This is a genomic window from Alteromonas sp. W364 (assembly GCF_031846205.1).
Classification (GTDB): Bacteria; Pseudomonadota; Gammaproteobacteria; order Enterobacterales; family Alteromonadaceae; genus Glaciecola; species Glaciecola blandensis.
In genome coordinates, this window is the sequence record NZ_JAVRID010000002.1 from 173,015 (window position 1) to 230,685 (window position 57,671).

The following is a 57,671-nucleotide window of genomic DNA, read 5'->3' on the forward strand; positions in this document are numbered from 1 at the left end:
ATCTATTATGTACTTAGGAATTTACTATCAACAATTAAGTACGCGTCTAAGGATCTACAGTTAATATGTGGCGAACATTTGTCATCATGATTGAAATTATTATATTAATCATTGTATTAAGGACGTCCTTTGTTCAATATTTCCTGTCTGACATCCAACAAACGGTGCTTGGTTGGATAGAAAACGTCGCTGAAATTCCTGAACAGCAGTCATTAGCTACGATACGCGAACGGTTTTTTCACAATAATATGTCTTTACAACCACACCAAACGGATTATGTGGTGTTGATTACCGACTCCAAAGAGTCGCTAACCAAATTCAATGAACGTTATTGTATAAATAATGACAAGAATCCATTCATCTACGGCGCGAATTTGAACCGCCTATGTGGTCACATCAAAGACAGCAAACTTTTCTAAATCTCAGGTCATTATTGAACCTGAACTTGATCTACGATGTCGTAGTAGTATATTTATTGAACAAGTTATGCGAAGGAGTGATAAATGAAATCAGTTAAATTTGGTCTAACATTATCGATTTTTATCTTTTCTGTGTCAGTACTATCTCAAGATATTAAAGAGCAAGAAGCTGATAAGGAAGCTGAGACAAAAGGTCCAGTTACTATAGAGTGGGTTAACCCTGAAGACTTCAGAGATGTTCGCCATCCGAGTGTATCAAGAGCGAAATACCGAGAGCGAGTGTTTGCGAAGTTAGAATCTCATTTCGACAAACTCGCTGAAGACCTTCCTGAGGGGTATCACTTGGCTCTTAAAGTAACCAACCTTGATATGGCTGGAGAAGTGCAAACAGCCACCCAAGCAGGCCTGATTGGTATGCATCATAGAGCTTCTGCAGGTTTTCAGGAATATAGAATAATGCGTGACATCGATATTCCTAGAATGACCTTTAGTTTTGAATTGAAAGATGCGGACGGAAAAGTAGTGCAATCAGAAGAAGTTAAGCTGAAAGATGTAGGCTTTCTAAACCGCACATCAACACGCTTCAAAAATAGACCATTGAAATATGAAAAAGCGATGGTATCTCGTTGGTTTAAAGAAACCTTTCTAGCTGAATCAGAAGCTTAATAATGGTAAATCCGGTGAAGGCTCAGTTTTTCGTCGGAACAACAGACACGTAATTTATGAAGAGCGCACCTTGCGCTCTTTTTTATTGAATTTTATTTTTCTGTTTATTAATTAAACAGGTTCTTTGAGAGCAGCTGGAAAACTGAATAACCATTTTTGTTCAGTATTTTATTTTTTTGCCGCAGAAGTTGAGTAGATTCAAGTACTTTAAAAATCCTACGCATTTTGTAAAACACCCTCGCAATAAATTCATTCAATTTGTCACACAAATGTAGTAATTTACCCATACCTTAGTATAGGAAAAAATACCTAACAGACGGACATATACAATGAAGATCAAAATGTTATCAGCGCTAATGCTTGGTGCACATTGTTTTACGGCTTCGGCGAACGTATTCATCTCAGAATACGTTGAAGGCTCAGGGAACAACAAAGCAATAGAAATATATAATAATAGCGACACTGGGGTTGATATCTCTCAACACCAAATAAAAGTGTACTTCAATGGTGGTAGCAGCGCAGGAACAACGATCAGTTTGTCCGGTGAAATAGCTCCCTTCAGTACCTATGTTGTAGCAACTACGAGTGCTGATGACGGCTTGAAAATGAACGCGCAGTTATTGACTGGCGCAAGCTTATTCAACGGTGACGATTTTATTGAATTGGTCGTTTCTAATGGCGCAGATAGCGAAACAGTGTTGGATACCATTGGTCAGTTTGAAGTTGACCCTGGATCAGCGTATTCCGTCACTGTGGATGGCGTAACATACTCAACTGCGAACAAAACTTTAGTTCGCCGCAGTAATATTACGATTGGGGACTCAGACGGCAGTAACGCGTTTGACCCAAGTGCTGAGTGGGAGGTTTTTTCGCAAGATGACTTCTCTAACATCGGTTCTCACACTACAACGGACACACCTGATGGTGGCTCGGACGGCGGATCTGATGGTGGTTCAGATGGCGGTTCTGATGGTGGTTCAGATGGAGGGTCTGACGGTGGTTCAGATGCATCTAATGGTGATTTAAGTGGCCAAGTCTGTACCAACTGTCCAGATCTAGCACAGTTTAAAGATCCGAGTGCTTTTGACGCGCAAGCTTATTATGCTGAAGTTGACCAACTTCTGAATGCCGAAGCAAGCGCAGCCCAGATTAAAGCAGCCCTGAGTTCGATTATATCTACAGATATACAACGACTGACTTACAGTGAAGTGTGGACTGCTCTAACCGCGACCGATGAAGACCCAAATAATAGTGACAACGTGATTCTTTTGTATTCAGGTCGTTCTATTCCGAAAGCTTCAAATGGCAGCGGCGCTGCATCAGGTGATGGTGACAACTGGAACCGTGAGCACTCTTGGCCAAAAAGCCATGGCTTTAGTAGCTCAAGTGATGAACCGTACACAGATATTCATCACCTTCGTCCAACTGATATTTCGATTAATGCTGCTCGCGGAAACTTAGACTACGATGAAAGCGACGCACCATTAAGCGATTCTCAGATTACATCTGAAACGGATCCATCGATACGTGCGTCAATTTTGGCCGCGACTGCAGACAACTTTGTAGATGGTGATTCTTTCGAACCCAATGCCAATGTGAAAGGTGACGTTGCGCGCATGATGTTTTACATGGATACGCGTTACGAGGCCGGTGGAACTTATATTGACCTCGTGCTTGTTGATCAGATTACTAGTACAGGCTCGCCAACTTTGGGTAAATTATGCACCTTGATCCAATGGCACAATGATGACCCAGTCAGTGAATTCGAAATAAATCGAAACGAACGCATTTATCAATATCAAGGCAACAGAAACCCATTTGTCGATAATCCTCAGTGGGTTGACTTGCTTTACTCATCTGAAACCTGTGGTGATGTGACTGGTGGCGGCTCTGACGGTGGTTCAGATGGCGGCTCTGACGGTGGTTCAGATGGCGGCTCTGACGGCGGTTCAGATGGTGGCTCTGACAGCGGTTCAGATGGTGGCTCTGACAGCGGTTCAGAAAGCGCACCAATGCTGATTACCGCTATTTTTGATGGTCCTCTCAGCGGCGGCACTCCTAAGGGTATCGAAATATTAGTGACTCAAGATATTCCAGACCTTTCAGTGTGTGCGGTGAGAACGGCTTCCAATGGCAACCAGCCAACGGGTGGCGATTACACTATCGATATTGGTGGTGACAACTCAGCTCAAAGCGGAGACTTCTTATACTTCTCGTCAGAATCTACTGGCTTTACTTCCTTTTTCGGTTTCGCGCCAAATGACACAACAGGTGAGTTGAGTATTAACGGTGATGATGCCGTTTTATTGGTTTGTGATGGCGTTGTCGTCGATGTATATGGTGTAGTTGGTGTTGATGGCTCGGGCGAAAACTGGGAATACCTAGATGGCTGGGCTTATCGTATCAGTGAAACAGGCCCTAGCACGACCTTTAACCCAAGTGAGTGGACTTTTAGTGGCCGAAATGCGCTTGACGGAGAGAGTAGTAACACAAACGCTATGATCCCTATTGGCACATACACGGCGGCAACTGGTGGTGTGTTCTTCTCTGAATATATTGAAGGTTCAAGCTTGAACAAAGCGGTTGAGATTGTGAACCTGAGTGGCGCAGCAATTGATTTAAGCGCATATTCTATTCGCTTATATTCAAATGGCAGCAGTTCAATCACTGCAGAATCTCCATTGAGTGGCACATTAGCGGCGAATGATGTTTATGTTATTGCGAACCCTGGTTTTGTCGATAATGCCGATATGCCTGTTGTCGATGCAATTAACTCTGTTGTGAATTTTAATGGTGATGATGCTTTTGCACTTGCTGATGCGAGCGGTAACATTGACGTTATTGGGCAGATTGGTGTTCGCCAAGTCTGGAGTGAAGGTGAAGCTTCTACTCAAAACGCGACGATTAGACGAAAAGCAAGTGTCACTGTTGGTGACGCTGATGGCACTAACGTCTTCAATCCTGCAATTGAATGGGATGGTTTCCCAATAAACGATACCAGCGACCTAGGTTTATATGGTGATGCAGGTGACGGCGGTGATGGTGGCGATCCAGTCGATGAAGCGATGTTAGGCCTATGCTTTGATCCTGCGACTCGTATCCATGAAGTGCAGGGCGATGCTGACACATCTCCTCTACTTGGACAGACTGTGGTTGTTGAGGGGCTTGTAACACTCGCTTCAAGTCAACTTGGCGGTTTCTTTATGCAAGAGGAAGATGCTGACCATGATAGTAACCCGTTAACGTCTGAAGGTGTCTTTGTCTCGACTGATTTCGAAGGTTTAGAGCTTCAAGAAGGTGATGTCGTTCGTGTGTTAGGTGCGGTTGCCGAACAATTTGGGAAAACCCAACTTAATGCAGAGTCAATTTCTTCATTCTGTAGCAGTGACTTCGCGACACCAGTAGTGTTGGAGTTACCATTAACAATCGACTTAGAGTCAGTCGAGAGCATGGTAATTGAAAGCTCTGAAGAATGGTTTGTGAATAATTTGCAAAACTATGGTCGTTTCGGTGAGCTAGTATTGGCGGATAAAGTTCGCTACAGCCCAACGCATTTATTCGCGACGGAATCAGCTGAAGCTGCAGCTCTAGACGCTGAAAATGATTTAAACCAAATTATCTTAGATGATTTGCTAAACGGTACTCCAGAAATATTTGACCTTCCAGCGGGTGGCTTCGATGCGAATAACCCAATTCGTATTGGTGATTCATTTCTATCTATCGTCGGTGTGCTTGATTTCGGATTTAGCAACTATCGAATTCGTCCTCTACAAACTCCTGTGCTTGAGCAAAACAGTTTTAGAACTGAAGCGCCTGAACTAGAGAGCGGCAACTTGAAAATTGCTAGCTTCAATGTACTTAACTTGTTTAATGGTAACGGCTTAGGTGACGGCTATCCAACAGCTCGTGGTGCAGAAACAGAAGAGCAGTATCAACTTCAACTACAGAAAATTACTAACGCGATCATCGCGATGGATGCTGACGTGGTTGGTTTGATGGAAATTGAAAACGACGGCTTTGATGAATTGAGCTCTATCGCTCAGCTAGTAGATAACATTAATGCTAATTTGGGTGATGATGTTTATGAGTTTATCAATGCTGGGGAAGCTCAAGGTACTGATGCAATCACAGTTGGTATTATCTATAAACTTCAAACGGTTAGTCCTGATGGTGCACTGAAAGTACTTAATTCCGATAATTCTATCGTTGATGAGTCAGGCGCTCCTTTGTTTGATACTAGTTTGAATCGTCCTTCATTCGCACAAGCTTTCGTTTTGAATGAGAGCGACAAGCCATTTGTTGTGAACGTAAACCACTTAAAGTCAAAAGGAAGCGGCGGTCGCTGTATCCAAGATAATGATAACGGTACTTTAGCCGGAAATTGTAATGTGACCCGTGATAGAGCGGCGCAAGCATTGCAAATCTGGTTGGCTGAACAATTCCAGGACACACCTGTTATGATTATCGGTGACTTAAATGCTTACGCAAAAGAAGAACCGATTCAAACATTAGTGAATGCCGGCTATAAAGATGTAGCGAGGGAACTAGAAGGCGAGTTGGCTTACAGCTATCGTTTCTCTGGTCTGTTAGGCTCTTTAGATTATGCTTTGGCCAATGAACAAGCCTTTGATGCGATTGTTGATGTGACTGAATGGCATATCAATGCTGACGAGTATGCGGGCTTTGATTATACTTCTGAACTTCCGTTCTCAAGTACAAGTAAGCCGGACGTATTCCTAAGTGAAAGCCCATACCGTTCTTCTGACCACGATCCAGTGATTGTTAGCTTACTATTGGAGGCTGATGCTCCAGCTTTCGGTGATGTTAATGCTGATGGAGAGATTAACTTCAGAGATTACTTCGCTATCTTGAGAAGCTTTGGTGCAAGAGAGGGAAGCGCTCGATTCAATCCTTTAGCGGATCTTGATAACAGTGGCCGAATCACATTCAGAGATCTATATATTTGGTATTTTGCTTATCTTTTTAGTAGATAATACAAAACCTTACCAGTATCTAAAAAGCCAGCATTAGCTGGCTTTTTTATTGTTTCAAATTTGATGCTAACGATAATTGGACACACCTGTTTCTGTTCTTTGCTAATGGAGTTGGTTTGTTTAGTTAAGCATGTTTGAAGAATGAAGCTGCACAACCTCGCAAATAGGTGTGTCCATTTAGACCGAAATAGGTGTGTCCGATTTAGGCGATAAGCCAATGATTTTTTGGTATTGTATTGCTCGAAAAATAAATGACATAGAGACAAGTATGACGCCGGCGGTGATATTCCTTCAGCAAAAAGGAGCGCAATTCCAAGTGCTTGAATATTTGCATGATCAAATGACTGAAAGCTATGGCTTGGAAGCTGTTAAGAAGTTAGGTTTGGAGGCGAGTGCTGTTTTTAAAACCTTGGTCGTTGCCTTAGATAGCGGGGAACATGTCGTCGCTCTGGTGCCTTCTCGAAACAAACTAAATATGAAGCAACTTGCCAAATCGGCGATAGCTAAAAAAGCCACAATGGCCGAAGTGAATAAAGTGCAGAATATGACGGGATACATCTTAGGAGGTGTGTCCCCTTTTGGGCAAAAGAAGCGTTTGAAAACCTTCGTTGACAGCAGTGCCATCTCACACGACTTGATTTATGTGAGTGGGGGGAAGCGAGGCTTAGAGCTTCAGATTGTTCCTACATTGTTAAGTGAATACTTGGGTGCTACATTTGTGAGCATCGCAGAATAATAAATAAAATAAGGGGCGCTTTAATGGAAATAAAGATTATTAGGGTAGATTACAGTAATACGAAACAGGCTAGTGATTTACTGATGCTGCTGAATGAATATGCTGAAGATCCGATGGGAGGAGACGCTCCGCTATCTGCATTTTCAAAGGAAAATCTTATCGAGCAGTTAAAAAAACGCCCATTTGTTTTCTCACTTATCTGTTATGTCGATGGCGAACCCGCCGCATTCACTAATTGTGTTGAAGGTTTCTCAACTTTCAAATGTAAGCCGCTTATCAATATCCACGACTTTGCAGTAAGTCGCAGATATCGGGGCTATCAATTAAGTCAAAAGTTATTGGCTGAAATAGAAACTATTGCCCTCGAAATGGGATGTTGCAAGGTTACTCTGGAAGTACTAGAAGGCAATGAGGTTGCGAAACAAGCCTACATAAAGTTTGGTTTCATCGCTTACGAGTTAGATCCTCAGGCTGGAAAAGCCATGTTCTGGGAAAAACCATTACCTTAACGATACTTCAAAACAAGGGATCTCAATGACAATAGAGTTCAATAAACAAGAAAAAGAAATTCTGGTGAGCAAGCTACAAGCTTACATGACTAAAGAGTTAGAATTTGATCTGGGGCAATTCGATGCGGAGTTCCTAATTGACTTCATATCGGAAGAATTAGGCAATTATTATTACAATCGTGGGGTGTATGACGCAAAAGCTAGAGTTGACGATAAAGTCAATGAAATCTCAGAAGCGTTATACGATATCGAAAAACCGACATCTCTCCGATAAATCTCATAACGATTAAAACCATAAAGCGTTAAAAGAAGGCTGGTTAGTGGCTTTAGCGGTGTTTAAAGCATCACTAAATAAATAGCCTTCTAAATAGAAACATACCGATAGCTAACATATCGCTTATATATCTCGCCCGGTCGAAGGATGTCATGTTCTAAGGCTTCTTGATTAATCGCGTCAGGATAACCCTGTGCTTCTAAGCAGACGGCGCTTTGTGGTGTTGGTAAAAAATTACCGGTATATAGCTGCACACCTATGTGGTCAGATTCAAGTTCTAAGCGAAGGCCATTTTTATGAGAAGTCAGACTTGCCATATTGATTGCGCTAGCTCGATAGCAATGATCATAAATACCGAGTGCTAGTTTTTCTGAAAGTAAGGCGCCATCATTAAAATCAAACCGAGTTCCTTCAACGGGGGTAAAATCTCCTTGAGGAATACTTTCATCATCGACTTCTAGGTATGCATCAGCACGCACAGTGAGCTCTAAATTATGCACAGTGTCTTCGCCCATAGTAAAGTAGGCATGGTTGCATAAATTGATTGGGGTCGCTTTTGTTGCTGTGGCGATAAACTCAAACCTCAGCTCGTTAAGCTGGTTGAGCGAATAAATAATATCTACGGCGAGATCGCCAGGAAAGCCTTGATCACCGTCACCCGATAACAAAGAAAACTTAATCAAGTTATGCTGAGCATTAACACCATCAGTATTCCATTGTCGCTTGGCAAAGCCATACTGACCGCCGTGCAAAGTATTTTTTCCTTCATTAACCGACAATTTATATTCACAGCCGTCTAGTATAAACGCAGCCTTAGATATTCGATTGCAAACTCTACCCACACTGGCACCCATATATGCGTCATCCTGTAAGATAGCGTCATCACTTTGATGATTAAGGGTTGTTTCAACTAGTTCACCTGACTTGTTTGGCACCTTTATAGATAAGATACGAGCACCAAAATCACATAGCTCTACTGTCATTCCATTGTCATTGCGTAAGGTATATCGTTTTATTTTGCCTGAATCCACTGACTGAGCCTTTAAATTTTGGGGAATGTACCGGTTTTTTTAACCGTACCATATGCGAAACTAGTGTCTATCGATGCGATACTGCCAATGGGATGAAGCACCTTGCGAACAAATACTTCGTACTCATGCAAATCAGCCACAACAATTTTCAACAAGTAATCAGAAACCCCAGTCATCACATAGCATTCCAAGACATGCTCGGCGAACTCAATGTGTTGCTCGAAGTTCGATACGACATCGGCTGTATGCTTTTCGAGTTGCACTCGCGCGAATACTGTAATTGGCAGGCCATACGCTTGCTCATCAACTTCAACGCCATAACCTTTAATGATGCCTTCGTTTTCTAAATTACGTAAACGACGAAGGCAGGGCGAGGGACTCAAATTTACCTTTGCAGCGAGCTCTTGGTTGCTCATTCTGCCATCTGCTTGCAGTTCGCGAATAATTTCTCGGTCTTTACTGTCCATCTTAGGCTTTCCTGATTGCGTATTTAAATCATTCATTTTGGCATTTTATGCTAATTCACTCAGAAATTAGAGATAAACTAGCATGAAAAAACCTTTGATTGAAGCATATAATTTGCAAAATATTGATTGTGCATTTCAAGTCCGATGGATATGAACGAAATGCACTTATTTGCTGAACAAGAGGTCATCATGAGCACCAATAGAAAGCACTTTTCTACTTTAGCAATACATCATGGCTACAATGCCCAAGATAACGAAGGTGCATTGACACCGCCAGTTCATTTTACATCGACTTTTGCCTTTGAAACGGCTGAAGCCGGAGGAGAGATGTTTGCGGGAGAGAGACAAGGGCATTTTTACTCACGCATTTCCAACCCAACCTTAGACTTGCTTGAAAAAAGAATTGCAGCATTGGAGGGAACGGAAGCCGGACTTGCCTTAGCTTCTGGTATTGGCGCGATTTCCTCGACCATGTGGACCTTGTTGTCGCCAGGAGATGAAATCATTGTCGATAAAACCTTATACGGCTGTACCTTCACTTTCTTAAATCATGGCCTTGCTAAGTTTGGAATAATTGTGACTCATATAGATCTTTCTGATCCGGAGTTATTACGCCAAACTATCTCAAAGAAAACCAAAGTGGTGTACTTCGAAACTCCAGCGAACCCAAATATGCGCTTGGTTGATATCGCTGAAGTGAGCAAAATTGCACACAGCCACGACGCTATGGTGGTTGTTGATAACACCTATGCGACACCCTATCTTAGCCAGCCAATTCAACTGGGAGCAGACATTGTTGTACACTCAGCCACGAAGTACTTAGGCGGGCATGGAGACTTAGTTGCCGGTTTAGTTGCGGGTAAACAAGAAATGGTTGATCAAATCCGCCTTTACGGTATGAAAGACATGACTGGCGCGTGCATGGCACCGTTCAATGCAATGTTGGTCATGCGTGGTTTAAAAACGCTCTCTTTGAGAATGGACCGACATTGTCAGAGTGCGGCGCGCGTTGCTGAAGTGCTAGAATCGCATCCTATGGTAGAAAGTGTTTGTTACCCAGGCTTGAAGAGCTTTCCTCAACATGACTTAGCCAAAAAACAAATGTCTGATTTTGGTGGCATGATCACCTTTGAGGTAAAAGGTGGGATGCAAGCAGGTATTAAAGTCATGAATGCATTGCAGATGATACAGCGAGCCGTTTCTCTGGGAGATGCTGAGACTTTGGTGCAACACCCAGCAAGTATGACTCACTCAACTTATACGCCAGAAGAACGTTTGGCGCATGGTATTAGTGACGGCTTAATCCGTTTATCGGTTGGCCTTGAAGAGCTCGACGACATTATTGAAGACCTTCATCAAGCCCTAAAAGTATTGGATACAGAGAAAGCCAGCGCAAAGACGCTTGCAGAAGCAATGCCGGCGTAAGCGCGGATAAACAAATTTTGTCTCTTCTGTTCAATATTTGAAGAAAATCATGGCCACGTTATGTGGCCTTTTTATTTTCTTGTGATGACAACACAACCATTGCAACACCGCCTAATATTGCACAAGAAGATAGGATTAAACGAAGGCTAAGTTGCTCCTCCAGCCATATAATACCGCCTATGGTAGCTATCACAGGAACGGTGAGTTGTAGTGTGGCGGCAGAGGCCGATTTTAAATTAGGCAATACGGCATACCAAATCGCATAACCAATACCAGAGGTAATTGCGCCTGACGCGATAGCTAGCGCAATACCGTATGTGGACAGCTCTAGCATATTCATCGATAGCAGCATGAGCACTATGCAAAACGGAAGACTTCGGACAAAGTTCTCTGTTGTTGCCAAAGTAGGTAGCTGTACTCTCTTTCCTTTAATTGAATAAACACCCCATGCTATGCCTGCAATCATCATGATTAGGGAGCCAATGATAGGAGGAGCACTGATCCCAGGTAAAAATAGATACACTAAGCCAACTATCGCTAGAATAAAGCCTAACCATTGTAGTGCTGAAAAACGTGTCCCGGTGGATAAGGCCACGCCCAGCATGGTAATTTGCACTGCCGCAAACAGGATGAGAGCGCCTGTACCAGCAGGAAGTGTAATATAAGCGAAGGAAAACCCCGCCGCATAAACAAAGAGAGACAAACCACTTATCCAATCACTGTTCTTAAAACTGATGGAATGAGTGTTACTTGGATTGGAGGACGAAGACCCCTCCACGTTGACTTTATTGTGTTCTCGAGCTGAACTGAGCCGCAAAAAAACAACGATTAAAATCAATGTTACGGCGCCACTCAGCAGTCGAACAGCAGTAAAGCTACTAGGATCTATTGCACCTCTTTCAAGCGCTAATCTGCACAAGACAGAATTGCCCGCAAAAGCGAGCAATGCCAAGCTAGTTTTAATGATCAGTGCAAGGTTCAAACGCTAGTGGCTTACTTAAACGTAATCAAATTCTTGATCGCTCAAGGCCAATAGGTCGTCGGCCGCAGACAAGACAACTGCTTTGTGAACGTCTTTTCTTGGCAAAATACGCTTCATGTAGAACGCACAGGTATTGGCTTTCCCTTTCTGAACAAGTTCGTTGCTAGATTGGGCAGCAGCATCGGCCATGTCCAACCAGAGTACGCCTAGAATACAATACGCGCTGTAATGCAAGTAGTCCGTGGCTGCACCAGCAACATCCTCTGGTTTTGCATTTAAAAGGGCGGTAGAAGTTTGTTCCCACTCTTCAAGCAAGGCTGTTGCATCTGCTTGTTTAGTCGCATCTTTCATGACGGCAACTCGGCTTGATAATAGGTCAAAAGTCGCTTTTAGCATGTCGCCGCCATCACGAGTCAACTTTCGGCCAATTAAATCGGCAGCTTGTATTCCGTTTGTGCCTTCATAAAGCTGAGCAATACGTGTATCACGCACTAACTGCTCCATTCCCCACTCGCGAACATAGCCATGACCGCCATAGACTTGAATGCCAATATTGGTGACTTCAGTACCCATATCGGTCATAAAGCCTTTGCAGATAGGAGTCAGAAACGCGATGACTTTTTTCGCATTGTCATGACGCTCATCTGAGGTGTACTTTTCAACATCCATTTGCTGTGCATAAAGCATCGATAATGCGCGGCAACCTTCAGTGAGTGACTTTTGCACCAACAGCATTTTCTTTACATCAGGTTGATGAATAATTGCATCAGCTTTGCTCTCTGGCTGCTGAATACCTTGTGGTGCACGAGACTGTAAACGCTCTCTAGCATAGGCTAACGCCCCCTGATAAGAGGCTTCTGCAGCGCCTAAACCCTGCAAACCTACTTGGAAGCGCGCATCATTCATCATTGTGAACATGCAAGCTAAGCCTTTGTTCTCTTCACCTACTAACCAGCCAGTGGCATCGTCATAGTTCATCACGCAAGTTGGGCTGGCTTTGATGCCCATTTTTTTCTCAATACTACCAACGTTTAATGTATTTCTTTCGCCAGGTTCACCATTTTCATCTAATAAAAATTTGGGTACCAAAAACAAACTAATACCGCGCACTCCCGCGGGCGCATCAGGTAGACGTGCTAAAACGAGATGGATAATATTGTCAGTCCAATCTTGGTCGCCACCGGTAATGAAAATTTTGTTTCCGGTCACTTTATATGAACCATCGCCTTGTGGGATCGCCTTAGTATTCAATAAGGCCAAGTCAGTTCCAGCGTGCGGTTCGGTTAAATTCATTGTACCGGTCCACTCACCACTTATAAGTTTTGGCAAGTAGGCTGCTTTTAATTCGTCGTTGGCATGTTTATCTACTGCAAGTACTGCGCTCTCTGTGAGCATTGTCGTTAGTCGCCAGCTTAAGTTGGCTGCGTTCAACATTTCGTGAACAGGGACGGCTGCAGAATAAGGCAGATCCTGGCCATCAAAATCAGGATTACCTAACATGGCGTTCCAACCATTTGCGACATACTCATGATACGCCTCAGCGAAACCCTTAGGCGTCGTTACTTGGCCGTCGACGAGTTTGCAACCCTCTTCATCGCCTTCGCGATTTAATGGCGCGACCGCTTCTTCAGCGAACTTTGCACCCTGTGCAATGATCTCATTAACGAGTTCTGCATCCATACCTTCTGCACCAATTTCTTGATAATGCTTATCGATGGCTAACCAATCGTTTAGTAAAAATTGGACGTCAGTAATTGGGGCTGTATATTGCGGCATGGTAACTCCGGTATTTTCTAGTTAAGTCTTCGTCTTTACATCTACGCTGAAAAACCCAAATTGGACGCTTATTCCGGTGAGTTTGTCGGCGGTGATTCTAAAACTTGTGTGGTTGGACCAGATGTTGATTCTACAAAACCTATCGACACATAGCCATCTCTATACATAATTAAATTATCTGGGTGGCGCCAAACGTCATTGCGAGTATCAAAGGGATCGATAAATACAATTTGCTCCGCTTTCGGTGATGCCCAATCTGGCGGGTCAATAGGGCCATCATAGGCATTAAAACCGCTGTGTAAACGACACGAAAACAAATGAATACCGTTTTGAGTAATGCCAAGTAATTTATCGACTTCCACATTAAAGCCAGTTTGCTGCCACATTGCGCGATGAGCCGTGCATTGTGCAGCTTCTTGTGAAAGAGAACCCGAATAAGGCAGGTCATATTGCCCATTAGCGCTATGCGCTAACACCATGAGTGTGTTTTGTACTCGAATAAGACAAGCGGCTGGACCTTGATAATTTGCTTGAAAGTCTTGTGCTATACGGCACGTAGGTGACGGAGGAGGGGCTTCACTACAAGCTCCTAACAGTAGGGTGGCAATAAGGCCGATAAGTTTAAATCCAGTTTTCACAATACGCAGTATTAGTAGGCAATAAGCAGAAACACTAATGTGCGAATGGATCATAATCAAGCTTTAAACGTATTCTTTTGCTGTATTGACTCAATCGAGATCATGTCTCGACAAAACTTAATAGGTAAAAGTTAGCTAAAATTGCCGATCATACTACTATTAGTACATAGCAATTGGGCTTACAATAGCGCCCAATTTTGACGTTCAATGAACGATGAAAGGCGTAATAAGTTTTTGCAATAGTGTTTGCTTAGTTTTATTCGTCAATGAAAATAATTTTGTAAGTGCAATAAAAAAATCACTAGGAAATGTAATGACCAAATTTGTAAAGATATCTCCGTTATTGCTTGGCGCAATTGCGTTGATTGGTTTTGTAGTTTATTTGAATTTTCCTGCGTCGGAAGACCAAGGTCAGCAAAGGAGAGGTGGGGCAACAGCGGTTGTCGTAGCGGCGGCAGAAACACAGGCGTTTCCTATTATTGTAGAGGCTCTCGGCACCGCGGTTGCCAATGAGTCTGTTAATTTGACTGCCCAACAAGCTGAGATTGTTAAATCTGTGATGTTTGAAGACGGCGATATTGTTCGAAAAGGCCAATTACTCGTTCAGCTTAGTGATCGTGAAGAGCGAGCGAGAGTGAACGAGCTAGCGATTAATATTGCTGAGGCCAACCGTCAACTCACTCGAATCAAGGGCTTAGCTAAACAAAGTGCAGCTTCAGAGCAGTTGCTAGATGAGCAGAAAGCACGTGTCGATGCTTTAAATGCTCAAAAAGATGTTGCCGATGCACAGTTAGCCGAGTTAGAGGTGCGCTCACCATTTTCTGGTCGCCTAGGTATCCGTCAGGTCAGTATAGGTACTTTGGTTCGTCCGGGTGATGTGATTTCAACGTTGGATGATCTTAGCTTGGTAAAAGTCGACTTCAGTATATCTGAACTTCATTTGGCGAGTGTCGCAAACGGTCAAAACATAGAAGCAAAATCAATTGCCTACCCAGGTGAATCGTTTAGTGGAAAAGTAACCAGTATTGATTCTCGTATCGATCCCGTCACTCGCTCTATTCAAGTGCGTGCACAAATTCCGAACCCTGACTTAAAACTCCGTCCAGGTATGTTGCTACAAATAAACGTCGAAAAGCGCGTTGTCGATGCCTTGGTGATCCCAGAAGAGGCGCTTATTCCAGAAGGTGAGTCTCAGTTCGTCTATATCATTGATGACGAATCAAAAGCGCGTAAAACGAAAGTGATTGTGGGGCAAAGAAAGCCAGGTTGGGTGCAGGTGTTAGATGGGCTAGAGGCCGGTCAAAACGTGATCACCGAAGGTACCTTAAAGGTGAGAGATGGTGGTGAAGTAAACATTGTCCCTGCTGAGATTAGTTCAGCTAGTAATCAGTCTTAGGAGGCAACATGTTACTATCTGATATTTCAGTAAAAAGGCCTGTATTCGCCTCGGTCGTAAACTTAATTTTGTTAGTCTTCGGGATTGTGGCTATCTCGTTTTTGTCCTTGCGAGAATACCCAGATATCGATCCGCCAATTGTGTCGATCAATACAAGCTACCCGGGTGCTTCAGCAGAAATTATTGAAACACGCATCACCCAACTGATCGAAGATCGGATAAGTGGTATTGAAGGCATTAAAAACATTACCTCATCTAGTCGCAATGGTCGTTCGAGTATCACGATTGAATTTAATTTAAGTCGAGACATTGATGCTGCGTCTAACGACGTACGTGAAAGAGTATCCCGAGTACTGAATAACCTTCCTGATCAGGCATTGCCTCCGGAAGTTTCAAAATCGAATAGCGATGAAGACGTGATTGTTTGGTACAACCTGCGTAGTACCAACCTCAACACCATGGAGCTAACAGACTACGCTGACCGCTTCATTGTTGACCGACTATCTACCGCGCAAGGTGTCGCTCGCGTGCAAATTGGTGGCGGTCGCACTTACGCGATGAAAGTGTGGTTAGATCGCAACGCAATGGCTGCTCGTGGTATTACCGTGAGTGATATTGAACAAGTTATTCGTTCTGAAAATGTCGAACTGCCCGCGGGACGTGTAGAATCAAACGAGCGTGATTTTGATGTGCGGGTTGCGCGCTCCTTCTTAACGCCTGCAGATTTTTCGAATCTGACAGTCGCCGCAGGTGCCGACGGCTTCTTAGTGCGTCTGTCCGAAGTGGCTAGAGTTGAATTGGCAGCAGAAGATGACGAAACCGAGTTTCGTGGTGATGGCGTGAACATGATCGGTTTAGGTATTGTAAAGCAATCTAAAGCCAACACACTTGACGTTGCGCGCTCAGCGAAAGCTGCCGTGAAGCGTATTGAAGAGACTTTGCCAAGCAATATTTACTTCGTAGAAAGTTACGATTCCTCCGTGTTTATTGAGGAATCAATTAATGAGGTTTACAACACCCTTGGCATCGCTATGTTTATGGTTATTGTGGTCATCTACCTATTTTTAGGTAATGTGCGAGCAACCATCATTCCCGCTGTGACAGTCCCCGTATCACTGGTTGCGGCCTTTATTGTCATGTATATGCTTGGCTTCTCTATCAACCTATTGACACTGTTAGCCTTGGTCTTGGCCATTGGTCTGGTGGTAGACGACGCCATTGTTGTCTTAGAAAATATTTATCGTCGAATCGAATTAGGTGAACCCCCAATATTGGCCGCCTATCGTGGCGCCAGAGAGGTGGGTTTTGCGGTCATTGCGACCACCTTGGTATTGATATCTGTGTTCTTACCTCTGGTCTTCCTAGAGGGAAATATTGGTCGGTTGTTCACTGAATTTGCAATTGCCATTGCAGCTGCAGTTGCCTTCTCTAGCTTCACCGCATTAACACTTTCTCCCATGCTTTCTTCAAAATTATTGAAAAAACGTGAGCGTAGTTCTGGTTTTGGTCGCTGGATTGACGTGAGTTTCAAGAAGTTGGAATTGCGATATTACAACAGTCTAGGAACAACTATTAAGCAGCCCTTGGTCATGTTTATCGTAGTCATAGTGAGTATCGTCGCACTTGTTCAACTACAGAGTAAAATTCCTGAGGAATTTGTACCGAGAGAAGATCGAGGCAACTTCTTCATTCTGATGCAAGCGCAAGAAGGAGCGAGCTATGAGAGCAACGCAAGAAACTTAGCGAAGATTGAAGAGATTTTGCTGCCTTATAAAGAATCGGGTGAGGCAAAACGAATTTTAGTTCGTACACCTGGCTTCGGTGGCACCGCGGGTATTGCTATTGTTGGTGCAGCTGATTGGGACACGCGTAAACGCACTACTTTTGAGTTGATGAACGAAATTAGTGGCAAGCTATCTCAAATTCCCGATGTGCGGGCTTTTGCGATAATGCGCTCTGCTATCGGTGGTCGTGGTTTAGGCCGACCAGTTGAGTTTGTTCTGCAAGGTAACACCTACGAGGAACTGATCAATTGGCGTGATATCGTATTGGAAAAGGCTGCTGAGAATCCAAAGCTTCTGCGTTTGGATTCTGACTATAAAGAAACGTCGCCACAGCTACTGGTCAATATAGACAGAGATCGTGCCGCTGATTTAGGAGTGTCGATTTCTGAGGTAGGGCGGACGCTGGAGACAATGTTGGGACAACGCCGAGTATCTACTTATTTGGACCGCGGCCAAGAATACGATGTGGTACTGGAGGGTAACGAAGCAGACTATCGTAGCCCAAGTAGTATCGATAACATCTATGTGCGTTCTCAAAGAACAGGTGAGCTAATACCCATGGATAATCTATTGGATATTAGCGAGCGGGCAACGTCGAACACCTTGAATCGTTACAATAGAATGCGTGCCATCACAATCAGTGCCAACTTAGCCGACGACTATACTGTCGGTGAAGCCTTAAGTTTCTTAGAGAACATTGTAGCCACTGAGTTACCTGAGGGTGTATCAATTGATTACAAAGGCCAGTCTCAGTTATACCAAGAGTCAGGCTCTTCATTTATCTTTATTTTTGCGCTCGCATTAGCAGTCACCTATCTAGTGTTAGCTGCACAATTTGAAAGCTGGATCCACCCACTCGTAATTATGTTGACGGTACCTCTAGCACTTGTTGGTGCCTTCGTTGGTCTGTATTTGTCAGGAATGTCTTTGAATATATACAGCCAAATAGGACTGGTGATGCTCATAGGCTTAGCCGCTAAGAACGGTATTCTTATTGTGGAGTTTGCAAACCAACTGAGAGATACGGGTGTTGAGTTTGAAGAGGCGCTTAAAAGAGCCTCTATGCTAAGATTACGTCCTATCGTGATGACTGGCTTTACAACTGTATTCAGTGCACTGCCTTTAGTATTAGCCTCAGGTCCAGGAGCAGAATCTCGTGCTGTAATAGGTATGGTTATCTTTGCTGGTGTCATGTTCTCTGCCTTCATGACCTTGTTCATAGTGCCTACCGCTTACGCACTTCTAGCAAGAGGAACGGGTTCACCAGAGAAGCGCTCTAAGAAGCTAGATGAACTTGAGAAAGAGCTTCCCTACAAAAAAGGCAATGCCGATAACGAAATAAGCTAAATCGGACACACCTATTTAGGTTCTAATTGCCAAACCTTTTAGACCCTGTAGGTGCACCGTTATTCTTCATACTCCACGACATAGCTGACAATTAGCTTAAGACTTGAAATGGGTGTGTCCCATAATCTAAAAATATCGAGACAAAAAAAAGCCCCGCAGATGCGGGGCTTTTTGTGTAGACCTGTTTCTTACTCGTCTAGGAAGCTTTTCAACTGCTCAGAGCGACTAGGATGACGAAGCTTGCGTAATGCTTTCGCTTCTATCTGTCTGATACGCTCACGGGTTACGTCGAACTGCTTACCTACTTCTTCTAAAGTATGGTCAGTGTTCATATCGATACCAAAACGCATTCTCAATACTTTTGCTTCACGGGCTGTTAAACCTGCTAGCACTTCTTGAGTTGCGTCTTTTAAGCTACCACCCGTTGCTGAATCCAATGGTTGGATAATCGTGCTATCTTCAATGAAATCACCTAAATGCGAATCTTCATCATCGCCGATAGGGGTTTCCATTGAGATTGGCTCTTTAGCGATCTTCAGGACTTTGCGGATTTTGTCTTCAGGCATAATCATGCGTTCTGACAATTCTTCCGGTGTTGGCTCACGTCCCATTTCCTGCAGCATTTGACGAGAGATACGATTCAATTTATTGATCGTTTCAATCATGTGAACTGGAATACGGATAGTTCTTGCTTGGTCAGCGATAGAACGCGTGATTGCCTGGCGAATCCACCATGTAGCATAAGTTGAGAACTTATAACCACGGCGATATTCAAACTTATCAACGGCTTTCATCAAACCGATGTTACCTTCTTGAATCAAATCCAAGAATTGTAGGCCACGGTTAGTGTATTTCTTCGCAATTGAGATAACCAAACGAAGGTTAGCTTCAACCATTTCTTTCTTTGCACGACGGGCTTTTGCTTCGCCGATAGACATTCTGCGGTTAATGTCTTTTATATCTGGGATGACTAAGCCAGTTTCTGCTTCTACCGCATTCATTTTGCTTACGCTTCTTTCGATTTCTTCTTTAAATTCAAGAAGCTTTTCAACGTAAACAGCTTTACCATCTAATATCTTGTACAACCAGTCAGTGCTGGTTTCGTTACCAGCGAAAGCTTTGATAAAGTCTTTCTTAGGCATTTTGGCATTCATGACACAGTACTTCATTACCAAACGTTCTTGGATACGCACTCTGTCCATCATGCCGCGCATGTTTTTAACCATGCGATCAAATTGTTTTGGTACTAGTCTGAACTCTTTAAAGACTTCGCTTAATGCGTTAATTTCTTTACGAGCAGCTTTGTGAGAACGACCTTTAGATTCGATTACATCGCGCGCTTTCGCATATTGGTCGCGAAGTGCTGCGAATTTTTCTCTCGCTAGCTCTGGATCAACACCAGTATCTTCTTCTTCCTCGTCCTCATCATCTGAATCGTCATCTTCGTCTTCAAGTTCTTCTTCAGACAGTTCGGAGCCGATATGTGTTGCGGTTGGCGCAACGTCTTGCTCGTTTGGATCGACGAAACCAATGATGATGTCACTAATACGAATTTCTTCCGCTTCGTAAAGGTCCCATTGATCGAGTAAGTAGGTTATTGCTTCAGGATATTCCGCGACTGAACACTGTACCTGGTTGATACCGTCTTCAATACGTTTAGCTATTTCGATCTCACCTTCACGAGTTAGCAGCTCTACTGTACCCATTTCACGCATGTACATGCGGACAGGGTCAGTCGTGCGGCCAATTTCACTCTCAACAGTGGCGAGTGCTTGTGCAGCAGCTTCAGCAACGTCTTCGTCGGCAGTGGTTTCTTGCATAAGTAGCTCGTCAGAATCTGGTGCAGACTCTGATACCTGGATACCCATGTCGTTTATCATTCGGATGATGTCTTCGATCTGATCCGAATCGACGATATCTTGAGGTAGGTGGTCGTTTACTTCTGCGAAGGTCAAGTAACCTTGTTCTTTACCTTTTGCAATCAGGAGTTTTATCTGGGACTGCTTGCTTTGCACAATATACCTTACATTTCATTATGAGTTGTTAAACGCGAATGGACTAACTATTTGATAGTAAAACCATTTTCAACCCGTTAAACGATGCTATGAAAAACAGCACATAGCTCTCTTTATCGTAGCGTTTGCGAATTAGCTAGTATAACACTAAATGCGTACTTTTGACTATATTTTGTTGTTTACGTGCGCTTACATGTATGGGTTTAATTCACAAACGCAAGGTGCGTCGGCACAATATACTTGCGTAAATAAAACTATCCAATTACGTCAAGCAAGCAGCAGTACAAGGAATGTGGCGCTCAGTTGCTCCTAGTTTAACTTCATCACAAGTAGATTAAGTTCCTTTTGCTCCTGCTCACTTAGCTCTGAGAATTTGGCCTTGGCCATTAACTCATCTAATCGAGCAGTGAAGTGCCACTTTAGGAGCTTTTTAAAACAACCTACATACTCCGATTTTACGTTTACTCCCGGAGAGATTAAATCACTGTCGAGCAACTGCGCTAAGTGTTTCACATTTGGGTGCTCTCGAAATGCTTCCAGTACCATGCCGGTATTGGCTTTAGGGTTAGCGTAGCAATAAGCATGCAGGTCAATAAGCAAAGGAATACCAGGAATAGCAGTGTGTTTGAGCGGCGCTAGTTGTACGTTTTTACACTCGTAGGCTAGATGAGGTGAATCCATTAGTAATAACAGCATCATCCGCAATGGTGATTGTTTGATTTTCTGCGGTGTTTTGTAATCAAGCTTTTGCGGCGCTTTTCGACTGTTTGCGTCTTTCATGTCACGGGCTAAGGTTTCTTTTGCTTCTTCCCCGAATAAGCGACTCAGGTCAAAATTCAATAAGTCACGTTGATTATCACCTTGAATCTTTTCAATCAATGGCACTGCTTCGGCTTTTAAGGCTGCTTTCCCTTCATTGGAAGAAACCGAGTGGCGTTGTAATAAGTTGTCGAAGAAGAATTTTGATAATGGCACAGCATCATTTAATAGTGCTTCAAAGGCTTCTTTGCCAATTTTGCGCACCATCGTGTCAGGATCTTCGCCGTCAGGTAAGAACAAGAACTTCATCGCAACGCCATCTTTTAAAAAGGGTAGGGCGTTTTCCAAGGCTCGCCATGCCGCTTCTCTTCCCGCGCGGTCACCATCATAGCAACACACGATCTCGGCCGTTGATTTAAACATCGCTTGAATATGTTCAGGAGTGGTTGCGGTGCCCAATGCTGCTACTGCATATTGAATATCAAATTGGCTTAATGCCACGACATCCATATACCCTTCAACGACTAATAGGCGATCTAATTTGCGATTGTTTTTGCGTGCTTGGAACAGGCCAAAAAGCTCAAAACCTTTATGGAAAATAGGGGTCTCTGGGCTATTCAGGTACTTAGGACCATCATCTTCCATTACTCGGCCGCCAAAGCCGACAACTCTGCCGCGTTTATCTCGAATAGGAAACATGACTCGGTTTCTAAAGAAATCGAAGCGTTTTTTATTATCATTTTGTGAAATGAGTTTTAATTCTAATAAACGTGATTGCTTGTGTTCATCCGTCCCGAAAGTTTTTAATACAGAGTCCCATTCAGGTGGCGCAAAGCCCATGTCCCAAGCTTTAACAACATCGCCACTGAGGCCACGTCCTTTTAAATAGTCAATTACCTTGGGAGCTTCTGGATGGTTCTTTAACTGGTGTTGAAAGTAGCGAGTGACCGATTCCATCAATTGATAATCTTGCTCTCGCTGACTTTTTTGCTGGGCCGTGGGAGCGGGAGCACCGCCTTTCTCTCTAGGCACTTCCATGCCATAAACTTTGGCGAGTTCTTCAATGGCCTCTGGAAATTCCAAGCGGTCGAATTCCATCAAAAAACTAATCACATTCCCTTTCGCACCACAGCCAAAACAGTAGTAAAACTGCTTCTCTTGGCTTACAGAAAAAGAAGGACTTTTTTCATTGTGAAAAGGACAGCATGCTTGGTGATTTTTGCCTGCTTTTTTAAGTTTAACCCGAGCATCAATGATATCAACGATATCGCTTCTAGCGACTAAATCGTCAATGAAATCTCTAGGTATACGGCCAGCCATGTAAGTCCTTTTAAGGGAAGAAAACTGAGAATAGTGAGTGAATAAATATAGCGATAAATACTAAAAGAACAAGCTCAAATTGTAATGAGCTTGTTCTTGTCCATGAGTATGGCGATAGACTAAGCGAGCTTTGCTTTAATGCTTCCGCTTAAGGCGCCCATATCAGCGCGACCGGTGACTTTTGGTTTCAACCAGCCCATCACTTTACCCATATCTTGCATTGAAGCTGCACCCGTTGCGGCCATGGCTTCGTCGATAAGCGCATTGATTTCTTCTTGCGTAAGTGCTTTTGGTAAGAAGCCTTGTAATACTTCTATTTCAGCCACTTCAACATCGACCAAATCCTGGCGGTCCGCAGCTTTAAATTGAGTGATTGACTCGTTACGCTGTTTCACCATTTTAGTCAAAATAGCGAGTACATCAGTATCATTCAATTCAATGCGTTCATCTACTTCACGTTGTTTAACAGCGGCTAAGGCCATGCGCAAAGTCTTCAAAGTAGCCTTGTCTTTTGCACGCATAGCCACTTTTTGTGCTTCTTTCAATGAATCTAATAGTGTCATCAGCTTATTCCTTCTTGCTTTTTTCGGCAGAAACAAAAACGGACGTCATAAAGACGCCCGTTTTGAATTTACTTGGCTCAGAGCCAATTAAGTTGTGGTATTAATACAACTTGATACGACGTGCGTTTTCGCGAGCTAACTTCTTCATGTGACGCTTTTTAGCAGCAGCTTTTTTGCGCTTGCGTTCCCAAGTTGGCTTTTCAAAAAATTCGCGACGGCGAACTTCAGATAGTACACCCGCTTTTTCACATGAGCGTTTGAAGCGTCTAAGCGCGATATCAAACGGTTCGTTATCTCTTACTTTCACGATTGGCATTAATTCATCACCTTAAGATGTTATATCTACCAGGTATGTATTTTGTACCCGGGCTTAAAAAATGGTGCGGAATACTAAAACTTTTACACAGACTTGTAAAGCGATTTAGCGCAAAAATATTTACTTTTGTTGGTTTTCCGCGTGCGGTGCGCAGTATATACTAGCCCACCAGCGAATGCACCGAGATCTGGTGTGTTTTTAATACTTTTTTCTGGTCCTTCACGTAACTTACTGAAAGCCCTAATAAGTTGACATAATAACTGAGCAAATACATGAAAATTCTTGGCATCGAAACATCTTGTGATGAAACCGGCATTGCGATTTACGACACTGATTCAGGGCTGTTGGCGCACGAGCTATACAGCCAAGTTAAGTTGCATGCTGACTATGGTGGTGTTGTGCCTGAGTTGGCATCAAGAGATCATGTTCGCAAAATAGTGCCGCTAATTAAACGAACCTTACAGAATGCGCAGTTGAGTTCAGATGATATTGATGGCGTGGCTTTTACTCGGGGACCAGGTTTAGTTGGTGCACTGTTGGTTGGCTCTTCTGTCGGCCGCAGTTTGGCTTATGCTTGGGATGTTCCTGCGGTCGGTGTACATCATATGGAAGGACACTTACTCGCCCCTATGCTGGATGACAATCCACCTGAATTTCCTTTTATTGCCTTATTAGTGTCAGGTGGTCACAGTATGATTGTTGACGTTCAGGGTATTGGCAGTTACGAGGTGCTGGGCGAATCGTTAGATGATGCGGCAGGTGAAGCATTTGATAAAACTGCAAAATTACTTGGGCTGGATTATCCAGGTGGTCCCTTGCTTGCGAAACTTGCCGAAAAGGGCGAGCCAGGTCACTACAAATTTCCACGTCCTATGACAGACCGCCCCGGGCTGGATATGAGCTTCAGTGGTTTGAAAACCTTTGCCGCAAATACGATCCGTGCTTGCGACGGTTCTGAGCAAGCAAAGGCTAATATTGCTTATGCTTTCCAAGAGGCTGTTGTAGATACACTGTTAATTAAGTGTCAGCGGGCGCTGAAGCAAACTAATCAGAAACGATTAGTCATTGCAGGTGGAGTCAGTGCCAATAAACAGTTGCGTGCGTCTTTGCAAGATTTGAGTAAGAGAAAAGGGATAGAGGTTTTTTATCCCGCCTTTGAATATTGCACAGACAATGGTGCGATGATCGCCTACGCTGGCGCAAAGAGACTGCAAGCCGGCGAATCAATAGACCTCAACACTAAAGCCATGCCGCGATGGCCACTTGATACCCTGTCAGCGATATAAACGGCCTGTTAGCAAACTTTATTCGTTAACTTTGCCTTTCTTCCATACTTTACTTTCTTGTCCTTTCAGCAAGCGCCGGATATTGGCGCGATGCTGAAACAGGATCAGCATAGAAAGCATTAACACTGGGTAGGTGTACTCTGGTTTGAAATAAAAAGTATAAATTGGTGCAAGGCTTACGGTCACTATCGCGGCTAAAGAAGAGTATCCGCTAATCAATACCACCAATAACCAGGTGCCGAATAACCAAGCCGCTAATGAATACCCCATAGATAATAAACATCCAAGCGCAGTCGCCACACCTTTTCCACCTTTGAATTTAAAATAGATTGGGTACATGTGTCCCAAGCACGCTGCTATTGCGACTAAACCTAAACCAATTTCGTTTATTCCCAATAAATATGCAGAGTAGACACTAAGGGTTCCTTTTAACACATCAAAGACGAGTACCAGAACGGCGGCGAATGGCCCGGCGATACGAAGAATATTTGTTGCGCCAGGGTTTCCTGAGCCTTGCGTTCTAGGGTCACCCTTGCCGAATAAATAACTGATTAAAATAGCGCTTGAAATGGACCCTAAAAGATAGGCAGCAAAAATCATCATCAGAATGAATGAAATCATATACTTGCTCCCTGTGTTCACGTTACACTTAGCACTAGATTACTAGAAGGTAGCCAAAATCGCTAGACGATTACATTATTCCAATGGATTTAGTTAAAATACAGGGCCTGACAGTTCAGGCATTAATTGGCGTGTTCGACTTCGAACGCCATGAAAAACAAAGGCTTATACTCGACCTCGATATGCATACTTGTTTGCAAAAAGCGGCCAGTTCAGACAATGTTGAAGACACGATTGATTACGGTAAAGTAGCGCAACGGTTAACTGAAATTGCAGCCTCATCGTCGTACTATTTGCTTGAAGCTTTAGCGAAAGAAATGATTGATACTATCTTCGCCGAGTTTGGTCCAGACAAGATGACGTTGACTGTTAACAAGCCAGACATATTGAAAGAAGCAAATAATGTCGCTATCAGCATGACTCGTGAGCGTAATTAGTGTCTCATTTTATCCTCATTAGTGTTGGTTCTAATATTGATAAAGACAAGCATACTTCAGCTGGGTTAAGCGCTCTAAATGAGGCATTTTCACAGGTTCAATTATCGCCAGTCTATGAAAGTGAATCAGTTGGTTTTGATGGCGACACTTTTTACAATCTTGTGGTTTCAGCTTATACCGATCAAAGCATAGAGAACGTTTGCGCTACCTTAAAACAAATTGAAGACGATAATGGTCGCGTGCGAGGTTCAGCAAAGTTCGCTTCGCGCACTCTAGACTTAGACTTGCTTACCTATGACGATGTGATCACATCTGACCCCATAGAACTCCCTCGCGGTGAAGTATTATATAACGCTTTTGTCTTGCGTCCTTTGGCAGACTTAGTACCAACCTACAAACATCCCGTGGTAAACACATCTTATGCAGCACTTTGGCAAGCATACGATAAAAGTAAACAAAAGCTCTGGCTTGCAGACTACACATGGAGCAAAGTGACAAAATGACTTGGTTTGAAATTATCATATTAGCGATTATTCAGGGACTAACTGAATTCCTTCCTATTTCTAGTTCGGCACATTTAATCTTACCCGCTGAGGTCCTTGGTTGGCAGAATCAAGGATTAGCCTTTGATGTAGCAGTGCATGTGGGAAGTCTGCTGGCGGTGATGATCTACTTCCGTAAAGACATTTATCGTTTGGCGGTAGCATGGTTTTCACACGGCTTGAGCAAAGATCAAACCACCGATAGCCGTCTAGCTTGGTGGATTATTATTGGTACCATTCCTGGTGTTATTTTTGGTTATTTGATGAAGGATTGGATTGCCTTAAACGCAAGGACGGCGTTAGTTATTGCCATTACTACCATCGTGTTTGGTTTGTTGTTGTGGTACGCAGATTTCAAAGCGAAACAAGTCAAAACAATAGAAAAAATTGGACTAAAAGAAACCTTGTTTATCGGTTGCGCTCAAGCTATCGCAGTCATCCCAGGTACCTCGCGTAGCGGTATTACAATGACGGCTGGCCTGATGATGGGCCTCGACCGTGAAAGCACAGCGCGCTTCTCATTTTTACTATCAATACCGATTATTTTGGGAGCTGGCTTGCTTTCTGTCTTGGATTTTTTAGAAAATGTCGCTAAAGTCAGTTGGCAAGAACTTTTATACGGTGCCGCCTTCTCCTTTGTTGCCGCCTATTTGTGCATATTCTTGTTTTTAAGCTGGATTTCGAAAATTGGTATGTTGCCTTTCGTTATCTACCGTTTGGTATTAGGTTTGGTATTGTTTTATATAGTTTTAGGGTAATCTATATACCCAAATTAGGCCGTAGATTCATATAAGGACTGCTACTATGAGTGAAACCATATTTACAAAAATTATTAATAAGGAAATTCCGGCCGATATCTTATTTGAAGATGAACGCGTATTAGCATTCAAAGATATCAGCCCACAAGCGCCTATTCATTTTTTGGTTATTCCGAAAAAGGCAATTGCGACAACGAATGACATTACAGCAGAGGATGAAGCCTTAGTTGGTTATATGCATAGAGTTGCCGCGCAGATCGCTGCTGATTTAGGAGTAGCGGAACAAGGTTTTAGAACAGTGATGAATTGTAACGAGCATGGTGGTCAAACTGTCTATCATATTCATTTACATGTGCTGGCTGGAAAAGCCTTAGGCTGGCCGCCTTATCAAGAGAGGTTAAAAGCGTAAAGGATTCGCTTGGTTTATATGCTTTGAGGTATGAAACGCGAAAGATATCGGTTTTGAAGTGTTGGTCATTGTGTAACAACTAACACCAATAACAACAGTGACGGCTTAGCCTGAACTGAATGAAAATAAAATTAAGGCTTTACTTACATGTCTACTCAAAACGCACTATTGACCATTTTGGTTGAAAAAATAAATAACGATACACTTGTACTCCCGACATTACCTGCCATTGCACTAAAAGTCAGGAAGTCAGCAGATGACCCTAATATTAACCTTAATGGTATGGCTGACGTAGTAGGCCAAGACCCGTCACTCAGTGCCCGAATGATTAAGATTTCAAATAGTGCATACCTTGGGCGCACCGTCAAAGTCACTTCAACAACGCAAGCGGTGACTCGTATCGGCTTGAATCAAGTGAAAAACATCGCCACGGCTTTGGCAATGGAACAACTGTTTGTTTCTAAAAATGAAATCGTGAAAAAGTATATGGCGAGAATGTGGACTGACACTATCGAAATAGTTGCCAATGCCATGGCTGCCGCACAAACTTACCAAGCAAAAACAGGCAAGAAAAACTTAAGCCTAGATACAATTACCCTGTCGGCTTTAGTCGCCAACATTGGTGCACTCCCTGTATTAACTGAAGCTGAAAGACACGATAGTGTGTTTGCCAACCCTACCTTCTTAGATGTTGCGATTGAAAAGCTTTCGGGCAGAATCGGCGGAAGTATTATGCGTGAATGGCAATTTAACGATGTGTTTATTCAGTGTGCTGAACACTGGCGCAACTTAGAGTATTCTGAACCAGGTGTAAGCTATATCGATTTTGTTCGTATTGGTGCAGCATTGGCTAATCAAGCGGACAATGGTGACGAGATCCTAACTCAAGCGATGGAAAAAGGTATTTTCAATGATATCGAAGAGTATCAAACACCAGAATTTGGGGAAATGCGAGATAACGCTAAATCTATCTTCGCTTAAAAGTAGTTAAGGCTAACGGCGGCTGATCCGCCGTTTTGCAATCTGCGGTACACAGGTCTACTATAAAACTCAGCATTTGCTGAGTTTTTTTATGCGCTACGATCGGAGCCTTGAGTATTGCCTTCTAGCGTGAACCAATCGCCTTTGGCGCGATAAGGAATAAAACCATGCCCTTAGAGTTAATTCATAGTGTAGAAAATGAAACCCGTAAAAATGATGCTCTTGCCTTACTCCCGTTAATGGAAAAGTGGACGGGTTATGCGAGTTACAAGATGGGATCCATGATTGGCTTTGGACAATATCATTATCAATATGATAGTGGTCGAGAAGGCGATTTCTTTGTAACAGGCTTTTCACCGCGCAAACAAAACTTAGCGATTTATATTATGCCAGGCTTAGCCAAGTATCCTGAGCTTCTCAACAAACTCGGCAAGCATAAACTTGGAAAATCTTGTTTGTATGTGAATAAGTTGGCAGATATTGATTTGTCTATACTGGAAAGGTTAGTTGTAGCTTCAGTAGAAGATATGCAAGAAAAGTATACTTGTATTGATATAGGTAGACTGTAAAAATTCTGGTTGGCAGGCTCACCGACATTGATGTGCCTGCCAATTCAGGATTTGCTGGGAACTATCCTGTTCCGTTAACTGCTCACGAACTCAAATTGAGATGCGAGTGACTTGCTGTTTTATAATGCGACTGTTTTGCCTGAGAACTTTTTGGCAAACGATTTAATATCTAAGTCATTACAGATGATGTTGCGGTCCTTCATACCGTGCTTTTCAAAAGCAGCATCAACACCCATCATAACGGCATCTAAACATACTTGAGACTCAACTCTTTCATCAGTAACAAATCTTACTTTTGCCGGGCTAGTCTCTGTTTCTGTTTTCTGGTCTTTATAAAAAGTTCTTGCTGTACGAATAAGTGACTTGCCGTTACAGCTAAGAGTCTCTGTAAAACGAACAAAGTTTTCTTCGCTGTTTCGTACAAGATCGTGAGCTGCTTTTAAGCCTTCAGTTGCTGCAGTGTAACAAACCTTTGTTTCAAAACTTGTGTCTGCAGGACGAAGTTGCACGTTGGTCGCAGAAACGTTTGAAGTAAAAGCGATAGTTGCTAGTGCAAGTGTAGTAATAAGTGTTTTCATTTTGTGTATCCCAGTTTTTAAAAATAAAGATGTTTGGTTCGGGATTCATAATACGTAAATTTATTCCTAGATCTAGCTTCTTCTGTAATTAAATTACAAAAATACAAGATTATTTCAAATTTAAACATTAATAATGTAATTAAATTACTGTTTGTTTACTTGGTTTGAGTTTGTTTTAACTTAGTTTAACAACTTTTACAATTTGAGTAACAAGCTTGTATATATAGTATCTATCACTATTTTGGCGCATTTTAGCGTAAGTTACGCTTCAATTTGGTGCACTAAATTAGAATAAGGTGTGCTGTCATATTAATGTAATAAAATTACATTTTTGAGGCTGAGACTATTTTATCTACTGTTAGTTGCTAAAAATAGGTAGTTTGATATTGGCTGGAGAGTGGAGGAGTCAGGCCTGAGTTAGTCACTCAGGCCGAGTAGTGTTAATTTGTAAAGCCTAGCCTTTATTCAGACTCGACCTCAAAGATATTGCGTAAGGCTTTTGAAAACTCAACGACCTCTGCAGACATTAATGTGAAGTCTGCATCAAGCTTAGCATTGATTTCATCTTTGGGAATGTCTTCATTCTGCTCTTTGACTACGTCAGTAAACTTCAATCGCTTTATTGATAGGTCTTCGCCTATTATGCAAGTCAGTCTGTCCTGCCAAGCGACGGCAAGTTTTTGCACTAACATGCCCGATTGTAAGTGAGCTAACATTTCTTCAGCATCAAGATCTTGTGACTTGCAACGAATGATCGCGCCATCTTCAGAAGGAGATTTAAACTCTGCTTCATCCAATAGTTCAATGTCGTTAGGCGCATCTTGCATGACCCAAGCTGTGAGAACGTCTTGTTTGCTTGTTTTGGCGAAAGGAACAACAGGTAAAGAGCCAATACATTTTCTAACGCAAGCGAGGAAGGCTTCTGCTGCACCATCAGAACTAGCATCAACAACTACTAAGTTATTTTCTACCGAAATAAAACCATGGGTTGTGCTGTTCTTGGTGAAAGCTTGGGGAAGTAAACGGTGTACGATTTCTTGTTTCAAATCGGTTTGCTGTTTTTTGGGTACCGGTGAGCCTGTTTCGGCCTCGATTTGCGCTACTTTCTCAGCAAGCTCATTGTTAACAACAGAGGCAGGAAGAATACGCTCTTGTTTTTTTAATACCAACCAGTAACGATTATCTGTTTTGTGAAACAAAAGATCGCTATTCCTAAACGGTGAGGTCCAACCCATTGTTGCTAAGTCTTGAGAACCACATGGCCTAAAAGACATGCTTTCAAGTTGCGTTTGCAACTGCTCTTCGGTCAATTCAATACTGTTGGTAAGTTGATAAAGTTTTAAGTTTTTGAACCACATGTTAGCTGTATGCATCCCATTAAAAAAAAGTGCGCGAACCATACCAATCCGTGACCAAATAATCAAAGCTCTTTGTCGTAAAATCCCGAAAATTGGACACACCTATTTTCAACATCGGGTCGCTCGTTTATACAAATTGGACACACCTATTTCCCTAACTACTTTGGCCCACTAAAGAATTTGTAAAATACTACGAAATAAGAAGCATCAATTAAGTCGAATGATTAGCGAAATAGGTGTGTCCGATTTGAGGGTGTCATAATTGGTTGTATTGGCGCAACTAAACGCTAATATGTGTATTAGGAATGGTTTTTATTTGCTGAAAAAGTGCTAAAAATGAAAAATTACCTTATTTTTTAGTCAGTTTAATAAAAATGTCACAGAACACTCTAATAATGTCGGGCAATTAATATGACAAGAGTAAAACCCATGTCGCGCACAATTTTGTTAGTGGAAGACGAAGCACCTATCCGAGAAATGCTGTCCTTTGTTTTGGAGCAAGCAGGTTTTGGCGTAATCGAGGCTGAAGACTTTGATGTTGCTTTGGAAAAAGTCAAAGAACCTTACCCCGATCTTATTTTGCTGGATTGGATGTTGCCAGGAGGCAGCGGTGTGCAACTTGCAAAGAAGCTCAAACAGCATGAGTTTACGAGAGATATTCCGGTTATTATGTTAACCGCTCGCGGCGAAGAAGATGATAAAATAAGAGGGCTTGAAGCCGGCGCTGACGATTATGTCACTAAGCCTTTTTCCCCGAAAGAGTTGGTTGCCAGAATAAAGGCAGTAATGCGTCGTGTTACGCCGACTAGTAAAGAAGAACCCATTGAGTTCAATGGGCTAATATTAGAGCCAATCTCACATCGTGTGACTGCAAATGAAGATCCTTTAGATATGGGACCCACTGAGTTTAAATTACTCCACTTTTTTATGACCCACGCTGAACGTGTATATAGCCGAGAGCAATTACTCGATAACGTCTGGGGAACTAACGTTTACGTAGAAGATCGTACTGTCGATGTGCATATCCGTCGCTTACGTAAAGCCTTATCGCAACATGGCCACGACGCTATGATACAAACTGTTCGTGGCGCAGGATATCGCTTCTCTAACAAAATTTAAATGTATTACCCACGCTCCTGGACCAAAAGTCTTCTCAGGTTATGTTTATACATCGCCCTTATTGTCCTGCTTGGGATTTATGTCGGCGATGTTGTGTTGGTGCTATTGATTGCCGCCGTCACTCTACTCATCTTCAACTATCTCCATCTCTACAAGTTAACTAAGTGGCTTTGGGAAAGTCGTAAAATGTCTCCGCCATCTGCGCCAGGCGTATGGGAACATGTTTACGAGGGTATTTATTACTTGCAGCGCAGAAACAGAAACAAACGTAAGAACCTTGGCGAGCTCGTCAAACGGTTTCGTGAAGGGTCAGAAGCGCTTCCAGATGCCGTGGTCGTTGTCGATAAAGATGCGAAAATTGTATGGTGTAACCGCCATGCTCGAATTGAAATGGGCTTGAAGTGGCCGGATGATTCTGGGCGCCGCATCGATAATTTAATTCGTCATCCCAATTTTATTGAATACTTCCATTCTGGCGACTATCACTATCCGATTGAAATACCAGCGCCGACGAATCCGAATAAAACCTTTGAATATCGGATCATGGCCTACGGTGAAGACCAATTGCTATTGATTATTCGTGACGTATCTCGCGTGTCTCAATTAGAAGAAATGCGCAAAGACTTCGTGGCAAATGTATCTCACGAACTACGTACTCCGCTAACGGTTATCAATGGGTACTTGGAAGTGTTGTCGGTAGAAGATGAAGATAAATCGCCATTTGTTGGCAAAGCCATGATGGAAATGGAAACGCAAACCAAGCGTATGCAGGCACTCATTGAAGACTTGCTTATTTTATCGCGCATTGAAGCTTCTTCTGAACGCATTTATGAAAATACGATCGACATGACAGGCATGTTCGCGCAAGTGGAAATGGAAGCCAAGGCATTAAATAAAGAGAAGCAGCACAACATCAGCTTTAAAATTGATCCCGACTTGGTGATCTTTGGCGTTGAAACTGAAATGCGCAGCGCCTGCTCTAACTTAGTCTTCAACGCTATTCACTACACACCTCCAGGGGGCACAATTAAGGTGCTATGGAAGAGACGTGCTGATAGTGCTTATTTTGCCGTGATTGATGATGGCGATGGCATCGACGACAAGCACCTTCGCCGCTTAACCGAACGCTTTTATCGGGTAGACAAAGCACGCTCTCGTAAAACAGGCGGTTCTGGACTGGGCTTATCGATTGTGAAGCACGTGCTAAACCATCACAACTCGTTTTTGAATATCGAAAGCAAAGTTGGCAAGGGCAGTGAATTTTCATTTATACTACCTCCAGAATTGGTTTACGAAAAAAATACACACTCTTGAATATCACGAATGCCAAAGCGCCAGCTCAACTCGAAGTAAAGAAGCATCTTTATGGTGTAATTTGTAGTCTTGTTGCAATCAGTTGTTTGCTGCTAAGCAGCCAAAAAGTCAACGCATTGGCGATCGAACCTTTTCCATACGAGTTATCTCCACAAGCGCAATTATCGCAACCGCCACTTACTCAAGAGCAACTTACACAAGAGCAACTTACACAAGAGCGACTTACTCAAGAGGGACGTACTCAAGAGCTTCTAGAAAACGAGAGGGAAATTGAACTTCCGGAGGCGCTTGTCATAGAATCGGAAGCCCCCGACGCTAACAAAGCACTCGCGGGTGTTTATGGCAGCATTTCATCTGTTGGCTCTGATACTTTAGCCACGCTTATTTCTCTCTGGGCTGAAGCGTTTAAATCTGATTATCCACAAGTGAAATTTCAAATTCAGGCTTCGGGCTCCGCAACAGCGCCACAAGCACTCAGCCAAGGTACCGCTACGATTGGGCCAATGTCTCGGGCATTAACGGCGAGTGAAATTAGTCGATTTACGCAAAAGTATGGTTACCCGCCAACGACTTTTATTGTGGCGGTAGATGCCATCGCTATTTACGTTGAAAAGAACAATCCACTGCAGCAGTTACACCTAACGGAAGTCGATGCGCTGTTTTCTGCAACCCGTTTTTGTGGCGCTGAACGCCACCTCGATACTTGGAACGATTTGGGGGTGACTAAATTTGGCACTAATCGCGAAGTGCTTCTGTATGGCAGAAACTCAGCATCAGGTACATACGACCTATTTAAACAGCAGGGCTTGTGCGAAGGTGACTATAAACCCCGAGTTAATGAGCTTCCTGGGTCGGCGTCGGTAGTTCTGTCAATTGCCTCGTCTGTTGGCGGTCTCGGCTACGCAGCGATGGGCTATGATGACGATAATGTTAAAGCACTACCCATTGGCGTCAATGGGCCGGCTGACCAAGTTCAATATATCGCGCCGACAACCGACAATATTACCTCAGGTGCTTATCCTTTCTCTCGGTATTTGTACATTGTGGTTAACAAAGCGCCGAATGAACCATTGCCTATTTTAGAACGCGCTTTTTTGCAATTCATTTTATCTGATGAAGGCCAAGCGATGGTTTCTGAAAACGGATACTATCCAATAAATCAAGAACTTAAAGTTAGTCAGCTACAAAAGTTAGTCAATTAGGACGACTCAAAAAGAACGCCTTCCCCTCATTCTTTGTGAAACTTTTGTGACAATACTGACATGTAACATTTCTGTCATTTACATCAAGTAATCTCCATTCAAATTTTTTAGTCATATATTCTTATTTTTGAAGTTTTGGAGAACACAATGAAATTGAACGGACTATTTAAAGTATCTGCAATCGCAGCCACTTTGTCACTTGCGGCATGTGGTGGCGACATCAACATTTCTGAAGGCGACATCATCGATAACAGTGTTGTGAATAACGACAACAGCAATAACGGTGGCGGCGTCGTGACTCCTCCAGATGATACAAAGCCTGGTAGTGTTGATACTTTTCTTTCTGGTCAAGTTTCTACAGCCTTAGGTCAAACCGTAGAAGTTCGTGAATTGTCTGGTCGCTTAATTGCAGATGACACAAACAATGGTGTCATTACCTTAACTAACGATACGGTATGGGCGTTAACTGGCCCGGTTTTCATTGGTAACGATAACGCAGACAGTGTGACCTTAGAAGTTGAGCCGGGTACTATCGTTTTCGGTAGCCGCGGTGCAGATTATCTTGTAGTCAGTCGTGGCTCTTCTATCGAAGCCATCGGTAATGCATCTTCGCCTGTTATCTTTACCTCTTATAATGACGTTATTGGTGATGAAGTTGCTGCTGGCCAATGGGGCGGCATGATCATCCTCGGTAATGCACCTACAACGAAATGTCCTCAAGACGGCACGGAATGTTCACTACAAGTTGAAGGCGCTGAGACCGGTGCAGTCTTCGGTGGTACTGAAGTGACTGACGATTCAGGTACATTAAACTATGTAGTAGTGAAGTATGCGGGCTTTGAAATTGCGCCAGACAACGAATTAAACGGTATCACTTTTGGCGGTGTTGGTTCAGGTACAACAATTGATTACTTGCAAGTTCACGCTAATGCAGATGATGGTATTGAGTTCTTCGGTGGTTCAGTAAATGCAAAACACGTTGTGTTAACGTCTATCCAAGACGACAGTGTTGACTGGGATAACGGATACAACGGTAAATTACAGTATGTTTATGTAGAACATGCAGCAGACGGCTCAGATGCCAACCGCGGTATTGAAGGTGACGGTGATGGTGGTGACGGTACTGCATTTTCACAACCTAAAGTGGCTAACATGACTATCGTCGGAAACAGCTTTGATACGGCTGATGCCGATTCTGAAGGCGTGTTGTTGCGCGACCAAACAGGCGCAAATATTATTAATATGCTGATCACTGGCCCTGCAGGCATGGGCGAATGTTTAGAAATGGATAATGATGACACAGTTCAGGGCAACCTAAGCAATGGCAACATCACCATTTCAAACTCAGTCATCGCTTGTGATACACCTTTCCAGTTTGCAGATACAGACGTAGATCTTAATGATTGGTTCACAACAGATCAAACGGGTAATGACCTCATCGCATTTGCCGACCGCGCAAACTTAGGTTTGAACTCTGACGGCACCCTAACCGCAGAAAGCGCACTTCGCACAAGCGGCGGCAACCCTGCTGGCTTAGATGCATTCTTTGATACAAATACTTTTGTTGGTGCTATCGGTGATACTGACTGGCGTCAAGGTTGGGCATTTGGCTTTGGTGGTGGTGAAGTGGGTGTGGTTGAAACTGCATCTGGCTGCCCAGCAGGCACAACAACGATTGCTGCGGTAGATGGCACAACTAATACTTGCCAACTTTCTGGTCGCATTACATCTAACTTAACCTTAACTGCTGGTAATCACTATGCATTATCAGAAGCAGTATTCGTAGGTGGCGATAATACTGATAGCGCAACACTGACTGTAGAGCCTGGTGTAGTGGTATACGGTAGTTCTGGTGCAGATTACTTAGTAGTCAGCCGTGGTTCAAAAATTGAAGCGAACGGTACTGCAAGCTCACCTATTACTTTTACTTCTCGTGAGCACGTTGCAAATGGTGTGACTGCAGGTCTTGCCAATGGCGCTGCTGGTCAATGGGGCGGTATGGTTATATTAGGTAACGGTACTTCTACTAAATGTCCTACCGACGGAACGCCATGTGCACTTCAAGTTGAAGGTGTTCAAGAAGGTGCTGTTTTCGGTGGTACAAACGACGACGATAACTCAGGTACACTTCGCTACGTTCGCGTAATGCACGGTGGTTTTGAAGTTGCACCAGACAACGAACTAAACGGTATTACTTTTGGTGCGGTTGGTTCAGGTACAACGGTTGAATACTTACAAGTACATAAGAATGCTGATGACGGTGTTGAGTTCTTCGGTGGCGCAGTCAACGCGAAGTATGTTGTTTTAACTGGTATTCAAGACGATAGCGTCGACTGGGATAATGGCTTCAGCGGTAAAATGCAGTTTGTTTTAGTGAAGCATGCTGACGATGACTCAGATGCAAACCGCGGTATTGAAGGTGACGGTGACGGTGGTGAAGGTATGCCTTTCTCTAACCCAACTGTGGCTAACATGACAATTATTGGTAACAACTTTGACACTGCAGACGCTGACTCTGAAGGCGTACTATTGCGTGACCAAACTAACGCTCAGCTATATAACTTTGTCGTGACCGGTCCTGCTGGCATGGGCGAGTGTTTCGAAGCTGATTTGTCTGATGGTGATACAACTCTTGAAGAAAATATGGACGGTACGAGTGCAACTCAGCTAGTCTTCCAATCTTCGGTATTGGCATGTGACGAAAATATCAATAACTCAGGTACTTTTGACCAAGAAGCTTGGTTCCTAGGTCAAACAGGCAACTCAACTGCAGCCAACCAAGCAGCAGTATTGAGTGGTATCTTTACTATCGATGCAACAACCCCAACAGATGTAACGACGCTAGACAGTTTCTTTACATCAGTTGACTTCATCGGTGCGGTTAAAGATGCAGAGAACGACTGGACTGCTAATTGGACCGTTGGCCTTTAATTCTGGCTACGAAGTTCGAAAGTTAATAATACAGGTGCGTTACTATAAGTAGCGCACTTGCGTTTCCAAGATTCAGTTTAGACGTTGACTAGTTTTTTGCGATTTAAACCAGCAACACAATGAAGGTAAAAGCAGAGTATGTTTCACCGCATTAATAAGCAAAAACTAGCAGCTAAAGAGGTTAAAATGAACCAGCCTGCAAACAGGTTTCCCTTGAAACAGTTAACACTCGCTGTGTTGGCTTCTCTTGCACTTAATCCGGCAGCATATGCCCAGCAAGAAGAAGAGGCCATTGAAGAAGTTGTTGCAACTGGCACAAGATTGAAAGGCACTGCGACGGCCGTTTTAGAAGAACGAAAAAACCAAGCCTTCGTTGCCGACATTTTAGGGGCAGAACAAATTTCCCGAACAGGCGATAGCGATGCCGCATCTGCCTTACGTCGTGTTACCGGTTTGACTTTGGTAGACGGTAAGTTTATCTATGTTCGAGGTTTAGGTGAGCGTTACTCTAGTACTCAGCTAAACGGTGCTGCTGTGCCAAGTCCAGATCCGACTCGAAACGTTATTCCTTTGGATTTATTCCCTTCAGATATCATCGAGAGTTTGTCGGTTCAGAAGTCGTACTCGCCTTCTATGCCAGCGTCATTTGGTGGTGGTAACGTTGATATACGCTTAAAGTCTATTCCAACTCAGTTTATTTTCAATGTCAGCGGTAGCCTAGGTTACAACACTGAAAATTCTGGCGATGGACTTGCCTACAATGGCGGTGATAAAGACTGGCAAGGTCGAGATGATGGCTCTCGTGCAGCACCAGATGCCATTGCTGCAAGGTGGCAAAACAAAGACTTTCTAGACTCGCTTGATCAAGACGTAGCATTGGACTTATTCAGTGACGTGAAGCGTGATTACGACCCTTTCCTCGAAAGTGTAGGGCCTGATGCTGGCTTTAGTTTCTCTGTTGGTAACAGCTATGATGTTAACGATAAACTACGTTATGGTTTCTTGGTAACAAGTAGCTATGACAACGAAACGACAGTGTCAGAAGAATACGAATTACAGCAAGCTGACCGAGTGCAGGATTCAATTAATGTCGTGCGCTTTTTTGATGACATTTCTGTAACGGAAACAACGGTGAAATGGTCAAACATGATCAACCTTGGTATTGACTACAACCGTAACCATCGCGTTGACTACAGCTTAATTGTCTTGAACGATACTCGTGACGAAGTGAGCGAAAAGTTTGGTAATACTGAAAACCTCAACCAAGCGGAAGGTTTGCGTATTCGCGATGTTGAGATTGAGTATGAAGAACGTAAAATGTTTACCAACCAAATCCGCGGTATGCACACGTTCCCTGAGTTGAATTTTGCCGGTTTTGATTGGAAATACAGCGTCGGTCGTTCACTTCGTAGAGCGCCAGGAAACTTTGAATCACGTTTTGTGATTAGTGACGATAATCAAGATGGCGTTTTCAGTCTTGATAACGAAATTGGCTTAAATAACTCTACGACGGCAGCGCGATACTCTTTCCAAACTTTGCATGACAGACTAGAAAACGGTGGTTACAACATCACTTTGCCTGTGTCTATTGAGAATTGGGAAATGGAAATGAAGTTTGGTGCGGATTTCGTAACCAAAACGCGTACCGCTGAAAACCGACGTTTCGATGTCAACACTCGGGCATTTGCCGATTCAAGTTTGCTATTGGGCAGTTCTTACTTCGACAGCGTGAGTGATACCGTGCTAGCAGATATCAACAATTTCAATGGTGCAGGTCCTGCCATTATTCGTGATACCACTATTGCGGGTGATGATTATGCTGCTGGCCAAAAAGTCGATGCGTATTATGTCGAGGGTGATTTCTTCTACAAAAACAAATGGCGCTTTAGTGGCGGTGTGCGTTGGGAAGACTTCCGCCAAGTGGTAGCGCCTTTCGACCCTAGAACTAACCAGTTTGATTTGCCTGATGAAGCTGATCGTTCACAACTGGCTTTCCAAGAAGACGATTTTTATCCTGCGTTCGCGGTAACTTACATCAAAGATGAAAGCATGCAATTCCGTGCAAGCATTGGCCAAACGGTTGTTCGTCCAGACTTACGAGAAGTCTCTTCCTCTACCTTTATTGACCCACTTACCGAGTTCCCAATTGCGGGTACACCAGGGATCAAAACCACGTCAATTCTAAACTATGATTTGCGTTGGGAGTGGTATAGAGAAGCTGGGAATAACTTGTCAGTCGGTTTGTTCTATAAAGATATGGATGCGCCGATCGAATCGGTGCAATCACCAGCGCAAGATGGCCCACCTTTGATCAGGATCGCCAATGCTGAAACAGGTGAGTTATTTGGTATTGAAGTTGAATTTTTGCAAGGCTTAGAATTTATTGGCAAAGGTGTTTGGGACAATATGTTTGTTTCAGGTAACTTAACCTTAAGTGATTCTGAGATTCAACTTGATCGTCAGAATATTGTTGACCAAACTGGTGTGTCGGCTGCGGTTACAAACCTAGAACGTCGCTTAACAGGCCACTCACAATACGTGATGAACCTGCAAGGTGGTTTTGATTCAGACAACGGTGAGCACAGCGTATCAGTAGTATACAACGTGTTTGGTGAGCGTATATTAATACCTGGTATCGATGGTTTTGATGATAGTTATGAGCAACCTTTTCATTCATTTGATACAGTTTATAAGTACTATCCTGATTTCAATACGACCTTGACCTTTAAGGTTCAAAACATTTTAGGTGAAACCAAAGAACTTGAATTTGAAGATGTCTTATTACGTTCAGAAACGCGCGGACGTAAGATTAGTTTGGCAATCAAATACGATTTTTAAACTGACATAAAAAGTTCATAAAAGTCCTAAGCTAGCTAAAAGGCTGTACTATTCAAAGGTAGTGCAGCCTTTTTAATTTCCGATACTTATTATCCCTCCCAATTATGACAGTCATGTAATAAATCTGTAATACAAGACCTCTATCCTTTGCGCAGATTTTGGTATGTGGCCCATACCGGTTTAATTTGAAATTAGGATGCGTATATGAAGGTTATTCAAACGTTGATAGCAGCAGCTGTAACAACCGTGCTTATTAGCTCGAATGTGAATGCTCAAGAAGATAGCTATCTGGAACCAGCCGCCAAAAAGGCGACTGAAATTAATGAGTCTGCTGCCAAGTCACAGACTAAAATTAATAGCATCACTGATCAGATTGATGACAAACTTCAACAGTTTAAAACCATCAGTAAAGAGATTGAAGGTTTAGAAGTTTATAACGAACAACTACGTCGTCAAATTGCAAATCAAGAACAAGAAATGCTTGATTTGAACAACTCTATTGATGAAGTCAGTGTCATAGAACGTCAAATTACACCTCTCATGCTTCGGATGATTGACGGTTTAGCGCAGTTCGTCGCATTAGACGTCCCCTTCCTTGAAGAAGAGCGTAACAACCGCATCCTAGATTTACAGAATATGATGGATCGCGCAGATGTGTCTCCTTCTGAAAAGTTCCGTCGTGTGATGGAAGCTTACCAAGTTGAAATGGATTACGGCAAAACGATTGAAGCTTATCCTGGCCTGAAAGAAATTGACGGTACTGAACGTTCAGTCGACTTTCTTCGCATCGGTCGTACTGCCTTGATTTATCAAACACGTGACGCAAGTGCACAAGGTGTGTGGAACAAACAAACGCGCCAGTGGGAAGAGCTTGATTCAAGTTACAAGAACCAAATCGCCAAGGGCTTGAAAATAGCCAAGAAACAACTAGCGCCGGACCTATTGATGGTTCCAGTTGCGATTACGGACTAAGGGCATATCATGACATTTTTAACGACAATCAAAACCACCTTAGTGAAGTCAGTTTTTGCCGCGACTGCAGCAATGACGCTGTCTTTTGCTGTAAATGCGCAATCAGACACCGCGCTTGATTTGGATGCTCTTCTTAAACAACTAGAAGAGGGCAAATTCGCCCAAAGCGAACAAAACAAAGCAAGAGAACAAGACTTCATTAATCAGCGTGCTCAGCAAGACCAAATTTTGCGTGATATCCGCAAACAGCGCGATGACCAGTTGGCACTTTCAGAAAGACTTGAAACCCAATTTGAAGAAAACGAATTTAAGATTTCAGACCTTAACGGCGCCTTAGATAATCGTCTTGGTTCATTGAAAGAATTGTTTGGTGTACTGCAACAAGTTGCTGGTGATACTAAGAACAAATTTGCAAACTCGTATATCTCTGCACAAATTCCTGGCCGAGCAGAATTCCTTGATAACATGGCTCAGTCTATGGGGACGTCGACTAAGCTTGCGTCAATCGCGGAAATTGAGCGAGTATGGTTTGAGATTCAGCGCGAAATGACAGAGTCTGGCAAAGTCACTCGCTTCAACACTGATGTGGTAGAAGCCGGTGGCCAGAAAGTCAATAAAGAAGTTGTTCGAGTGGGTACCTTTGGCTTAGTAGCTGATGGCAAGTACCTACAATATGAAGGTGCTACTGGCGTGGTATCTGAACTGTTACGCTTACCGGCGGCTCGCTTTGTAAATTCTACCGCAGAACTTCAAGCTTCAGATGGTGACCTTGTTTCCTTTGGCTTAGATCCAACTGGTGGCTCAATTTTAGGTTTATTAGTTCAAGCTCCTTCTTTGGAAGAGCGTATTCACCAAGGTGAACTTGTTGGTTACATCATTATTGCTGTCGGTGCAGTTGGGATAGTCGTGGCTTTCTGGCGCTTTATCGTACTGACTTTAGTAACGGGCTCTGTGAATCGCCAATTAAAATCAGAAACCTTAAGTGACAAAAACCCACTTGGTCGTGTATTGAAAGTTAAAGAAAAGTACCCGAATGTGGATACCGAAGCATTAGAGCTCCATTTGACTGAAGCTATCTTGGGCGAAGTACCAAAGTTAGGGCGTTGGTTAACGCTTGTGAAAATGATTTCAGTAGTGGCGCCTCTAGGTGGTCTACTTGGAACGGTTACCGGTATGATTGTGACCTTCCAACAAATTACCTTGTTCGGAACCGGCGACCCGAAAATCATGGCAGGCGGTATTTCATCAGCATTGATGACGACAGTACTTGGTTTGGTCGTGGCTATTCCAACAACGCTTCTTTACGCACTACTTAGCACGCAAAGTAAGAACGTTGTGATGATTCTACAAGAACAAGCTGCGGGTGTTATTGCCGAACGTGCTGAAAAGCAAGAAGATAAGGCATAAGCCATGTTTGTAGATATCTTCGAATCAATTCGTGATTTTACCGAAACCGGCGGGACTATCCTGCTGGTGATCGGCGCGCTCATCTTCGTGATGTGGATATTGATACTCGAGAGGATCTTATACGTGACCAAAGGTCACAAACAAATGATGAAAGCGACCATTCAAGAGTGGAAAGCACGCGATGAGCGCGCCTCTTGGAATGCTGTTCAAATTCGTCAAGCGATGATCTCTCGAGTGAGTTTACGCTTGCGCTTCAGTTTGCCAATTATTCAAGCCTTAGTGGCCTTGTGTCCACTGCTAGGTTTAATGGGCACAGTGACCGGCATGATAATGGTATTTGATGTCATGGCGATGTCAGGCGGCGGTAATGCTCGTTCTATGGCTGCCGGTGTATCTCAAGCGACTATCCCAACAATGGCGGGTATGGTCGGCGCGCTTTCAGGTGTATTTGCATCCACTTGGTTAACTCGTACAGCAAAAACAGAACGCATGCATCTTGAAGACGCATTGCAACTCCAACGCAGCGAATAGCGCGTTTGCTTAAGGAACAATTATGAAACATTTACAAAATTTAGTCGAAGAAGAAGAAGCTACAATCGATATGACACCGATGCTAGACGTTGTTTTCATCATGCTGATTTTCTTCATCGTTACTGCGTCTTTTGTAAAAGAGTCAGGTATTGATGTGAACCGTCCCGATGCACCTACGGCGGTGAAAAAAGACAGAGCAAATATCCTGATAGCAATCAATGATAAAAATGAGATTTGGATCGACAAGCGTAAAATCGATGTGCGTGCAGTTCAGGCAAACGTCGAAAGAATGCACGCTGAAAACCCTCAGGGTTCAGTTGTTATTCAAGCTGATCGTAAGTCGACAACCGAAACCCTAATCAAAGTTATGGATGCCTCGCGTGCCGCAGGTGTTCCCGACGTTTCTATTGCAGCCAACGAGTAAGATTATGCTTAGACTGTTGATAGCGATAGTACTTGCAGGTTTTATTACCTTAAGTCTGTTTTTCCTAATGCAAGCTTTGATCGCCAGTGGCGATAAAGAGCTTACAGAACCGCCTGTTGGTAAGGTCTTGGACTTTGTTCGTGTACCAAAAGATGAAACGGTTCAGAAAAAAGAGAACAAACCAAAGCGGCCACCCAAGCCAGAGAATCCACCACCTGAAATGGAGCAACCGCAAATGGATTCTCCATCACCTGATGGTGAAGGAGCAGGCTTAGACTTCGGTGCTGATGTGGCCAATGATATTAGCCTTGATGGCGGCTTAGCCTTAGGCTCTGGTGATGGTGAATATTTGCCGATTGTTAAAGTGACACCGGTTTATCCTCGTCGAGCTTTGCAACGTGGTATTCAAGGCTACGTCATCGTTGAATTCACCGTAAATAAGGTAGGTGCCGTTGTAGATCCCGTTGTTGTTGAAGCGAAGCCAGAAGGTATTTTTGATCAAGCAGCGATGGACGCGGCGAAGAAATTCAAATATAAGCCGAGAGTTGTGAATGGCGAGCCTATCGCAGTGGCGGGCGTACAGAACCGTATAACCTTTAAGATAGATGGGTAGGGAGCGAATATGAAAAACAAACTCTCTTTAATGTTGTCGTGTTGCGTTGCGATACTATCAATTGCATTACTCAGTTCTGTTAGCAGCACAAGTCATGCGGCTGCTGCATTGCAAGACGAAAGTGCAGACACCAGCCCTGGTGAACGAAAAACGAGACGTGTACCGGCATTGCGCTCGCGAGTTTATGAGCAACTATCTCGTGCCCAAACTGCAGGCGACGCTGGTAATATCGGCGAGGCGATTGAAATACTCGACGAAGTAAAAGATAAGCAAGATTCAATGAACGCTTATGAAAAGTCGATGATGTACAACTTTTATGGCTTCATCTATTACAATAGCGACCAGTTAGATAAAGCCATTGAGAGCTTTGAATTAGCGGTGCAACAACAACCGATCCCAGAAAAGTACGAGCAAACCACACTGTTTAGCTTGGCCCAACTGCATATGGCACAAGGTAACTTTGATGAGAGTATTCGTAAGTTGGAGCAATGGGAAGCGCTAAACAACGGTGTTATCCCGCCAAAAAATTACGTGCTGAAAGCTCAAGCGCACTATCAAAACAAAAACTATGCTGAATCAGCTAAGTTCATTGAACAAGCGATTGACGGCCATGAAGCGGAAGGTTATTTGCCAGATGAAGGTTGGTTGATCCTTCAACGTGCTGTTTATTATGAAATGAAACAGCCAGAGAAAGTGAAAGAGATCTTAGCGAAGATGATCCGCTTGTATGATAACCCGAAATACTGGATACAGTTGGCGGGTATGTACGGCGAGTTAGGCCAAGAGAAGAAGCAACTAGCGATGATGGAAAGTGCCTATCAAATGGGCTACGTAGAGTCAGCATCGGATATCTTTAACTTTGCTCAGCTTTATTATTATCATGAGGCACCGTACAAAGCGGCCGCGTTGATGGAGCAAGGCATCAAAAACGGTGTACTTGAAGCGAACTTGCGCAACTTGAAATTCTTGTCGATTTGTTGGACGGCTGCGAAAGAAAAAGACAAAGCGATCCCTGTTTTGATTGACGCCGCTGACCTATCAGAAGATGGTGAACTAGACGCGCAACTTGGCCATTTATACTACAACAGTGACCAGTTTGATAAAGCCATTGAGGCTTCAAGCAGAGCAATTGAAAAAGGCGGTTTAGCGAATCAAGGTGCAGTTCACATGGTGATTGGCTTAGCGCACTATAATCAGAAACGCTACGTTGAGGCTCTGGATGAGTTAGCGAAAGCTGAAGCATTCAAATCAAGCCGCGCTGCAGCTCAGCAGTGGGGACGATTTGTAGGGACAGAGAAAAACGAAAAAGAAAGGTTAGAAGCTGAATTGAATAGTATTTAATTCCGCTGAGTGCGTGCCTGTGTATGCGGGTAGAAAGAACTAAATAAGTCGCGGTCTGCATAAGTAGTCGCGGCTTTTTTGTATGGGGCATTGTTTGACTTTACACCGCATAGCTGAAAACATACCCATACAATAAAAAAAATTAAACAGGAGTCCAACATGGGCATAATTTCGTGGATTATTTTTGGTTTGATTGCAGGCATTCTGGCTAAGTGGATCATGCCAGGCAAAGACGGTGGTGGTTTTATTATCACTACTTTGCTAGGTGTTGCAGGAGCGTTTGTTGGTGGCTTTATAGGTTCGTTTTTGGGTTTAGGCACTGTCGGTAACTTTAGCTTAGGTAGCATGGCAACAGCGGTAGTGGGTGCTTTGGTACTGTTATTTATTTATCGTCAAATAAAGAAGTCCTAGCCATTCAAAAAGCTTTTGCGGAGAGTTGAAAACACTTCGCATAAGCTATCGATTGTCGATTTTGTTTATTGGTTTCTGCTAACACCAAAAAGCCAACATTTCATTTGCGTGTACTTACCGTTTTGACCCAAAGCTCACCACCAACTTTTTGAGTAACAAACATGGCATCAGCCTCAATTAGTCGACGCATTTTTATCACCTTTGGTAGCCTAGCAGCAGCGATATGTGTGCTATTTGCGTGTATTACATGGTTGTTTGCCGCCATCACCGAAGACGATGTAGTTAAGCAGGTGATGCATGAGGAAGCTAAGTACATACAACAACATTTCCTCAATAATGGTCAAATTATTCAGCCTCGTGTTAACTATATTACACTCTATACGAGCGAGTCTGAGTTTCCATCAGCGATTAAACATGGATATGATGAAAACAAATTTGAAAAGGAATTTTCTGTCAACGGCAGAAACATACATATAGAACGCTATTTATTGAGTGATAACTCGGATTTGTGGTTAACCATTGACGGCACAGACATTCAAGTAATAACCCATGTTAGCTCGGTGATGTTTTGGTTTGTGCTTGGCGTAACTATTTTAGTCATGTTGATCTCGACAATAATTGCTTATGCGCTATCTCAGCGTATTGCTAAGCCAATTAAGCAACTCACCGAAAATGTGCTCGGTCATGAAGCTGGTGCACTATTTAACACGACGATAGCGCAATTACGAAACGACGAAATAGGTAAGCTGAATTTAGCCTTTTCAGCTGCTTTTGAGCGCATAAATATTTTGTTAGCCCGTGAGAAAAACTTCACTCGAGACGTCAGTCATGAACTAAGAACCCCTATTACGCTGCTAAAAAATACCCTCACTTTGCGTACCAACTCCCCATTTACTGAAACCGACAAAGTCTTACTTACACAGGTTTCAGAGGATTTAGAAAAAACCATAGAGGTATTATTGGCCCTAGCAAGAGACGAAAACCTAATATTTAATGAAATTCGCGTATTGCCCATTTTGGAACGCAGTGTATTAAATTTGTATAAAGCCAACATAGACATGACATTTGATGTCAAGCTTGCACTCGATCCGCAACTTACGGTCATAGGCAACCCAAACCTAGTGCTACTTCTGTGTCAAAACTTGGTTAATAACGCCTATTATCACAGTGGCAATGGTAGTATGTCGATTTACAATAAAGGTAGCTCAATTATATTTGAAAACAACATCGGTGAAAATGAAAGACCTGATTACCAAGGGCTAGGGCATGGACTGTATTTAGTTGAAAGAATTGCCAACAATATGCACTGGACTTTGCGCCTTGAGCAAAAAAACACACGTTATATAGTAGAAATTCAAACAGCAATAACAGAGGAATGCTTATGAGCTCCCCCTGTCGCTTTATTTTGACCTGTTGATAAGGTTTTTGCTTGTGCCAAACAATAAGCGATAAAACAAATATTTTAAAAGCGATATACTAATTGAATATTGGCATCGGCTCGATTGTTGTTTGAACGAGACTCTTTTCCGTATCCTGCCTCTACTCTTATCGCCCAACCATATGTATTTTCACTATATTTGTACTCATAAGCCCCCCCAACGCCTTGCGTTGTTTTGTTATCAAATATAACAATGCAAAAAAATATTCCTTCACAATTGCTGTTTGCTTTTCTCGCACCCACTGCGCCTAAGAAAAGGCCTACTGAGTGTTTACCAAATTGTTTTTCAGCCCCGAATGAAAAACCGTCATCCAATCCTAATTTGTAGTTTGCATAGTAGGTAATATCTTTGTATTGATAACCAACAGTAGGTACAAGAATAAAAGGCCATCCTGTCCCAACGCGCCATTTTAGCCTGTCGTTATTTTCCTGTTGTTGTGCATAACCGTTATGGCTAACCAATAGTAAAACAAATAGTCCTGCTACACTTATTGCTCTTTTACGAAGTAAAGGCATCATTTCCCTCATGTTTATGTAAATGTCATGAACTAAGATAACTATAATAAAGTGAATCTAAGGTGAAATATAAACACTGGTCGTAGCGCAGTGTATTAGCAGTTAAGCATCAGGAAACTCACTAAATTGTGGCAATTCATCTGAAATTTCGTACCACTGAGCCTTTGATGATACGTGCATGTGCGCTTGGGGTAATAGGGTAGGGTTGTTATTTAGCGCGCCATACCTTACATGAACCATCCGTACTGAGGGTTTTTCTCCGTAAAGAGCAGAACCACAGTGCTCACAAAAACAAGAAATACTTTCTTCAGTGCGATTAAAACGTTTAATGTGATCCTGCCCTTTGGTTACTGAGAAATGGTTTTTAGGAATACCGCCAATTGCTGTTCCTGCTGCCCCAGACGACTTTCTGCACATTGAGCAGTGGCAATAACCTGCATAAACAAACTGGTCAGCAACGCTAAACTCTACTTTTCCGCAAACGCAACTTCCGGTGATTTTTTTCATTTCTTTACCTTTCAAAATTGGTTTGACTACATGAGAGTAGCCTACTTCTTCGAAATGCCAGCCTCCTTTGTTATGGGTAATATCGTTTATAACAAGTGAATTGAAGGTAAAATTTATGTATCTTTGTTTCTAATTATTGTGCAAGGATGTGATTAAGATAACCGTTTCGTATATATGCAGGCACGATATTATGATCCAGTGATTGGGCGTTTCTACTCAAATGATCCGATTGGAGCGGTTGCTCATTTAAATACGCAAAATGGTATTCACGGATTTAATCGGTATGCGTATGCAAACAACAACCCTTATAAATATATAGATCCAGATGGACAGAGTTCGCACAACCCCATAGGAATGGTTCAGTGGCATGGTGGTCAAGAGGGTATTAGAAGAACTAATAAGTTTGTCAAAGAAGTTGCAGCCGCCACTTCACTTACTGTCGAAAGGAAAGCTGGATTGAGCTTTGGGGGTAAACTCCCTAGTGGTATGGGAGCAAGAGCCAACTTAGCTGGAAAAGTAAGCGCTTCATCACCTAACTCTTCATCCCCTGAAGGGATAAAAGGTTCTTTCGAGATAAATGCTAGCGTGAATACATTAAGCGAGAATAGTTCGATCGAAGTACGGGTGTTTGAAGCATCTGCCATTTTTGACCCTTCGACTGGTTCAATTTCAGACCTACAAGTTGAAGGGTCTGATTTAAAAGGCGCTGACTTTAAAAAAGGTATGTCAGGATTGAAGGCTGATGGAAAGTTATCAATAACTGTGGCATCGTTAAAAATAGAGATTGATGTAACAAAAATAGATAATGAACAATAGGAGATAGGACTAAGTCATGACTGCGCTCGCTATTATACTCTTTGCAATCGGGATTGTGTTGTTTTTGGTTGTTTTAGTTGACATGTTCAAAAAAAACGTATTGTTGGGAGTGTGCGGCATAGTACTTTTTCCAATAGTTTTTCTATATGTTATTTTTTATTATTCTGGAAATCGGAAAGTGGTTGCTCCCCTATTATATTTCAGTTGGATAATACCCAATGTTTATATAGATTTTCATGTCAAAGATGCTCAAGAAGATTTAGCACCTTTTTTTGATGTTATGCGAGAGGAGAAAAGCATAAATTGTGAAATGACTAGCTTTATTAGTACTAGCAATAATACAAATACTTACAAAGTGCTCTGCGCTGGAGAGGGCTTGTCTTACGTTAAATTCCAAAATATTGATGAAATGCAAACTATCTACAAAACAAAAATTTTGCTGCCAATGTTAGAGGTCTATTTTAGGTCGGGGCAAATTAAGGCTGATTATAACGTGATTATTGGTCTTTTATCTCCGGTATCTCTTTATGCTTGTTACAAAATAACAAGGTTTGGCGAAATTAAAGAAGAATGGGTGAGCAATATAGACACAGGTTGTGGGTAGTAAATTATTGTGAAAGCTGTGATACGGATTGTATCAAAATCTTCCCTGTAGGTTGTGACGAGGTAGATAGAAGTTATTGAAAGCCGTGGCGAAGGAGTTCGAAGTCTCTTAATTGAACTTGAGCTTTTTGGCCCTCGCCAATAACTTGATAAAGACTGCCATTCGCAGTTTTGATTAGCTGGTTATGAGACGAGATTTCTACTATTTTGGATGTGCTAATGTAATCGTCCGTTGCGAATCGGTATGTCATGTCATCAACTCAGGTCCCCCACAAAACTTTTCCAATCAATTCTTCTCCATCAAAAACAGATACGATGTGCTAGTTTTTAACAATTGTATTCATAGAAGGTTTAATAACTTTGGATTGATGAGCGAGTCATAGTGGAGCAAAATTTAAAACTTTGGCAAAACCGTGGAAGTAATTCTGAGTTTTTGTCGCATTTTGATTAAAGATAAGTTTTCAAATTGTAAATCAAAAATAAAGCTCTTCGTTCAAATACTGATTTATACAGTGGGCTTTGACAGTAAAGTGGTAAATTTTATCGGAAAGCTGGTAAAAAATGTGCGGAATATACACTTGAAGAATACTGTCTCATTACTTAGCTTTATAAAATAAAACGTTGCCAATGTAACGGTATTAACGTTTTGTATATTTCGTTACGTCACACATGTTACGTAGTCAGCGGTTAAGTTGAGTGTATTCGAAACCCCAAAACATAATGACTTTCATAGCACTTACTCCTTTGAGCTGATTTTATTCGGACTAACCTGCCAATTTAAATCGGATCTATTGCTGGATTGTTTCGGAGAACGTGCCGAAAGTGAGTGGATTTTGCACTTGTAGAGTCCATAGAAATCAGCTTTCGATCCGATGATATTTGGCTTCGGTCCAAAGTAAATCGGCATAGCTTAAAGGTCAGTGACTACTTATCGAATTTTTGAAATTGCATATTTAATCAACAGATAAATGCATAGCGGACTACTTACCAATTATATGAGTGCATCAAACTGGCAATGGAAAGTTGATTTTCTGAAGGTCGTTGCTTGTTGATTTTTTTCACTATCCAACGCAACCCTTTACTTGAGGTTGGTGATAGCCCGCTGAAATTAGGTTCTTCATAAATGCCGGCCATTTCACGAATGACTAAGTGTTTGTTTGCGCGATTTTTCCAAAAGTAAAACTCTTCATGGCTAGTTAAGTTATCAATCAATCCTATATCTTCTGCCAGCATCATATTTTTTGTTTCAATCCAAATCATATACTGAATAACCTCCGGTGATTCTGGCCAGGGCGATGCCCTTAAACGTTTAGATTCGGTATGGAAAAAATTCTGAAAAAGAAAATGGTATAGTTCTGAGTAAAATGTGAACGGGCAAAATCGACAGATAAAGTTGAATATAACGTTGTAAAGCGCCGTCTCTACAATATCGTGAATAAACACGTGATGATTAAATTGACGAAATAATCCGAATAGTGCAGCCATAGCATGCTCGTCACCCTTTCGAATCAATCGTTGCAGGGGAAAGTTTTTTCGGTCTGCGCGATCATCAACCCTGTGGGCCATAGCGATAAAGTTATTTACTTCGTTTTGAGTGTCTTTATCCAGGCGACGATATAGTGCATCAAACGCTGCCGCATCTTTAAGTTTTGTTTCGAGCGCATCCCATATCGGAGATGACAAGTACTTTAGGGCATAACCCGCTTTTTCTTGTATACGCGAAAAAGACTTGGTGCCGGGAGATACTCCTTGATGCAAAAAGCGCCTCCATTTTCCCGAATCATATGTTAGCTCTGCGTACTGACGAGGTTTAACATTTTCCGGTTCGAAAAAACGCTCTAGCGCGTAGCCGCTCAGTGGCAAATGTTCCTTGCATGCAATCAAGTGCATCATGTACTTAACTTGAAGATACTCTACGGGATCTTTTGTAGGTCTTGCCATTACGTAATCCTCGCCACCCTAAAACCACGTCATGTCACGATTAACTATAGCAAGTCACGACTCTTAAGTGAACTTTTACAGGATCATTACTAATCGTTTTACTCCTGCTGGCGGGCTGATGCGTTTTATTCTAGGTTATCTAGTAACGTGACAAGTAGGACTAATAAGGCCTGATATGACAAAGCAAAACACAATTGACACCTTAGCTCTTGAATTGGAAGAAAAGCTGTTTGAAGAGAATGGCCCTATGATGTTTGGAGATTTACTGAGAAAGGCGCTTGGTTATCGAAGTGGAGACGCTTTTCGGCAGGCGGCTCGCAGAGGTACGTTACCTATTTACACGTTTAAAATCGAAAACAGGAGAGGTCGATTTGCCATGACAAAGGACGTCGCTAAATGGTTGGCAAGCCAACGTTATTCAGATGAAGGGAACATATGAGTTAAATTTTCAAGGCGCATAAAGTACAACGCCAACATTGACTGGTACTCAATGTTGGCGCCGATGATTTGTCTTTTGTCCAGACTCTATAATCATCGTACATTTTGGCTGTTTGTCAAATTATCTTTTTGATGATTTGAGCCAGTCTGCGCCTTTATCTTTTATAAATAGAGGTCATGATATGATTGAAATCCACAAATTAAGAGAAATTATTAGGCTACTCCTATTACCTGCTAACCTGTCCCATGTCCGCGTGGGAAAGCTTGCACAGTGTCCGAGACAAACAGTCGATGACCTGCATAAAAAGCTGATAGTCGCCAATATCGACGCAAAGGTGTTTATTAACCTAGATGACGATGCACTCAAGAGATTAATCTATCCAAAGATGGTGTTGAAAATACCGCTTAAGGTTGAGCCTGATTACGCTGAAATCGTCTCTGAATGCATCAAAACTCACAAAAAGTATCGTAAAACTATATGGACTAAATTTTGTGAATATAAACAAAAGTTCGGGGATAAAGGGTACGGTCGTTCTCGCTTTTATCAGCTGATTGCCAATTATATTAAGAAAACGAGACTATCAATGCTACAGGTATTTGCGCCTGGGGAAGTCATGTTTATCGATTACGCAGGCGCAACATTGTCCTTTGAGGACTCTGGAGAAAAAACAAGCACCTATGCGTTTGTCGCCACTCTCGGTTACAGCAAGAAACGCTTTGCATATACCACCAAAGATATGAGCGCCAAAAGTTGGATAGAGGCATGTATTGCGGCTATGGATTTCTTCAATGGTGCACCAGAAACCATTCATTGTGATAATGCCAAGGCCATGGTGAAAAAAGCGGGCCTGTTGGCAGAGCTCAGTAAATCAGCTACTGAGTTTGCTAAACACTATGGGGTATTAATAGATACTTCTCAAGTCGCCACACCCACTCACAATCCACTTGCAGAAAACAGAGTAAAGGAACTCACTCACAGCGTTTTTGCAAGTATGAACACCGATTTGACGTTTTTCTCCATTGAGGAGATGAATGTGCATCTTAAAAAAGAGGTGGAGAAACGCAACGACAAGCTGATTCAACGAATAGGGTTAAGTGCTAATGACCTGTTTTATTCCGATGAATGCCATCAGCTTCAAGCGCTTCCGAAAAAACCGTTTGAGCCCACCATCTTTCGAAGCGTCATCAAGGTGCCAGAAAACTATTTTGTTTGGTACGAAAATAACCGTTATTCGGTGCCCTATGAGTACCGTAATGACTACATTGAAATGCGGGTCAAAGGCAACAAGCTTCATATCCTGCACAAAGGAATATTGCGCGTTACCCACGACGTCGTAGAAGGCAAAAACAACGTGGTGTCTATAGATGCACATCTTCATCCAAGGCACATCGCTCAAAAACATAAAACGAAATCACACTATATGACATGGGCAAAGTCCATCGGGATCCCCACAGAGCTTATCGTAGATAACTTCTATAGCAAAACTCAGCACGAACATTCTCGGCCGGCCGGTAAACGCTGTCAGGCATTGCAAAAGCTTTATGACAAATTTGGTGATGTAGCGTTTATTGCAGGGTGTGAGCATGCGCTTAATAACGACATGATGAGCATTACGGAAATTGAACTCATCTTAAAATCTAAAGTGTATGACGTAGAGCCTGAAGCATCCTCTATGTCACACAAAAACTTACGCGGACAAGACTATTATGCAGGAGGTCAGCATGAATAAGACAGAATTGATTAGAGCCCATTGTAAATCACTAAAGCTAGACGGTTTTCTCCAAGTCCTTGAACATGAGGATTTCTCTGCAACGTCCCACGATGAGTTCCTAGAGGCGCTGCTATCCTCTCAACTCACATTGAACAGTGAACGAAAAATAAAACGGCTGACCGCACAGGCGAAACTTAAATATGAAGATGTTTATTTGTCTGACATCGATTACGGCTTATGCCCGTCACTTAAAGTGAATCAGGTCAATCAGCTGGGCGAGTGCCATTGGGTAGATACCAATAAAAACGTCATCATCATTGGCGCTACGGGTACAGGAAAAACATCACTTGCTTGCAGGTTTGCACAAGAAGTTATCGCCAAACAGCAAAGCGTCATGTTCTATCGATTATCGCATTTGCTGTTGGAACTGGTGGCAGCTGACAAAGAGGGTGAGTTGATGAAACTGCTTAAGAAACTTACCCGTTTCAACGTCCTCATTATTGATGATTGGGGCAATGCCTTGATGGATAAAAACGAACGTCATTTGCTCTTTGAGTTGATTGAATATCGAGAGCAGAAAGGGGCATTATTAATCACCTCTCAGTATCCCATATCGGCCTGGCATGAAACGTTTGGCAATGAAACGATAGCGGATTCTGTTCTCGATAGAATTGTCCATAATAGTCATCGAATTAACCTCAAAGGCGAGTCAATACGAAAGCTGTTGGCAGAAAGGGAGTGAACCCATGTATGAATCCCTTATTAGCAATATGGCAGTGGAGGATATCTATGTTTCTCAGGTTTTCGATTACTATCATGCCTGTTTTGTGAAAAGTGACTGGTGTCAGTCATTTGTGGCTGATAGTCCGCGTATCCCAGGTGAATTCCGGAACACAGAAGTGATTGGGCTTTGCGACCGCACTATTCATACAATAGTGCCGGTTGCTCGAACACTAGAAGGTGGTGCTATTCGCGGTGGCCTGCAGCACTGCGGGCTTATTACAGCCCGAGGGGGAGAGCTATTTCGTGGCTGCCTAGTGTTCCCTAAATTTGATAGCACAGGCAAGATAATAGAGGCGACGGGGTTTCGATATGGCAAGCGTATACGCCATTGGCAGTCGTTGACCGTTCATTGGAATAGACCAAACTCTAATGTGTATTTGGCAGAGGGAATGGCGCTAGCAGAGAAGTTCGTTCATGCGAAAGCCTAATAGTAAGCGGATTTGGTGCTGCGTAAAATACTATTTGTATCTTTGTCAGGCAAAAGGCCAAGCCCCTGATACCATCAGGGGCAAAATCCATGGCTTGAAAAAGTTCTTCAAATGGTGTTTAACCAAAGACGTGTATTTTATCGACCAGATTGATTTGGATTTGATGGATGAATATTTAAATTATCTGAACATTTATCGAAAGCCACTGGACGGTAGGCCATTATGCGCGTCGAATAAACGAGCATTGATGACCTTCGTAAAGACTTTCATTGAAAAGCTTCATGCAAAGGGATTATTGCCTTGGAATACTCTGGCGCTCATTGAATTGCCAAGCAAAGGCAGACCTCTGCCTAGAGCCATATTCAATAGACAAGAGATTGAAAAAATACTTGGCCAAACCATGATGTTTGGAACTTTCGGATTGCGTGACCGAACCATCTTGGAGGTCTTTTTTGCGACGGGTATTCGAAGAACGGAATTGATGTATTTGAATATCGAGGACATCGATTTTCACTCGCAGCTCGTTAGAGTGAATCGAGGGAAAGGTAACAAAGAACGCATTGTACCGATAAGCCAACGAGCGTGTGAATGGGCAGCGTTTTATATCAGTAAAATTCGGTCGCAAATTGCGTTTTTAGGCTCTGGTACCACACTATTTCTGGCAAATAACGGTAAACGTTTTCGACCTAATCAATTATCTGAACTGGTATCTCGCTATGTAAGGCTAGCAGGCCTAAAACGTGCGGGCTCTTGCCATCTCTTTCGCCACGCTACTGCTACCATTATGTTAGATGAGGGTGCAGAGCTTCGCCACGTGCAAGAAATGCTTGGACACGCGGACATCTCAACCACACAAATCTATACTCATGTCAGTCGGTCAAAACTCAGTGCGGTATATCGCAATACCCATCCCTCCGCTCAATCTGACAGTGGGCTGTTTAAATAACATGGCAGCCCATTCACGTCTTAAATTTTATTGCATAGTTAGCACGCCCCTGCGCCCACAAAAAGTGGGCATTACAACTTTACTTTGACATAATCGACAACGCAGGAGAGACTGGATCGTGTTTTCGATTACTTTATATGCAGGCACGATACTATGATCCAGTGATTGGGCTTATAGTATGTACTCGGCGGGAAAGAGCGAGATGGTAAGAAAAGGAAAATTCAAAAATGATTAGGTTATTGTCAATAAAAATCACGCTGCTACTATTTGTAATTTTTAGTGTTAACGGCACTGAACCGACTGCTGCTAGATTTCACAGTCTTTGGAATCCACCTGAAACGCACTGCAAACTTGCCCTGTTACATCTAAAATTAACCACTCATGATAAGAGTATAACTCCGCACCTTACAAATGCAGGCAATTGTAAGTACTTTGAAGGAGATACTTATGCTGCAATTTCTCTTTGGACAGAAGCATATATTTTGGGAAGAGAAGAAACTCTGCGGGTTTTAGCAAGAGTGTCAAGCCTTTTAGGGACGGAATCAGAACGTCAATTAGGTTTAGCTTTATTGCATGCCTATAGTAATGAGAACAAAACGCACAAATACCAACTCCCTCTATTCAAAGCCCTTCAAATAATCGCGTTTGAGCCTCGAAACAAAGCAAACGAATTGTTGACCATCGAGAATCTGGCTTTGGCCTTTGAATTAGAAACTAAAATCACTCCGACTGAAACTTTTCATTTTATCTCTTACTTACAAGACAGTAAGTATTTTAACCATAGTATGGAAGAAGCTGAGGTTTTGTTCACGAAACTCACTCCGTGGAAAAACGAAATTAGATTCTCAGAATGCTTTATTGCAGAGGCATTAGAATTCGATATATATAAATTACCATCGACTCAAAGATTGAAAAACTCTTACAACGAAAAGTGTTCTGCCCAACAGTTACTAGATGAAAATTACGGGAAGACCCGTTAAACGGTTTACCGCTCAAAGAATATGAACGGCTAGTTCAGGAAAGCTCTCTTGAAGTTTGATCGATAAAAAGGATGTTATTCAACTTGCTACTGGATTTCAAGTAGCAGCTTCTACCGTTATGACTACTGATAAAAACAAGCAAGGTATATCTCTTGAAGCCGACGCTGGATTTGAATTGAATATCGGGCCATCCAACGTTCAAGTACAGGCTGAAAAAGAAGAGGCATTATTCAGACCTGAAGATGGCTTACTTGAGGTCATTATACTTGAGGGATCCAAAGCAGATGCATCGTTGAAAGCAGGACCTGCTAGTGTGACACACGATAATAAAGCAAAATTAGGGGTAACATTTTTGACTTTTAAAGGCGAAATAGATATGGATAAAAATAAATGAAGCTGCTTGGATATTGGAGAAGTCTATTTCAACTTTGGTGTGCATTTATAAGTATAGCTGTTGTTTACAACTTAAGTCAGGGGAACCAGTTTAGTGGAGATATTTTCTTC

Annotated in this window: 53 protein-coding genes; 38 read left to right on the forward strand and 15 right to left on the reverse strand. The window is 42.7% G+C overall.

What is annotated here, in order from left to right; genetic code table 11:
- Positions 1–65 precede the first annotated feature (65 nt).
- The 6 genes from RM556_RS03600 (at position 66) to RM556_RS03625 (ending at position 7,598) form a co-directional block, all read left to right on the forward strand.
- Positions 66–419, forward strand: coding sequence for a hypothetical protein (locus RM556_RS03600; RefSeq protein ID WP_311373858.1), 354 nt, complete (start codon positions 66–68; stop codon positions 417–419).
- Positions 420–503: 84 nt separating this feature from the next.
- Positions 504–1,085, forward strand: a complete 582-nt coding sequence (locus tag RM556_RS03605; protein WP_311361885.1) for a DUF3016 domain-containing protein — start codon at positions 504–506, stop codon at positions 1,083–1,085.
- Positions 1,086–1,414: 329 nt separating this feature from the next.
- Positions 1,415–6,079 carry an ExeM/NucH family extracellular endonuclease gene (locus tag RM556_RS03610; protein WP_311373859.1) on the forward strand — a complete coding sequence of 1,555 codons (4,665 nt, stop codon included), beginning with the start codon at positions 1,415–1,417 and terminating at the stop codon, positions 6,077–6,079.
- A gap of 217 nt (positions 6,080–6,296) precedes the next feature.
- Positions 6,297–6,815, forward strand: coding sequence for a Cys-tRNA(Pro) deacylase (gene ybaK, locus RM556_RS03615; protein ID WP_311373860.1), 519 nt, complete (start codon positions 6,297–6,299; stop codon positions 6,813–6,815).
- A gap of 23 nt (positions 6,816–6,838) precedes the next feature.
- Entirely contained in the window at positions 6,839–7,324 is a 486-nt protein-coding gene (locus RM556_RS03620; protein WP_311361888.1) for a GNAT family N-acetyltransferase, read from the forward strand.
- Positions 7,325–7,349: 25 nt separating this feature from the next.
- A complete protein-coding gene (locus tag RM556_RS03625; protein WP_311361889.1) occupies positions 7,350–7,598 on the forward strand; it encodes a DUF2164 domain-containing protein in 249 nt (82 codons plus the stop codon).
- Between the two features lie 89 nt (positions 7,599–7,687).
- On the opposite strand, the gene RM556_RS03630 is transcribed toward RM556_RS03625, so the two are convergent.
- Together RM556_RS03630 and RM556_RS03635 are read right to left on the reverse strand one after the other, a co-directional pair.
- Complete coding sequence (locus RM556_RS03630) at positions 7,688–8,629, reverse strand: aldose epimerase family protein (RefSeq protein ID WP_311361890.1); 942 nt, start codon at positions 8,627–8,629, stop codon at positions 7,688–7,690.
- Positions 8,630–8,640: 11 nt separating this feature from the next.
- Entirely contained in the window at positions 8,641–9,096 is a 456-nt protein-coding gene (locus RM556_RS03635) for an Lrp/AsnC family transcriptional regulator (protein WP_311361891.1), read from the reverse strand.
- A gap of 159 nt (positions 9,097–9,255) precedes the next feature.
- Here RM556_RS03635 and RM556_RS03640 point away from each other — a divergent pair, with 159 nt between their 5' ends.
- Entirely contained in the window at positions 9,256–10,521 is a 1,266-nt protein-coding gene (locus RM556_RS03640) for a methionine gamma-lyase (RefSeq protein WP_311373861.1), read from the forward strand.
- A 58-nt stretch (positions 10,522–10,579) separates the two neighbouring features.
- Here the strand turns inward: RM556_RS03640 and RM556_RS03645 are convergent, their stop codons facing one another.
- The 3 genes from RM556_RS03645 to RM556_RS03655 form a co-directional block, all read right to left on the reverse strand.
- Entirely contained in the window at positions 10,580–11,503 is a 924-nt protein-coding gene (locus RM556_RS03645; RefSeq protein WP_311373862.1) for a DMT family transporter, read from the reverse strand.
- A gap of 15 nt (positions 11,504–11,518) precedes the next feature.
- Positions 11,519–13,279 carry an acyl-CoA dehydrogenase family protein gene (locus RM556_RS03650; protein ID WP_311373863.1) on the reverse strand — a complete coding sequence of 587 codons (1,761 nt, stop codon included), beginning with the start codon at positions 13,277–13,279 and terminating at the stop codon, positions 11,519–11,521.
- A 68-nt stretch (positions 13,280–13,347) separates the two neighbouring features.
- Positions 13,348–13,971, reverse strand: a complete 624-nt coding sequence (locus RM556_RS03655; RefSeq protein ID WP_311373864.1) for a hypothetical protein — start codon at positions 13,969–13,971, stop codon at positions 13,348–13,350.
- A 259-nt stretch (positions 13,972–14,230) separates the two neighbouring features.
- On the opposite strand from RM556_RS03655, the gene RM556_RS03660 reads away from it, so the two are divergent.
- Positions 14,231–15,313 carry an efflux RND transporter periplasmic adaptor subunit gene (locus tag RM556_RS03660; RefSeq protein WP_311373865.1) on the forward strand — a complete coding sequence of 361 codons (1,083 nt, stop codon included), beginning with the start codon at positions 14,231–14,233 and terminating at the stop codon, positions 15,311–15,313.
- A gap of 8 nt (positions 15,314–15,321) precedes the next feature.
- Complete coding sequence (locus tag RM556_RS03665) at positions 15,322–18,444, forward strand: efflux RND transporter permease subunit (protein WP_311373866.1); 3,123 nt, start codon at positions 15,322–15,324, stop codon at positions 18,442–18,444.
- Between the two features lie 188 nt (positions 18,445–18,632).
- Here RM556_RS03665 and rpoD read toward each other — a convergent pair whose 3' ends face one another.
- The 4 genes from rpoD to rpsU all read right to left on the reverse strand — a co-directional run bounded on the left by rpoD (position 18,633) and on the right by rpsU (position 23,417).
- Positions 18,633–20,462, reverse strand: coding sequence for an RNA polymerase sigma factor RpoD (gene rpoD, locus RM556_RS03670; RefSeq protein WP_311362097.1), 1,830 nt, complete (start codon positions 20,460–20,462; stop codon positions 18,633–18,635).
- A gap of 306 nt (positions 20,463–20,768) precedes the next feature.
- Positions 20,769–22,538, reverse strand: coding sequence for a DNA primase (dnaG, locus tag RM556_RS03675; RefSeq protein ID WP_311361898.1), 1,770 nt, complete (start codon positions 22,536–22,538; stop codon positions 20,769–20,771).
- Positions 22,539–22,657: 119 nt separating this feature from the next.
- Entirely contained in the window at positions 22,658–23,101 is a 444-nt protein-coding gene (locus tag RM556_RS03680; protein WP_311361899.1) for a GatB/YqeY domain-containing protein, read from the reverse strand.
- Between the two features lie 100 nt (positions 23,102–23,201).
- Positions 23,202–23,417 carry a 30S ribosomal protein S21 gene (gene rpsU / locus RM556_RS03685; RefSeq protein WP_014109792.1) on the reverse strand — a complete coding sequence of 72 codons (216 nt, stop codon included), beginning with the start codon at positions 23,415–23,417 and terminating at the stop codon, positions 23,202–23,204.
- Positions 23,418–23,689: 272 nt separating this feature from the next.
- Here rpsU and tsaD point away from each other — a divergent pair, with 272 nt between their 5' ends.
- Entirely contained in the window at positions 23,690–24,703 is a 1,014-nt protein-coding gene (gene tsaD / locus RM556_RS03690; protein ID WP_311361900.1) for a tRNA (adenosine(37)-N6)-threonylcarbamoyltransferase complex transferase subunit TsaD, read from the forward strand.
- Positions 24,704–24,721: 18 nt separating this feature from the next.
- On the opposite strand, the gene plsY is transcribed toward tsaD, so the two are convergent.
- Entirely contained in the window at positions 24,722–25,324 is a 603-nt protein-coding gene (gene plsY / locus RM556_RS03695) for a glycerol-3-phosphate 1-O-acyltransferase PlsY (protein WP_311361901.1), read from the reverse strand.
- A gap of 83 nt (positions 25,325–25,407) precedes the next feature.
- On the opposite strand from plsY, the gene folB reads away from it, so the two are divergent.
- From folB to RM556_RS03725, 6 genes are all read left to right on the forward strand, one after another.
- Positions 25,408–25,761, forward strand: a complete 354-nt coding sequence (gene folB, locus RM556_RS03700; protein WP_311361902.1) for a dihydroneopterin aldolase — start codon at positions 25,408–25,410, stop codon at positions 25,759–25,761.
- Entirely contained in the window at positions 25,761–26,264 is a 504-nt protein-coding gene (folK, locus tag RM556_RS03705; protein ID WP_311361903.1) for a 2-amino-4-hydroxy-6-hydroxymethyldihydropteridine diphosphokinase, read from the forward strand. The genes folB and folK overlap by 1 nt, the downstream gene beginning before the upstream one ends.
- A complete protein-coding gene (locus tag RM556_RS03710; protein ID WP_311373867.1) occupies positions 26,261–27,061 on the forward strand; it encodes an undecaprenyl-diphosphate phosphatase in 801 nt (266 codons plus the stop codon). Before folK ends, RM556_RS03710 begins: the two co-directional genes overlap by 4 nt.
- 46 nt (positions 27,062–27,107) lie before the next feature.
- Positions 27,108–27,470: a histidine triad nucleotide-binding protein gene (locus RM556_RS03715; protein WP_311373868.1), complete on the forward strand. Its 363-nt coding sequence runs from the start codon at positions 27,108–27,110 to the stop codon at positions 27,468–27,470.
- A 147-nt stretch (positions 27,471–27,617) separates the two neighbouring features.
- On the forward strand, positions 27,618–28,451 hold the full coding sequence (locus RM556_RS03720) for an HDOD domain-containing protein (protein ID WP_311361906.1): 834 nt from the start codon (positions 27,618–27,620) through the stop codon (positions 28,449–28,451).
- 167 nt (positions 28,452–28,618) lie between these two features.
- Positions 28,619–29,020 (forward strand): DUF1801 domain-containing protein, encoded by a 402-nt coding sequence (locus RM556_RS03725; RefSeq protein ID WP_311361907.1) that lies wholly within the window; start codon positions 28,619–28,621, stop codon positions 29,018–29,020.
- A 119-nt stretch (positions 29,021–29,139) separates the two neighbouring features.
- Here RM556_RS03725 and RM556_RS03730 read toward each other — a convergent pair whose 3' ends face one another.
- Positions 29,140–29,598 (reverse strand): ABC transporter ATP-binding protein, encoded by a 459-nt coding sequence (locus RM556_RS03730; RefSeq protein ID WP_311361908.1) that lies wholly within the window; start codon positions 29,596–29,598, stop codon positions 29,140–29,142.
- Between the two features lie 461 nt (positions 29,599–30,059).
- Complete coding sequence (gene rdgC / locus RM556_RS03735) at positions 30,060–30,956, reverse strand: recombination-associated protein RdgC (RefSeq protein ID WP_311361909.1); 897 nt, start codon at positions 30,954–30,956, stop codon at positions 30,060–30,062.
- A 429-nt stretch (positions 30,957–31,385) separates the two neighbouring features.
- Between rdgC and phoB the strand changes: the two genes are divergently transcribed.
- The 13 genes from phoB (at position 31,386) to RM556_RS03800 (ending at position 47,444) form a co-directional block, all read left to right on the forward strand.
- A complete protein-coding gene (phoB, locus tag RM556_RS03740; RefSeq protein WP_311373869.1) occupies positions 31,386–32,075 on the forward strand; it encodes a phosphate regulon transcriptional regulator PhoB in 690 nt (229 codons plus the stop codon).
- On the forward strand, positions 32,076–33,389 hold the full coding sequence (gene phoR / locus RM556_RS03745; protein WP_311373870.1) for a phosphate regulon sensor histidine kinase PhoR: 1,314 nt from the start codon (positions 32,076–32,078) through the stop codon (positions 33,387–33,389).
- On the forward strand, positions 33,386–34,591 hold the full coding sequence (locus tag RM556_RS03750; RefSeq protein WP_311373871.1) for a phosphate ABC transporter substrate-binding protein: 1,206 nt from the start codon (positions 33,386–33,388) through the stop codon (positions 34,589–34,591). Before phoR ends, RM556_RS03750 begins: the two co-directional genes overlap by 4 nt.
- A gap of 147 nt (positions 34,592–34,738) precedes the next feature.
- Positions 34,739–37,522 carry a hypothetical protein gene (locus RM556_RS03755; protein ID WP_311373872.1) on the forward strand — a complete coding sequence of 928 codons (2,784 nt, stop codon included), beginning with the start codon at positions 34,739–34,741 and terminating at the stop codon, positions 37,520–37,522.
- A gap of 186 nt (positions 37,523–37,708) precedes the next feature.
- A complete protein-coding gene (locus tag RM556_RS03760) occupies positions 37,709–40,360 on the forward strand; it encodes a TonB-dependent receptor domain-containing protein (protein ID WP_311361914.1) in 2,652 nt (883 codons plus the stop codon).
- 204 nt (positions 40,361–40,564) lie between these two features.
- Positions 40,565–41,332, forward strand: coding sequence for a DUF3450 domain-containing protein (locus RM556_RS03765; protein ID WP_311361915.1), 768 nt, complete (start codon positions 40,565–40,567; stop codon positions 41,330–41,332).
- Between the two features lie 72 nt (positions 41,333–41,404).
- Positions 41,405–42,739, forward strand: a complete 1,335-nt coding sequence (locus tag RM556_RS03770; protein WP_311362098.1) for a MotA/TolQ/ExbB proton channel family protein — start codon at positions 41,405–41,407, stop codon at positions 42,737–42,739.
- A 3-nt stretch (positions 42,740–42,742) separates the two neighbouring features.
- Positions 42,743–43,270, forward strand: a complete 528-nt coding sequence (locus tag RM556_RS03775) for a MotA/TolQ/ExbB proton channel family protein (protein WP_311361916.1) — start codon at positions 42,743–42,745, stop codon at positions 43,268–43,270.
- A gap of 19 nt (positions 43,271–43,289) precedes the next feature.
- Complete coding sequence (locus RM556_RS03780) at positions 43,290–43,694, forward strand: biopolymer transporter ExbD (protein ID WP_311362099.1); 405 nt, start codon at positions 43,290–43,292, stop codon at positions 43,692–43,694.
- Positions 43,695–43,698: 4 nt separating this feature from the next.
- Positions 43,699–44,307, forward strand: a complete 609-nt coding sequence (locus RM556_RS03785) for an energy transducer TonB (protein WP_311361917.1) — start codon at positions 43,699–43,701, stop codon at positions 44,305–44,307.
- Positions 44,308–44,316: 9 nt separating this feature from the next.
- Positions 44,317–45,648 (forward strand): tetratricopeptide repeat protein, encoded by a 1,332-nt coding sequence (locus RM556_RS03790; protein WP_311373873.1) that lies wholly within the window; start codon positions 44,317–44,319, stop codon positions 45,646–45,648.
- Positions 45,649–45,807: 159 nt separating this feature from the next.
- Complete coding sequence (locus RM556_RS03795; protein ID WP_311373874.1) at positions 45,808–46,059, forward strand: GlsB/YeaQ/YmgE family stress response membrane protein; 252 nt, start codon at positions 45,808–45,810, stop codon at positions 46,057–46,059.
- 161 nt (positions 46,060–46,220) lie between these two features.
- Positions 46,221–47,444 (forward strand): HAMP domain-containing sensor histidine kinase, encoded by a 1,224-nt coding sequence (locus tag RM556_RS03800; protein ID WP_311373875.1) that lies wholly within the window; start codon positions 46,221–46,223, stop codon positions 47,442–47,444.
- Positions 47,445–47,521: 77 nt separating this feature from the next.
- Here RM556_RS03800 and RM556_RS03805 read toward each other — a convergent pair whose 3' ends face one another.
- Together RM556_RS03805 and RM556_RS03810 are read right to left on the reverse strand one after the other, a co-directional pair.
- Positions 47,522–48,016, reverse strand: coding sequence for a hypothetical protein (locus RM556_RS03805; RefSeq protein WP_311373876.1), 495 nt, complete (start codon positions 48,014–48,016; stop codon positions 47,522–47,524).
- Between the two features lie 99 nt (positions 48,017–48,115).
- A complete protein-coding gene (locus RM556_RS03810; RefSeq protein ID WP_311373877.1) occupies positions 48,116–48,520 on the reverse strand; it encodes a GFA family protein in 405 nt (134 codons plus the stop codon).
- A 174-nt stretch (positions 48,521–48,694) separates the two neighbouring features.
- Here RM556_RS03810 and RM556_RS03815 point away from each other — a divergent pair, with 174 nt between their 5' ends.
- Positions 48,695–49,336 carry an RHS repeat-associated core domain-containing protein gene (locus RM556_RS03815; protein WP_311373878.1) on the forward strand — a complete coding sequence of 214 codons (642 nt, stop codon included), beginning with the start codon at positions 48,695–48,697 and terminating at the stop codon, positions 49,334–49,336.
- Between the two features lie 16 nt (positions 49,337–49,352).
- Entirely contained in the window at positions 49,353–49,940 is a 588-nt protein-coding gene (locus RM556_RS03820; protein WP_311373879.1) for a hypothetical protein, read from the forward strand.
- 983 nt (positions 49,941–50,923) lie between these two features.
- On the opposite strand, the gene RM556_RS03825 is transcribed toward RM556_RS03820, so the two are convergent.
- Positions 50,924–51,880: a hypothetical protein gene (locus RM556_RS03825; protein ID WP_311373880.1), complete on the reverse strand. Its 957-nt coding sequence runs from the start codon at positions 51,878–51,880 to the stop codon at positions 50,924–50,926.
- Positions 51,881–52,055: 175 nt separating this feature from the next.
- On the opposite strand from RM556_RS03825, the gene RM556_RS03830 reads away from it, so the two are divergent.
- From RM556_RS03830 to RM556_RS03860, 7 genes are all read left to right on the forward strand, one after another.
- Entirely contained in the window at positions 52,056–52,319 is a 264-nt protein-coding gene (locus tag RM556_RS03830) for a hypothetical protein (RefSeq protein ID WP_311373881.1), read from the forward strand.
- A 181-nt stretch (positions 52,320–52,500) separates the two neighbouring features.
- Positions 52,501–54,048 (forward strand): DDE-type integrase/transposase/recombinase, encoded by a 1,548-nt coding sequence (locus tag RM556_RS03835; RefSeq protein WP_311373882.1) that lies wholly within the window; start codon positions 52,501–52,503, stop codon positions 54,046–54,048.
- On the forward strand, positions 54,041–54,772 hold the full coding sequence (istB, locus tag RM556_RS03840; protein WP_311373883.1) for an IS21-like element helper ATPase IstB: 732 nt from the start codon (positions 54,041–54,043) through the stop codon (positions 54,770–54,772). Before RM556_RS03835 ends, istB begins: the two co-directional genes overlap by 8 nt.
- A 4-nt stretch (positions 54,773–54,776) precedes the next feature.
- The gene (locus RM556_RS03845; protein ID WP_311373884.1) at positions 54,777–55,241 is read left to right on the forward strand and encodes a hypothetical protein; all 465 of its coding nucleotides are present in this window, start codon (positions 54,777–54,779) and stop codon (positions 55,239–55,241) included.
- Positions 55,228–56,187: a tyrosine-type recombinase/integrase gene (locus tag RM556_RS03850; protein WP_311373885.1), complete on the forward strand. Its 960-nt coding sequence runs from the start codon at positions 55,228–55,230 to the stop codon at positions 56,185–56,187. The genes RM556_RS03845 and RM556_RS03850 overlap by 14 nt, the downstream gene beginning before the upstream one ends.
- A gap of 227 nt (positions 56,188–56,414) precedes the next feature.
- Positions 56,415–57,167 carry a hypothetical protein gene (locus RM556_RS03855; protein ID WP_311373886.1) on the forward strand — a complete coding sequence of 251 codons (753 nt, stop codon included), beginning with the start codon at positions 56,415–56,417 and terminating at the stop codon, positions 57,165–57,167.
- 55 nt (positions 57,168–57,222) lie between these two features.
- On the forward strand, positions 57,223–57,561 hold the full coding sequence (locus RM556_RS03860; RefSeq protein ID WP_311373887.1) for a hypothetical protein: 339 nt from the start codon (positions 57,223–57,225) through the stop codon (positions 57,559–57,561).
- Positions 57,562–57,671 lie beyond the last annotated feature (110 nt).

Coding starts and splice junctions, on each gene's coding strand:
- RM556_RS03600 (WP_311373858.1), top strand. CDS start 66: ATGTGGCGAACATTTGTCATCATGATTGAAATTATTATATTAATCATT.
- RM556_RS03605 (WP_311361885.1), top strand. CDS start 504: ATGAAATCAGTTAAATTTGGTCTAACATTATCGATTTTTATCTTTTCT.
- RM556_RS03610 (WP_311373859.1), top strand. CDS start 1,415: ATGAAGATCAAAATGTTATCAGCGCTAATGCTTGGTGCACATTGTTTT.
- ybaK (WP_311373860.1), top strand. CDS start 6,297: ATGATTTTTTGGTATTGTATTGCTCGAAAAATAAATGACATAGAGACA.
- RM556_RS03620 (WP_311361888.1), top strand. CDS start 6,839: ATGGAAATAAAGATTATTAGGGTAGATTACAGTAATACGAAACAGGCT.
- RM556_RS03625 (WP_311361889.1), top strand. CDS start 7,350: ATGACAATAGAGTTCAATAAACAAGAAAAAGAAATTCTGGTGAGCAAG.
- RM556_RS03635 (WP_311361891.1), bottom strand. CDS start 9,096: ATGGACAGTAAAGACCGAGAAATTATTCGCGAACTGCAAGCAGATGGC.
- RM556_RS03640 (WP_311373861.1), top strand. CDS start 9,256: ATGCACTTATTTGCTGAACAAGAGGTCATCATGAGCACCAATAGAAAG.
- RM556_RS03650 (WP_311373863.1), bottom strand. CDS start 13,279: ATGCCGCAATATACAGCCCCAATTACTGACGTCCAATTTTTACTAAAC.
- RM556_RS03655 (WP_311373864.1), bottom strand. CDS start 13,971: ATGATCCATTCGCACATTAGTGTTTCTGCTTATTGCCTACTAATACTG.
- RM556_RS03660 (WP_311373865.1), top strand. CDS start 14,231: ATGACCAAATTTGTAAAGATATCTCCGTTATTGCTTGGCGCAATTGCG.
- RM556_RS03665 (WP_311373866.1), top strand. CDS start 15,322: ATGTTACTATCTGATATTTCAGTAAAAAGGCCTGTATTCGCCTCGGTC.
- dnaG (WP_311361898.1), bottom strand. CDS start 22,538: ATGGCTGGCCGTATACCTAGAGATTTCATTGACGATTTAGTCGCTAGA.
- RM556_RS03680 (WP_311361899.1), bottom strand. CDS start 23,101: ATGACACTATTAGATTCATTGAAAGAAGCACAAAAAGTGGCTATGCGT.
- rpsU (WP_014109792.1), bottom strand. CDS start 23,417: ATGCCAATCGTGAAAGTAAGAGATAACGAACCGTTTGATATCGCGCTT.
- tsaD (WP_311361900.1), top strand. CDS start 23,690: ATGAAAATTCTTGGCATCGAAACATCTTGTGATGAAACCGGCATTGCG.
- plsY (WP_311361901.1), bottom strand. CDS start 25,324: ATGATTTCATTCATTCTGATGATGATTTTTGCTGCCTATCTTTTAGGG.
- folB (WP_311361902.1), top strand. CDS start 25,408: ATGGATTTAGTTAAAATACAGGGCCTGACAGTTCAGGCATTAATTGGC.
- RM556_RS03710 (WP_311373867.1), top strand. CDS start 26,261: ATGACTTGGTTTGAAATTATCATATTAGCGATTATTCAGGGACTAACT.
- RM556_RS03715 (WP_311373868.1), top strand. CDS start 27,108: ATGAGTGAAACCATATTTACAAAAATTATTAATAAGGAAATTCCGGCC.
- RM556_RS03720 (WP_311361906.1), top strand. CDS start 27,618: ATGTCTACTCAAAACGCACTATTGACCATTTTGGTTGAAAAAATAAAT.
- RM556_RS03725 (WP_311361907.1), top strand. CDS start 28,619: ATGCCCTTAGAGTTAATTCATAGTGTAGAAAATGAAACCCGTAAAAAT.
- RM556_RS03730 (WP_311361908.1), bottom strand. CDS start 29,598: ATGAAAACACTTATTACTACACTTGCACTAGCAACTATCGCTTTTACT.
- rdgC (WP_311361909.1), bottom strand. CDS start 30,956: ATGTGGTTCAAAAACTTAAAACTTTATCAACTTACCAACAGTATTGAA.
- phoB (WP_311373869.1), top strand. CDS start 31,386: ATGTCGCGCACAATTTTGTTAGTGGAAGACGAAGCACCTATCCGAGAA.
- phoR (WP_311373870.1), top strand. CDS start 32,076: ATGTATTACCCACGCTCCTGGACCAAAAGTCTTCTCAGGTTATGTTTA.
- RM556_RS03755 (WP_311373872.1), top strand. CDS start 34,739: ATGAAATTGAACGGACTATTTAAAGTATCTGCAATCGCAGCCACTTTG.
- RM556_RS03760 (WP_311361914.1), top strand. CDS start 37,709: ATGAACCAGCCTGCAAACAGGTTTCCCTTGAAACAGTTAACACTCGCT.
- RM556_RS03765 (WP_311361915.1), top strand. CDS start 40,565: ATGAAGGTTATTCAAACGTTGATAGCAGCAGCTGTAACAACCGTGCTT.
- RM556_RS03770 (WP_311362098.1), top strand. CDS start 41,405: ATGACGCTGTCTTTTGCTGTAAATGCGCAATCAGACACCGCGCTTGAT.
- RM556_RS03775 (WP_311361916.1), top strand. CDS start 42,743: ATGTTTGTAGATATCTTCGAATCAATTCGTGATTTTACCGAAACCGGC.
- RM556_RS03785 (WP_311361917.1), top strand. CDS start 43,699: ATGCTTAGACTGTTGATAGCGATAGTACTTGCAGGTTTTATTACCTTA.
- RM556_RS03790 (WP_311373873.1), top strand. CDS start 44,317: ATGAAAAACAAACTCTCTTTAATGTTGTCGTGTTGCGTTGCGATACTA.
- RM556_RS03795 (WP_311373874.1), top strand. CDS start 45,808: ATGGGCATAATTTCGTGGATTATTTTTGGTTTGATTGCAGGCATTCTG.
- RM556_RS03800 (WP_311373875.1), top strand. CDS start 46,221: ATGGCATCAGCCTCAATTAGTCGACGCATTTTTATCACCTTTGGTAGC.
- RM556_RS03805 (WP_311373876.1), bottom strand. CDS start 48,016: ATGATGCCTTTACTTCGTAAAAGAGCAATAAGTGTAGCAGGACTATTT.
- RM556_RS03810 (WP_311373877.1), bottom strand. CDS start 48,520: ATGAAAAAAATCACCGGAAGTTGCGTTTGCGGAAAAGTAGAGTTTAGC.
- RM556_RS03815 (WP_311373878.1), top strand. CDS start 48,695: ATGCAGGCACGATATTATGATCCAGTGATTGGGCGTTTCTACTCAAAT.
- RM556_RS03820 (WP_311373879.1), top strand. CDS start 49,353: ATGACTGCGCTCGCTATTATACTCTTTGCAATCGGGATTGTGTTGTTT.
- RM556_RS03825 (WP_311373880.1), bottom strand. CDS start 51,880: ATGGCAAGACCTACAAAAGATCCCGTAGAGTATCTTCAAGTTAAGTAC.
- RM556_RS03830 (WP_311373881.1), top strand. CDS start 52,056: ATGACAAAGCAAAACACAATTGACACCTTAGCTCTTGAATTGGAAGAA.
- RM556_RS03835 (WP_311373882.1), top strand. CDS start 52,501: ATGATTGAAATCCACAAATTAAGAGAAATTATTAGGCTACTCCTATTA.
- istB (WP_311373883.1), top strand. CDS start 54,041: ATGAATAAGACAGAATTGATTAGAGCCCATTGTAAATCACTAAAGCTA.
- RM556_RS03845 (WP_311373884.1), top strand. CDS start 54,777: ATGTATGAATCCCTTATTAGCAATATGGCAGTGGAGGATATCTATGTT.
- RM556_RS03850 (WP_311373885.1), top strand. CDS start 55,228: ATGCGAAAGCCTAATAGTAAGCGGATTTGGTGCTGCGTAAAATACTAT.
- RM556_RS03855 (WP_311373886.1), top strand. CDS start 56,415: ATGATTAGGTTATTGTCAATAAAAATCACGCTGCTACTATTTGTAATT.